General features: G+C 34.5%; 47 protein-coding genes and 1 pseudogene. 15 read left to right on the top strand and 33 right to left on the bottom strand.

The features are described 5' to 3' along the window. Positions 1 to 206: hypothetical protein (locus A9G31_RS11740; protein ID WP_176700345.1), on the top strand; the 206-nt coding region annotated here is incomplete at its 5' end. A gap of 437 nt (positions 207 to 643) precedes the next feature. Here the strand turns inward: A9G31_RS11740 and mltC are convergent. Then, the gene (mltC, locus tag A9G31_RS03315) at positions 644 to 1,711 is read right to left on the bottom strand and encodes a membrane-bound lytic murein transglycosylase MltC (protein WP_065560423.1); all 1,068 of its coding nucleotides are present in this window, start codon (positions 1,709 to 1,711) and stop codon (positions 644 to 646) included. Between the two features lie 8 nt (positions 1,712 to 1,719). Next, positions 1,720 to 1,989, bottom strand: coding sequence for an oxidative damage protection protein (locus A9G31_RS03310; RefSeq protein ID WP_065560422.1), 270 nt, complete (start codon positions 1,987 to 1,989; stop codon positions 1,720 to 1,722). A gap of 214 nt (positions 1,990 to 2,203) precedes the next feature. On the opposite strand from A9G31_RS03310, the gene argD reads away from it, so the two are divergent. The 3 genes from argD (at position 2,204) to A9G31_RS03295 (ending at position 5,090) form a co-directional block, all read left to right on the top strand. Continuing rightward, positions 2,204 to 3,415, top strand: a complete 1,212-nt coding sequence (gene argD, locus A9G31_RS03305; RefSeq protein ID WP_065560421.1) for a bifunctional acetylornithine/succinyldiaminopimelate transaminase — start codon at positions 2,204 to 2,206, stop codon at positions 3,413 to 3,415. A gap of 65 nt (positions 3,416 to 3,480) precedes the next feature. Next, on the top strand, positions 3,481 to 4,092 hold the full coding sequence (gene yihA, locus A9G31_RS03300; protein WP_065560420.1) for a ribosome biogenesis GTP-binding protein YihA/YsxC: 612 nt from the start codon (positions 3,481 to 3,483) through the stop codon (positions 4,090 to 4,092). An 11-nt stretch (positions 4,093 to 4,103) separates the two neighbouring features. Next, on the top strand, positions 4,104 to 5,090 hold the full coding sequence (locus A9G31_RS03295; protein WP_065560419.1) for a serine/threonine protein kinase: 987 nt from the start codon (positions 4,104 to 4,106) through the stop codon (positions 5,088 to 5,090). Between the two features lie 12 nt (positions 5,091 to 5,102). Here A9G31_RS03295 and A9G31_RS03290 read toward each other — a convergent pair whose 3' ends face one another. Continuing rightward, positions 5,103 to 5,396: a GIY-YIG nuclease family protein gene (locus A9G31_RS03290; protein WP_065560428.1), complete on the bottom strand. Its 294-nt coding sequence runs from the start codon at positions 5,394 to 5,396 to the stop codon at positions 5,103 to 5,105. A 184-nt stretch (positions 5,397 to 5,580) separates the two neighbouring features. On the opposite strand from A9G31_RS03290, the gene A9G31_RS03285 reads away from it, so the two are divergent. The 5 genes and pseudogenes from A9G31_RS03285 to A9G31_RS03265 all read left to right on the top strand — a co-directional run bounded on the left by A9G31_RS03285 (position 5,581) and on the right by A9G31_RS03265 (position 9,922). Beyond that, positions 5,581 to 6,285, top strand: coding sequence for a lipopolysaccharide core heptose(II) kinase RfaY (locus A9G31_RS03285; protein ID WP_065560418.1), 705 nt, complete (start codon positions 5,581 to 5,583; stop codon positions 6,283 to 6,285). A 318-nt stretch (positions 6,286 to 6,603) separates the two neighbouring features. Beyond that, on the top strand, positions 6,604 to 7,032 hold the full coding sequence (locus A9G31_RS03280; protein WP_065560417.1) for a 2-hydroxycarboxylate transporter family protein: 429 nt from the start codon (positions 6,604 to 6,606) through the stop codon (positions 7,030 to 7,032). Next, positions 7,008 to 7,487, top strand: a pseudogene (locus tag A9G31_RS03275) (malic enzyme-like NAD(P)-binding protein); the annotation flags it as partial. The gene A9G31_RS03280 and the pseudogene A9G31_RS03275, both read left to right, overlap by 25 nt. 122 nt (positions 7,488 to 7,609) lie before the next feature. Beyond that, positions 7,610 to 9,238, top strand: coding sequence for a DcuS/MalK family sensor histidine kinase (gene dcuS / locus A9G31_RS03270; protein ID WP_065560416.1), 1,629 nt, complete (start codon positions 7,610 to 7,612; stop codon positions 9,236 to 9,238). A 27-nt stretch (positions 9,239 to 9,265) separates the two neighbouring features. Continuing rightward, a complete protein-coding gene (locus A9G31_RS03265; RefSeq protein ID WP_065560415.1) occupies positions 9,266 to 9,922 on the top strand; it encodes a response regulator in 657 nt (218 codons plus the stop codon). Between the two features lie 126 nt (positions 9,923 to 10,048). Here the strand turns inward: A9G31_RS03265 and yfbR are convergent, their stop codons facing one another. The 21 genes from yfbR to A9G31_RS03160 all read right to left on the bottom strand — a co-directional run bounded on the left by yfbR (position 10,049) and on the right by A9G31_RS03160 (position 32,641). Then, entirely contained in the window at positions 10,049 to 10,636 is a 588-nt protein-coding gene (gene yfbR, locus A9G31_RS03260; protein WP_065560414.1) for a 5'-deoxynucleotidase, read from the bottom strand. Between the two features lie 80 nt (positions 10,637 to 10,716). Next, positions 10,717 to 11,631 carry a UDP-3-O-acyl-N-acetylglucosamine deacetylase gene (lpxC, locus tag A9G31_RS03255; RefSeq protein WP_065560413.1) on the bottom strand — a complete coding sequence of 305 codons (915 nt, stop codon included), beginning with the start codon at positions 11,629 to 11,631 and terminating at the stop codon, positions 10,717 to 10,719. 69 nt (positions 11,632 to 11,700) lie between these two features. Continuing rightward, the gene (gene ftsZ, locus A9G31_RS03250; protein ID WP_065560412.1) at positions 11,701 to 12,840 is read right to left on the bottom strand and encodes a cell division protein FtsZ; all 1,140 of its coding nucleotides are present in this window, start codon (positions 12,838 to 12,840) and stop codon (positions 11,701 to 11,703) included. An 81-nt stretch (positions 12,841 to 12,921) separates the two neighbouring features. Further along, positions 12,922 to 14,175 (bottom strand): cell division protein FtsA, encoded by a 1,254-nt coding sequence (gene ftsA / locus A9G31_RS03245; RefSeq protein WP_065560411.1) that lies wholly within the window; start codon positions 14,173 to 14,175, stop codon positions 12,922 to 12,924. Positions 14,176 to 14,196: 21 nt separating this feature from the next. Next, a complete protein-coding gene (locus A9G31_RS03240; RefSeq protein WP_065560410.1) occupies positions 14,197 to 15,030 on the bottom strand; it encodes an FtsQ-type POTRA domain-containing protein in 834 nt (277 codons plus the stop codon). Positions 15,031 to 15,043: 13 nt separating this feature from the next. Beyond that, positions 15,044 to 15,952 carry a D-alanine--D-alanine ligase gene (locus A9G31_RS03235; RefSeq protein WP_065560409.1) on the bottom strand — a complete coding sequence of 303 codons (909 nt, stop codon included), beginning with the start codon at positions 15,950 to 15,952 and terminating at the stop codon, positions 15,044 to 15,046. A gap of 1 nt (position 15,953) precedes the next feature. Then, positions 15,954 to 17,402 (bottom strand): UDP-N-acetylmuramate--L-alanine ligase, encoded by a 1,449-nt coding sequence (gene murC / locus A9G31_RS03230; protein WP_065560408.1) that lies wholly within the window; start codon positions 17,400 to 17,402, stop codon positions 15,954 to 15,956. Positions 17,403 to 17,562: 160 nt separating this feature from the next. Further along, a complete protein-coding gene (murG, locus tag A9G31_RS03225) occupies positions 17,563 to 18,615 on the bottom strand; it encodes an undecaprenyldiphospho-muramoylpentapeptide beta-N-acetylglucosaminyltransferase (protein ID WP_065560407.1) in 1,053 nt (350 codons plus the stop codon). Further along, positions 18,615 to 19,766, bottom strand: coding sequence for a cell division protein FtsW (ftsW, locus tag A9G31_RS03220; RefSeq protein ID WP_081298061.1), 1,152 nt, complete (start codon positions 19,764 to 19,766; stop codon positions 18,615 to 18,617). The genes murG and ftsW overlap by 1 nt, the downstream gene beginning before the upstream one ends. Beyond that, complete coding sequence (gene murD, locus A9G31_RS03215; RefSeq protein WP_065560406.1) at positions 19,763 to 21,097, bottom strand: UDP-N-acetylmuramoyl-L-alanine--D-glutamate ligase; 1,335 nt, start codon at positions 21,095 to 21,097, stop codon at positions 19,763 to 19,765. Before murD ends, ftsW begins: the two co-directional genes overlap by 4 nt. Before the next feature lie 22 nt (positions 21,098 to 21,119). Further along, entirely contained in the window at positions 21,120 to 22,202 is a 1,083-nt protein-coding gene (gene mraY, locus A9G31_RS03210) for a phospho-N-acetylmuramoyl-pentapeptide-transferase (RefSeq protein ID WP_065560405.1), read from the bottom strand. A 4-nt stretch (positions 22,203 to 22,206) separates the two neighbouring features. Further along, positions 22,207 to 23,580 carry a UDP-N-acetylmuramoyl-tripeptide--D-alanyl-D-alanine ligase gene (gene murF / locus A9G31_RS03205; protein WP_065560404.1) on the bottom strand — a complete coding sequence of 458 codons (1,374 nt, stop codon included), beginning with the start codon at positions 23,578 to 23,580 and terminating at the stop codon, positions 22,207 to 22,209. Further along, positions 23,577 to 25,130, bottom strand: a complete 1,554-nt coding sequence (gene murE, locus A9G31_RS03200; RefSeq protein ID WP_081299327.1) for a UDP-N-acetylmuramoyl-L-alanyl-D-glutamate--2,6-diaminopimelate ligase — start codon at positions 25,128 to 25,130, stop codon at positions 23,577 to 23,579. The genes murF and murE overlap by 4 nt, the downstream gene beginning before the upstream one ends. A 9-nt stretch (positions 25,131 to 25,139) precedes the next feature. Further along, positions 25,140 to 26,918, bottom strand: a complete 1,779-nt coding sequence (ftsI, locus tag A9G31_RS03195) for a peptidoglycan glycosyltransferase FtsI (RefSeq protein ID WP_065560403.1) — start codon at positions 26,916 to 26,918, stop codon at positions 25,140 to 25,142. Further along, a complete protein-coding gene (gene ftsL / locus A9G31_RS03190; protein ID WP_081299326.1) occupies positions 26,918 to 27,301 on the bottom strand; it encodes a cell division protein FtsL in 384 nt (127 codons plus the stop codon). The genes ftsI and ftsL overlap by 1 nt, the downstream gene beginning before the upstream one ends. Then, positions 27,294 to 28,229: a 16S rRNA (cytosine(1402)-N(4))-methyltransferase RsmH gene (gene rsmH, locus A9G31_RS03185; RefSeq protein WP_065560402.1), complete on the bottom strand. Its 936-nt coding sequence runs from the start codon at positions 28,227 to 28,229 to the stop codon at positions 27,294 to 27,296. Before rsmH ends, ftsL begins: the two co-directional genes overlap by 8 nt. A gap of 15 nt (positions 28,230 to 28,244) precedes the next feature. Beyond that, positions 28,245 to 28,691, bottom strand: a complete 447-nt coding sequence (gene mraZ, locus A9G31_RS03180) for a division/cell wall cluster transcriptional repressor MraZ (RefSeq protein WP_065560401.1) — start codon at positions 28,689 to 28,691, stop codon at positions 28,245 to 28,247. Between the two features lie 257 nt (positions 28,692 to 28,948). Next, positions 28,949 to 29,647 carry a 6-phosphogluconolactonase gene (gene pgl, locus A9G31_RS03175; protein WP_065560400.1) on the bottom strand — a complete coding sequence of 233 codons (699 nt, stop codon included), beginning with the start codon at positions 29,645 to 29,647 and terminating at the stop codon, positions 28,949 to 28,951. Positions 29,648 to 29,660: 13 nt separating this feature from the next. Next, a complete protein-coding gene (gene zwf / locus A9G31_RS03170) occupies positions 29,661 to 31,121 on the bottom strand; it encodes a glucose-6-phosphate dehydrogenase (RefSeq protein ID WP_034910197.1) in 1,461 nt (486 codons plus the stop codon). Between the two features lie 181 nt (positions 31,122 to 31,302). Further along, positions 31,303 to 31,587: a 50S ribosomal protein L25 gene (gene rplY, locus A9G31_RS03165; protein ID WP_065560399.1), complete on the bottom strand. Its 285-nt coding sequence runs from the start codon at positions 31,585 to 31,587 to the stop codon at positions 31,303 to 31,305. 181 nt (positions 31,588 to 31,768) lie between these two features. Further along, on the bottom strand, positions 31,769 to 32,641 hold the full coding sequence (locus A9G31_RS03160; RefSeq protein WP_065560398.1) for a D-hexose-6-phosphate mutarotase: 873 nt from the start codon (positions 32,639 to 32,641) through the stop codon (positions 31,769 to 31,771). Positions 32,642 to 32,820: 179 nt separating this feature from the next. Here A9G31_RS03160 and hemW point away from each other — a divergent pair, with 179 nt between their 5' ends. After that, positions 32,821 to 33,948 carry a radical SAM family heme chaperone HemW gene (gene hemW, locus A9G31_RS03155; RefSeq protein WP_065560397.1) on the top strand — a complete coding sequence of 376 codons (1,128 nt, stop codon included), beginning with the start codon at positions 32,821 to 32,823 and terminating at the stop codon, positions 33,946 to 33,948. Between the two features lie 245 nt (positions 33,949 to 34,193). Here hemW and A9G31_RS03150 read toward each other — a convergent pair whose 3' ends face one another. Both A9G31_RS03150 and A9G31_RS03145 read right to left on the bottom strand, forming a co-directional pair. Next, complete coding sequence (locus A9G31_RS03150; protein ID WP_065560396.1) at positions 34,194 to 35,159, bottom strand: sugar kinase; 966 nt, start codon at positions 35,157 to 35,159, stop codon at positions 34,194 to 34,196. 1 nt (position 35,160) lies between these two features. Further along, on the bottom strand, positions 35,161 to 35,982 hold the full coding sequence (locus A9G31_RS03145; RefSeq protein ID WP_065560395.1) for a DeoR/GlpR family DNA-binding transcription regulator: 822 nt from the start codon (positions 35,980 to 35,982) through the stop codon (positions 35,161 to 35,163). Positions 35,983 to 36,327: 345 nt separating this feature from the next. Here A9G31_RS03145 and A9G31_RS03140 point away from each other — a divergent pair, with 345 nt between their 5' ends. Genes A9G31_RS03140 through A9G31_RS03125 form a run of 4 tightly spaced genes read left to right on the top strand, consistent with a single transcriptional unit; the run spans position 36,328 to position 40,035 of the window. After that, entirely contained in the window at positions 36,328 to 37,182 is an 855-nt protein-coding gene (locus A9G31_RS03140) for a tagatose bisphosphate family class II aldolase (protein ID WP_065560394.1), read from the top strand. Between the two features lie 11 nt (positions 37,183 to 37,193). After that, entirely contained in the window at positions 37,194 to 38,114 is a 921-nt protein-coding gene (gene pfkB / locus A9G31_RS03135; protein ID WP_065560425.1) for a 1-phosphofructokinase, read from the top strand. 11 nt (positions 38,115 to 38,125) lie between these two features. Next, complete coding sequence (locus tag A9G31_RS03130) at positions 38,126 to 39,541, top strand: PTS fructose transporter subunit IIC (protein WP_065560393.1); 1,416 nt, start codon at positions 38,126 to 38,128, stop codon at positions 39,539 to 39,541. 56 nt (positions 39,542 to 39,597) lie between these two features. Beyond that, complete coding sequence (locus A9G31_RS03125; RefSeq protein ID WP_065560392.1) at positions 39,598 to 40,035, top strand: PTS sugar transporter subunit IIA; 438 nt, start codon at positions 39,598 to 39,600, stop codon at positions 40,033 to 40,035. 114 nt (positions 40,036 to 40,149) lie between these two features. On the opposite strand, the gene A9G31_RS03120 is transcribed toward A9G31_RS03125, so the two are convergent. The 7 genes from A9G31_RS03120 to A9G31_RS03090 all read right to left on the bottom strand — a co-directional run bounded on the left by A9G31_RS03120 (position 40,150) and on the right by A9G31_RS03090 (position 47,945). Continuing rightward, positions 40,150 to 40,602, bottom strand: a complete 453-nt coding sequence (locus A9G31_RS03120) for a hypothetical protein (RefSeq protein WP_065560391.1) — start codon at positions 40,600 to 40,602, stop codon at positions 40,150 to 40,152. A 61-nt stretch (positions 40,603 to 40,663) separates the two neighbouring features. After that, positions 40,664 to 41,794: a bifunctional diaminohydroxyphosphoribosylaminopyrimidine deaminase/5-amino-6-(5-phosphoribosylamino)uracil reductase RibD gene (gene ribD, locus A9G31_RS03115; protein ID WP_065560390.1), complete on the bottom strand. Its 1,131-nt coding sequence runs from the start codon at positions 41,792 to 41,794 to the stop codon at positions 40,664 to 40,666. Between the two features lie 8 nt (positions 41,795 to 41,802). Further along, complete coding sequence (nrdR, locus tag A9G31_RS03110) at positions 41,803 to 42,255, bottom strand: transcriptional regulator NrdR (RefSeq protein ID WP_065560389.1); 453 nt, start codon at positions 42,253 to 42,255, stop codon at positions 41,803 to 41,805. 217 nt (positions 42,256 to 42,472) lie between these two features. Next, on the bottom strand, positions 42,473 to 43,762 hold the full coding sequence (gene thrC / locus A9G31_RS03105) for a threonine synthase (RefSeq protein ID WP_065560388.1): 1,290 nt from the start codon (positions 43,760 to 43,762) through the stop codon (positions 42,473 to 42,475). A 110-nt stretch (positions 43,763 to 43,872) separates the two neighbouring features. Next, the gene (gene thrB, locus A9G31_RS03100; protein WP_065560387.1) at positions 43,873 to 44,811 is read right to left on the bottom strand and encodes a homoserine kinase; all 939 of its coding nucleotides are present in this window, start codon (positions 44,809 to 44,811) and stop codon (positions 43,873 to 43,875) included. Beyond that, positions 44,812 to 47,268, bottom strand: a complete 2,457-nt coding sequence (gene thrA / locus A9G31_RS03095; RefSeq protein WP_065560386.1) for a bifunctional aspartate kinase/homoserine dehydrogenase I — start codon at positions 47,266 to 47,268, stop codon at positions 44,812 to 44,814. 347 nt (positions 47,269 to 47,615) lie between these two features. Beyond that, positions 47,616 to 47,945 (bottom strand): hypothetical protein, encoded by a 330-nt coding sequence (locus A9G31_RS03090; protein ID WP_034914101.1) that lies wholly within the window; start codon positions 47,943 to 47,945, stop codon positions 47,616 to 47,618. A 211-nt stretch (positions 47,946 to 48,156) separates the two neighbouring features. On the opposite strand from A9G31_RS03090, the gene A9G31_RS03085 reads away from it, so the two are divergent. Continuing rightward, the coding region (locus tag A9G31_RS03085) for an IS5 family transposase (RefSeq protein WP_141671367.1) at positions 48,157 to 48,516 on the top strand (360 nt) is incomplete at its 3' end.

The raw sequence follows: 48,516 nt of genomic DNA, 5'->3' as shown, positions 1-48,516 counted from the left end.
ATAACCACTTGGATATCGACGATAATTTTGCCGAATATATGGCCGATGATGTGACCGAAGATGTTGTCGAAGAATCCGCCGACAGCATCGCCAGTAAAGACCCCGATGACGGCGTCGATTCCGCTACGCGAAATGACTTCGATGATGAAAATAACTGTGGCGCCCTACTTTGGCTACCGTGCGAATCAATAAGATTTAGGGCATAGGTTTGGCAGGCCAGATGCCAGATGCCAGATGCCAACCATGGTAATGCATTTTTATTTCCTTGTCAAGTAATTTATTGTTTTTTATGAACTTTTATATCCATTTGCCTGATTTTTGAGCGATTCCTTGCCTGTATAAGCTCAAAAATTATAACTTGATGATGAATAATGCGCCACTTTTTTTGTTGGTTTATTGTAAAGATTTGTTAGCGGTGAGTGTGGGGTTGCTTTGGCTTTTTTTGGGGAGTGGCGTTTTTTATGGGGGCGTAGCGGTTGGGTGGTTTTTGGGACTGGTGGAGTAGGTGCTTTTTAAAGGCCTAAAATTTCTCCGGTAGACTATTGATTTTATTGAAGTTTTTTTGCTTTAGTTATGGGGAGTGCTCCTTATTATTCGTTGTAAGTTGTAAATAGTAAGGAGCTATTTGATATTTATTATTCGCTTATCTATTATCTAAAATCCGACTAACTTTTATTAGATAATTACGCGATTCTTGCGAGACGTGGGATGTAACTAGTTTTCGATAAACTTGTTGTGGTGTCATTGAGTTTATGATGTTGATCGCTTCGTTGCGATCGTTAGAAAATGTGCGCAATACACTACCTGCCCCACCGTTATAAGAAGTAATCATGGCGTATCTTAACGAGATTGGATTATTGATGCCAGCTAAGTATTTGGTTTTTAGTAATGATAAGTAAGCGGTACCCATATCAACGTTATTACGTGGATCAAGTAAGAATTTTCGACTTGGTTCACCTGATTTGCCTCGTAATTTGAAAATATCACGTCCAGCGGTGTGTTGCTGTACTTGCATTAGTCCTAGTGCATCAGTACGGCTAACAGCATATGGGTTAAATGCTGATTCAACTTCCATAATCGCTAAAATTAAGCGTTCATCAATATAGTAGCGATTAGATGCTTCGGTTACGATTGGTAAGAATTTTTTGGCACGCTGATTTATGTGGTTAGGAACTAGTTTAATTTCAACATAAGTGATTTTATGAGAACCTGATGAGCGGGTTTTTATGTTATTGGTAAGTAGATAATCAGCAAAACTATTAGCTCTGCCACTCCAACGAATCGGTTGATGATCTTGATCTAATACCTGATTGTATAAAAATGGTTCTTGAGATAAGTCTTGACTGATTTTGTCATGGCGTATAATGTCAACTGGCTCTGACATAAGTAATGTCGAAACTATCGCTTCTTTTAGGTTTTCTATTGGTGATTCTGTCATGGTTTCAATAGTAATTACACCTGAAACGAAGTTAATATGGACGCGAGTTTTTAGGTTATCTTCATATTGAACGTAGTCTTTTGGACCTGCTATAAGGACTTCTTTAGGCCCCCAAATTTGTTCAATGTTATTAGCATATTGGCTAATTAATATATTAAAAGCATTAGTGTCTTTAATATAATAGTCTTCATCTTTTTTTGAATTCGTACTAGGACAACCTGTTAGAAGAGTTACAGTAATAATTAACGCTATGATTTTTTTATTTTTTTTCATTTTACATCTCAATTTTGGGGTTTGTATCCGTCAATAACAACTTCTTCGCCTTCAAATAGAAATTTGATCATTTCAGCTTCAATTTTTTTTCGATGTTCTAGATTCATCATATTGAATTTATTTTCGTTAATTAACATAGTTTGTTTTTTGAGCCATTCTTGCCATGCCTGTTTGGATATTTCGTTAAAAATACGTTTTCCAAGCTCTCCTGGGTAAAGTTGAAAATCTAATCCTTCTGCTTCTTTTTTTAAATAATGGCAATAAACAATACGACTCATTTTTATCTCTTTTAAGTACAATTAACAAACAAAGGCTGATTATACCTGAAAATAATTATAGATAAGAAGAAAATTATTATATTAATTTTAAATTGAATTCACCTTTAATTAGTGAATATTAATTTAAAATATTTGAATAATTATTTACTTTACACCGCAATTAGTTCGATTAAAATGATAGGAACTAGTTAATAAAATAAATAAGGATTAAACAATGCAGCCAAAAATCACACGTGAACTTTTTGATAAAGTTATTTTACCTATTTATGCACCAGCAAAATTTATCCCCGTAAAGGGTAAAGGGAGTCGTGTTTGGGATCAAAATGGTGAAGAATATATTGATTTTGCAGGTGGCATCGCTGTAAATGCGCTTGGGCATTGTCATCCAAGATTAGTTAAAGCATTACATGAACAAAGTGAAAAGTTATGGCATGTAAGTAATGTTTTTACTAATGAGCCGGCTTTAAATCTTGCTCAAAAACTTATCGATAATACGTTTGCTGAACGTGTTTTTTTTGCAAATTCTGGTGCCGAAGCTAATGAAGCTGCGTTTAAATTAGCTCGTCATTACGCAATACATAAATACAATCCTTATAAGACTAAAATTATTGCTTTTTATCAATCTTTTCATGGGCGTACATTTTTTACCGTCTCTGTTGGTGGTCAGGCTAAGTATTCGGATGGTTTTGGTCCAAAACCAGCTGATATTATTCATGTTCCTTTTAATGATCTTGATGCAGTTAAAGCCGTAATGGATGATCATACTTGTGCGGTTGTACTAGAGCCTGTGCAAGGTGAAGGTGGGTTAACTTCAGCCACACCAGAATTTTTACAGGGTTTGCGGGAGCTATGTGATGAATATAAAGCGTTACTGGTGTTTGATGAAGTGCAGTGTGGAATGGGTCGAACAGGCAGTTTATTTACTTATCAACAATACGATGTAAAGCCCGATATTTTGACCTCGGCTAAAGCACTGGGCGGTGGATTTCCTATTAGTGCTATGTTAACAACAGACGAAATTGCTTCAGTTATGCATCCTGGTGTGCATGGTACAACTTATGGTGGTAATCCTTTAGCTTGTGCTGTGGGTTGCGAGGCTTTTGATATGATTAATTCTCCTGAAATACTTGAAGGTGTGCAAAAACGACGTGCTGTATTTATTGAGCAATTAGAGGAAATTAATGATAAATTTAAATTATTTCGAGAGTATCGTGGGAAAGGGTTGTTGTTAGGTGCAGAGTTACAGCCCAAATTTCACAATAAAGCTCGTGATTTTTTGAACGTAGCATCCGAATTTAAAGTGATGATTTTAAATGCCGGACCTAATGTTTTACGCCTTACCCCATCACTAATTATTTCTGAAGATGAAATTAAAGAAGGTATGACTCGATTAGCAAAAGCTGTGGAAAAAGTTGTCAATTCTTAAGTTTTTCTATACAGTAACGGCATTTTAGTCAATTAAATGCCGTTGCATTTAAAGGATACTTATTTATGACCAATATTCACCCATTAAATTATGCTAAAACTCATTTTATTTTGAGTGCACCTGATATTTCTCATCTACCTATTGATAATGGTGTTGAAATTGCTTTTGCTGGCCGTTCTAATGCTGGCAAATCAAGCGCTCTTAATACATTAACCAATCAAAAAGGACTTGCTAGAACGAGTAAAACGCCAGGTCGAACCCAACTTATTAATCTTTTCGAAGTTGAAGAAAATTGCCGTTTAGTAGATTTACCCGGTTATGGCTATGCTCAAGTGCCAGAGGCGATAAAGCGTAAATGGCAAAAATCATTGGGTGAATATCTGCAAAAACGTGAGAGTTTAAAAGGTTTGGTTGTATTGATGGATATTAGACACCCGTTAAAAGATTTAGATCAACAGATGATTGAGTGGGCGGTTTCAGTTGATATCCCTATTATGTTACTGCTTACTAAAGCTGATAAATTAGCTTCTGGCGCTCAAAAAAAACAAGTTAATATGGTTAAAGAAGCTATTTTACCTTTTCAAGGAGATATTACTGTTGCTCCTTTTTCATCACCTAAGCGTATTGGACTTGAAGCTCTAAAACAAAAATTAGATGAATGGTTTAGTTTGCAATAAAGGATCATTCAATGAATAGTTCAACATTTTCGTTTCAATCTTTATCACCAGATTTAATTATTGATAGCCTATCTTCAATAGGATTGAGTATAGATTCTGGTTTGACTGTGTTAAATAGTTATGAAAATCGTGTTTATCAATTTCAAGATGAAAATCATAAACGTTATGTGGCTAAGTTTTATCGACCAAATCGTTGGGATCGTCAGCAAATTCTTGAAGAACATCAGTTTACTAAGCAATTAGCTGATGCTGAGGTTCCCGTTATTACGCCATTAACATTTAATAATACGACACTACACGAATATCAAGGTTATCTGTTTACGTTGTTTGCTAGTGTTGGAGGACGACAATATGAGATGGATAATATCGAGCAAATGGAATCTGTGGGTATGTTGCTTGGTCGTATCCATCAAATTGGTGCTAAGCAGACATTTTTACATCGTCCAACTATTGGATTAGAAGAGTATCTTTATCGGCCACAAGATATCTTGCTATCTAGCGCTTATATTTCTAAAAAAGTTCAAACTGACCTTAAAGATATTTTAGCCCAGTTAATAAAAACTGTTGAACAGCATTGGCATAACGATTGGCAGCCTATTCGATTACATGGCGATTGCCATGCGGGTAATATTTTATGGCGCGATAATGCAATGTTTGTTGATTTTGATGATTCTCGTAATGGCCCTGCAATTCAAGATCTGTGGATGTTACTGCATGGTGATCGTCAACAGCAACGTTTACAGTTGGATTTATTGATTGAAATGTATCAGGAGTTTTGTGAGTTTGATCATCATCAATTAAAGCTTATCGAACCTTTAAGAGCGATGAGAATGGTTCATCATTTAGCATGGATTTTAGAGCGTTGGCAAGATCCTGCTTTTCCTATCGCCTTTCCATGGATTCCTGATGAGGATTTTTGGCGTCAACAATTAGCTGAGTTTAATAAGCAAATTGATGCAATTAAAGCTCCTGCAATACAGTTAATGCCAATGATGTGAATATAAAGCGTATTAATTGAGTAGTTTTAATAATTCGTTTAAATTAGGTTGGTTTGTGACTAACTTCTCTTTTTTTTGTTTAGAAAGCTGTTTTATTCGGTACTCAAGCCTGAGCGCCATCGATCTGTCACCAATATAGATTTGGTACACAATAGTTAAATCTTTTTGCCCTTTTAGATGCTTTGCACCTTTGTTGGTTTGATGTTGGTGAAGCCTTCTTTCCACATTTGTTGTAATACCAGTATAGAGTGATTTTTTTGCTGTTCTAATAATATATAAAAACCATTCGGATGAGCTATTAGACATAACTAACCAATAATATAAATTCAATTATTTAACCATAATATCATTTTAATGGCATAGCAAATATTCATCACTTTTTAATTAATATTAATCGTACTACTAGTTAAACGTTACTGTTTCATTTACTTTAACGCAGATAATGTTTAAGATAAGTCAACTTTTTTGATGTATTCTGGGATAATAAAATTTGAATAACTTTGCAAAGATTATTGAAGTTCAACGTGGCGATATGAAGTTCGCCTATGTGCAAAATGACGAAATCAATTATTTAGAACTTTTTGACCAATTTTTGGCAGAAGAAGGACATCATGAATTACTCGATCCTAGCGATAAATTAGAGCGATATACTTATTTAATCGATCATAATGAATCAAAATTTATTTTTAAAATTGATGGCGGTGTTGAGCATCGTTTAGAGCGTCGTTTAATCGCCAAAATTACAGGCGACTTTTATTTCAATTTGATTCGTAAACTCGCCAAAATATCACTTGATAATGCCGATATTGCTTATGAACTGTATTTGGTTGCTTTTGATCAAAAATCTAAACGCCATTATATGATTTTTAATTTTATCGAAGGACGTTCTTTAAAGTGGGAAGAAATGAAAGAGTATGGCGAGCAAGTTAAAAACTGTATTGAAAAACTGCACAGTTATAATTTAGTATCTAATGATATTCATGGCGGAAATTTTATCTTAACGCCTGAAGGAAAAATCAAGGCCATCGATTTAACGAACTCAGGGTTTATTTGGTTAACTAAAGCCAATGATGCAATCGAGCTGAAAGAACGCTTTGATATCAAAATTAAGGTTCCTTTTTTGGCAATGACAATTAAAAAGTTTACTCATGGGTTTAAACGATTGTCTCGGAAGATCCGAGGGAAAGAAGATTAATTATTTTACCATGGTGAGAGTATCATCATTCACAATGGTAATTGATGTTTGTATCTGGCCTTGGTTATTAATGCGTAATCTTTCAATTAATCTATAATTTTAATTTGATCTGTATTGATCATTTTAAACACTCGTAAATCAATAGGTGAATAGCTAGATAAAGCTGTCTCTATATTTCAATTTATGCAATCCAAATTATTTAATGACTTACATTAATTACATAATTAGTTATATAACTTTCTTATTCTTCTGATTTTTATATCCATGATTATACTGATTGTACTTTTGAAATAAATTAGGAGTGCAAGAGGTTATATTATGAGCATGATGCAAAAATTAAAAGAAAATAAACTTTATATAGGTTCTTTACCTTTACCTATTTTCGTTGTTTGTTCCATCATCGTTATTATCGCCGCCCAATTAGATATGCTACCAAGAACATTAATTGGAGGCTTTGCTGTTATTTTGCCATTAGGTTGGTTTTTAGGAACGTTTGGGCAAAATATTCCTTTTTTTAAAAAATTTGGTGCACCTGCAATTTTATCTTTAATTGTTCCATCACTGTTAGTTTACTATGGTGTTTTTGACGAAAATACTTTAACTGCAACAAAAATGTTGATGAAAGATTCTAACTTTTTACTTTTTTATATTGCGAGTTTAGTTTGCGGTAGTATTTTAGGTATGCATCGGGTTATTTTAATTCAAGGTTTTATTCGGATGATGATTCATTACCGCCACATCATTTAGCAATGGCTAAAATTACCAATCATGAAAAACAAAAAGGGACGTTAGAAGATGCGGTAAAAGGAGCTGATGTATTTATTGGTGTTTCTGCTCCTGGTGTATTAAAACCTGAATGGGTTTCAACCATGGCAGAAAAATCGATTATTTTTGCAATGGCTAATCCAACCCCTGAAATATTCCCTGAAGAAGCAAAAGCCGCTGGTGCTTATATTGTTGGAACTGGGCGTAGCGATTATCCAAATCAAATTAATAATGTTTTAGCATTCCCAGGTATTTTTAGAGGTGCTTTGGATGCAAGAGCTAAAAATATCACACTTGAAATGCAATTAGCTGCAGCTAGAGGTTTAGCAAGTATTGTGTCTGATGATAAATTATCGACGGAATGTATATTACCTAATGCATTTGAACTCAATGTTGCTAAAGTTGTTGCTGAGAGCGTAAAAAACGCTGCAAAATAGATGTACTATTTGCTAGTTAAGGTGTATTAATTATAATCTGCTAATTATCTATTTTATTAGCAGATTTTTATCATTTTTAGGTTAATATAAATTCACAATATTGCTGTCGAAAGATCTATTAAATGAAATACTTTTTTAATCGGTTAACACTTAAATTTAAGCTGATAAGCTTGTTCTTTTTAGTTTTTACGTTATCAGCCATAGCTGAAAATGTCTATATTATCCAACTTGTTAATAATGAATATTTACAAACATCTCGCCAACGAGTTGAAAATATCGCTAAAATTATTTCTTCTTCAAATAATACAATAGAAAGTATACAAACACCTACTTTTGAAAATTTAGCTCTTCTCCAAAATGAGACCGAAAAAATACGAAGATTAACACAAGTTGATTTTGTCGTTGTTTTTAATATGCAGGGAGTACGACTTTCTCATCCCGATAAAAGTAAAATAGGATTGTCTATTGTTGGTGGCGACGAACACAGAGCATTAAAAGGGGAATCTTATACATCAATTGCCAAAGGAACTCTCGGAAATTCGGTGCGTGCATTTAGTCCTATTTACAATGATGAGCATCAGCAAATTGGTGCGGTATTAGTCGGACAAACACTACAAAAAATTAATCAACTTGCATCAAGAACAAGTCAATCAATTTGGTTCTCTTTGTTCGCATCATTAGTCGTGGCAGTTATTTTATCATTATTGTTATCTCGCAATATTAAAAAAATATTATATGGCCTTGAGCCTACAGAAATGGCGCATTTATTTGAGGAAAGAGACGCTATAATCAGAACAGTTAAAGAAGGTATTGTTGTCATAAATCGGGAGGGTTACATTACACAAATTAATAATGAAGCTAAACGTATATTGCGTATTAATAGTAATAAAGAAGATGTAATCGGGGAACAAATTGTAGATGTTATTCCAAATACTCGTTTGCATGATGTAATGGTTAGTGGGATTGCTGAATATGATTGTGAGCAAAATATAAATGGAGTAGTTATTCTAACAAATCGAGTCCCTTTACTTGTTAATGGTTTATTAGTTGGTGCTATTGCCTCGTTTCGGGATATGACCGAAATGAGACAATTAGCAGAAAATTTAACTGGAGTAAACCGTTATGCCGACGCCTTACGTTCACAATCACATGAATTTAATAATAAATTGCATGTTATTTATGGTTTGGCGTTTAATAATAATAAACAAGAGTTAATTGATTATCTTGAAGAGATTATTGGTAATCAGCAAGCTGAATCAAAACTTGTTACTCAAGCAATCAAAGATCCTATTATTTCTGGTTTTTTAAATAGTAAATTTAGCCGAGCTAGAGAATTGGGAGTAAGTTTGTTGTTTAATATTAATGGAGAATTATCTCCAATTACAGATATTTCAATTACTCACTCTTTAATCACAATCCTCGGTAATTTAATTGATAATAGTTTAGATTCGGTACAATTTTTAGACAATAAGCAGATAAATGTCAATTTGGAAATTAATAATGATACTCTCCAAATTGAGGTTAATGATAATGGTGAAGGTATTTCTGATGAGGATACTCAATACATCTTCCAAAAAGGGTATTCAACCAAAGGCGATAATCGTGGAATCGGATTGTATTTAGTATTAGCCAGTATTGATGAACTTAATGGGCATATTCAATTATGTGACCTAAGTAATAAAAAAGGAGCCTGTTTTAAAGTATTATTACCACTAAAAGCGATTTATAGGGAGAAAGTAACTCATGGTTGATGTTTTAATTGTTGAAGATGATCCTATATGGTGGCAGAACTTAATAAGAAATATGTACAAATGGTTCCTGGGTTTAATTTAGTCGCTAATGTTAGTAATGGTGAACAAGCCCTACATTGTATTCATGATAATCATATTGATCTTATCCTACTTGACGTATTTATGCCCAAACTCAATGGGTTAGAATTATTACAGCATATTCGTATTAGTTATCCCAAAATTGATATTATTATGGTGACCGCTGCTTGTAAAACCAATGAGATTCAAGCAGCTCTACGTTTAGGTGTAATTGATTATATTGTTAAACCTTTCACTTTTGAGCGTTTACGCACCGCATTAGTTTCCTATCAGGAGCGTGTTCGTTTGTTATCATCGTCCAAAATATTAAATCAGCATCAATTAGATGATCGGATTTTTGCTAAACCGACTACTCATAACACAGGGTTGCCTAAAGGTATTGATAACCTGACCTTACAAAAGGTTCGAGAGGTTATTATTCAGTACAATTGTGATTTTTCAATGAGTGATATCGTTGAATTAATTTCGTTATCTCGTATATCATTAAAAAAATATCTCGATTACTTAGAGGAACTTGGTGAGCTTAAAAGCCATTTAACTTATCTGTCTATTGGTAGACCTGTTAAACGTTATATTTATCAAAATATAAATTATAATCTCAGGTAAAGTATATCTATTATAAATACAGTAAGAGTCTTTTTGTCATCACTACATTTAACATTCTAAACAAGACGTATTTTTTATTAATAATCTATGATAGAAATAAAAAATATTTAAATAGATAAATTAATTTTACATAGTTATCTCATCTAATGACAAGCTAAAGCTTGGAACAAAAACGTCTAAAAAGTAATTCATTTCAGGACTGTTACGTTCAGATAAAGTCTTTTTTAAACGTTGTTCTGCTAATTTAAACTCATTGTTGCCCGCACTAAGTTCTTCAATCGTTTTTAGGTAAGCACATAATGCATCAGCTTGTTTTACAATACTTTTCTCGGTTTCATCATAAAAATCATCATCAATTAATGTTCTAAAATCATCTTGTAATTCTTTAGGAAGCATATTGATAAGTTTATGCTGTGCTATTTTTTCAATCTTTTTATATTCAACCGTTATTTGTGGATTGTAATACTTTGTTGGTGTTGGTAGATCGCCTGTTATTACTTCTGAAACGTCGTGGTACATTGCCAGCAATGCAATTCTTTCTGGATTAACATTTCCATTAAATTTCTTGTTTTTAATTATTGCTAAGGCATGTGCAACAAAAGCAACCTGTAAACTATGCTCTGATACATTTTCAGTTCTTACATTACGCATTAAAGGCCAACGATTAATTAGTTTTAATCGGGATAAATGAGCAAAAAAATGACTGTTATTCATATTACTATCTCTTTAATATAAAATAAAAACGCTCCTATTAAAAACAGGAGCGTCTATAATATAAAATGTTACTTATTATTTTACGCGAGAATAAGCTGTTGGGTACCCAATGCAAGTGGTACAGTTTGCTCTTCTGTAAATGTGATATATTCCCATGCATTTTGTTTTGCTAGCAATGCTTGCAATAATTGATTATTCAATGCATGACCTGATTTATAACAAACAACTTCACCAATCATATTGTGACCGCTCATATATAAATCACCGATAGTATCAAGCATTTTGTGACGCACAAACTCATCTTCAAAACGCAAACCATCTTCATTTAGCACTTTATAATCATCAACAACAATTGCACAATCTAAACTACCACCTAGGCATAAACCTTTAGATTGTAATGCTTCAATATCACGCATAAAACCAAATGTTCTAGCACGGCTGATTTGACGAATAAACGATTCAGACGAAAAATCTAGTTGATAACGTTGTGAACTACTGTCGATAGCCGGATGTTGAAAATCAATAGTGAAATCCAGTTTAAAGCCACTATAAGGCCTTACTTCAGCCCATTTATCACCATTTTCAACTCGAACTGTTTCTTTTACACACAAAAACTTTTTAAGTGCGTTTTGTTCAGCAATACCAGCATCAAGCAATAAATAAACAAATGGACTTGCACTACCATCCATAATTGGTATTTCAGGGGCATTAACTTCAATAATAATATTATCAATGCCTAGCCCTGCTAATGCAGCATTAATATGCTCAACAGTAGAAATACGAACATTATCTTCATTTATCAAACAAGTACAAAGCATTGTATCACGCACAGATTTTGCATCCACGGGAAAATCCACATATGGATTTAAATCAGTACGACGGTAAATTATACCTGTATTTTCAGGCGCAGGACGTAATGTCAAAGTAACTTTTTTGCCGGTATGTAAACCAACACCAGTTGCTTGAATAGTCTTTTTTAATGTTCTTTGTTTCACTTTGCACCTACTTTTTTATTTGTTCCTATTGATTTTGACAATAAAAAATCAAATAAGTTCAACTTTACTTTAATTTGCTTGCTTCCGTATGAAAGCAGGAATATCTAAAATTTTATGATCTTCAAGAGGAGAAGCTGTTGGTTCATTAACAACCTTTGCCAATTTCTCTTCTTGTTGTCCTAAAGGACTGCTTCGGCTAAATAGCTCATTGTGTGAAACTGGTTTAGGCATTTTAACTTCTGGACGTTTATCCATACCAATACCAGTTGCAACCACTGTTACTCGAATTTCATCAGATATATCTGGATCAAAAGTTGAACCAACAACAACCGTAGCATTATCAGAAGCAAATGCTTTAACTGTGTTACCGACTGTTTCAAATTCTTCTAAACCAATATCAAATCCAGATGTTACGTTAACTAATACGCCTCGAGCTCCAGATAAATCAATGTCTTCAAGCAATGGACTAGAAATCGCCATTTCAGCGGCTTCTTCAGCTCGATTATCACCACTAGCTCGACCAGAACCCATCATAGCATATCCCATTTCAGACATCACTGTCCTTACATCAGCAAAGTCAACATTGATAAGGCCTGGTTTAGTAATAAGCTCTGCAATACCTTGTACTGCACCTTTTAAAACACCATTAGCAGCGGCAAAAGCGTCAAGTAATTTAACACCACGACCTAATACTTTTAATAATTTATCATTCGGAATAGTAATTAGTGAGTCAACATGTTTTGCCAACTCAGAAATACCTTGCTCAGCAAAAGCCATACGCTTTTTACCTTCAAAACCAAAAGGTTTAGTAACAACTGCAACTGTTAGAATTCCTAGTTCTTTTGCTATTTCCGCAACAACAGGGGCTGCCCCCGTTCCAGTGCCGCCACCCATTCCTGCTGCGATAAAAACCATGTCGGCTCCTTCAATAGCACTACGAATGACATCACGATCTTCCTCAGCAGAATTTCTACCGACTTCAGGATTAGCACCAGCACCAAGCCCTTTAGTAACATTAGTTCCGATTTGGATAGTTTGACCTACCTTAATTCTTTTTAAGGCTTGTGCATCTGTATTTGCTGCAAAAAATTCAACGCCTTCAATATGTTCAGCAATCATATGCTCGACAGCATTACCGCCGCCACCACCTACACCAATAACTTTAATGACTGCTGCTGGTTCATCATCTGCAACCATAGGTTCAAACATAACTTATCTCCAAATTTACGATCTGTGAACATTGTACAGATAATCATCTACAATGTCCACGAAGTTCTTGAAATATATTAGCTAAAATTCTTTTTTAAACCATCCGGTTAATCGTTTAGCTATCCCTTTTAATGATGATTTATTATTATCTTTTCCATCATCATTTAATAAACTTTGTTTTCCATAATGTAATAACCCTATAGCTGTTGAACAATAAGGTTTTTGAACATAGTCAGTTAATCCCGATATATTCAGTGGCTGACCAATACGCACTTGATTTTGAAAAACTTTTTCAGCACACTCTACCATTCCTTTTATTTGTGCTGCACCGCCAGTTAAAACAATACCTGCCGCTAATTGATATTTGATATTTTGTTTTTTTAGTTCTTCTTGTAATACAAGTAACTCTTTTTGTACCAACGAAAGAAGTTCTGAATATCGAGGTTCTATTACATCTGCAAGCGTTTGTCGTTGCAATGAGCGAGATGGTCTTCCACCAACACTAGGAACATCGATAACTTCATCTTTACCAATTAACGAACCTACAGCGCATCCATAACGAATTTTAATGTTTTCTGCATCCATAGGTGGTGCACCAAACGCATATGCAATATCACTAGTAACAACATTTCCTGCGTAAGGAATTACTACAGAATGACGTAAAGCACCACCTGTATAGACTGTTACATCCATTGTACCGCCGCCCATATCAATTACGCAAACACCAAGTTCTTTTTCATCGTCCGTTAAAACTGCATAGCTAGATGCCAATCCAGAAAAAATAAGTTGATCTACGTTCAAACCGCAGCGTTCTACTGCTTTCACAATATTTCTTGCCATATCATTATGGCAAGTAATTAAGTGAACTTTGGCTTTCATTCTTACTCCAGATAAGCCAATAGGATTTTTAATCCCTTCTTGCAAATCAATAGAATATTCTTGTGCAATGACATGCAAAATACGGTGTTCATCTAAAATTCTGACTGATTTTGCTGTATGAACAACATTGTCTACATCTTCTGCGGTTACCTCTTCATCCTCTATTGGTACCATTCCTATTTCATTTTGGCAACGGATATGTTTACCAGAAAGGCTTAAATATACTGAAGATATTTGACAATCAGCCATTAATTCAGCTTGATCAATCGCTCGTTGGATTGATTTCACGACAGACTCGAGATCGTTCACTCCACCTTTATCCACTCCTTTCGATGGGCAATGTCCCACACCGATGATGTTGACAACACCATCGGGAAGAACTTCACCAACAAGAGCAAGTACTTTGGATGTACCAACCTCTAATCCAACGACCAATTTTTTTTCTGTTGCTTTCATACTCCAGCCTTAATTTATTCCTTACTGCATTATTTTTTCTCTTTGCACTGAAATACCATTTTCATAACGTAAATCAGCAACCATTATTCTTTCATTTTCGGGCATTCTTGACTGAATTTCCGGAAATAACTTGATAAATTGTTGATATCTTTGTTCAATATTTTCACTACCTAATAGCAGTTTTATTTCCTGATTTTCTAGACAAAAACCAGATATACACTGTTTTACCATCAATTGCCACGCATTACGTTCATCAGTTATTGCTGTTTTAATATGTAATGCCAACTGATTATTAGCTAATTCTTTAGAAAGATTCTCTAATTTATAATAAGTTTCTAACGCTGATTTTGCTTTACCCTCTGGTCCATATAACCTTGGTAATTGTAACTCGGTAATACGGTCAAGTGGTACGCTAAATACATTGCCATTTTTATCAAGCAAAAATAAGTCATTCCAGTAAAGTATGGGTTTATATTCTTCGACATAGACAATTAACCTGTCCGGCCATTGTTTACGTACACTGGTTTGTTTCACCCACGGAAATCGCATTACTTCTTGTTGAATATCATTAACATCTTGTCCTATATAGGTATTAGGCAATCCTAATCCTAAAATAGCATCGCGAAGATCATCTTCAGTTGTATAGGTGTGCTCTCCACTTAATGTTAACTGAGACAATACCATTTGTTCAGGATCGTCCATCCAATTTTTGAAACTTTGAACGACCCAAATACTAATACAAATAATCGTAATAAAGAACAAAAAACCTATTAATTGCTCTGTATTACAAAAAATAAGCAGCCGTCTTCTATTTTTATCTTCTTTTCTATGTGCTGCTTGCCGAACTTGTTTCATAAAATAAGGCCAATTATAAAGTTGCCAAATTTAAGATTCTGGCAACAAGTTCATTAAATGACCATCCATGTTCTTTTGCCGCCATTGGTACCAAACTGTGATCTGTCATACCTGGAGCGGTATTAACTTCAAGTAAAAATGGTTTTTGATTAGCATTAAACATGATATCAACTCTTCCCCATCCTCGACATCCTACTGCTTTATAAGCATCTAACGCTAATTTACGAATTTCCTTTTCTTGTTCATCAGGTAAACCGCTTGGACAAAAATACTGAGTGGTATCAGATAAATATTTCGCATCATAATCATAAAATTTAGTTGCGGGTTTAATATGGATTGAAGGTAAAACCTCTTCACCAACAATTGCTACCGTAAATTCAGGACCTGCTAAAAATGACTCAACCATCACTACACTATCATATTTGAAAGCTGCGCTAATAGCTGCTTCCAATTCAGATGCTTCATTAACTCTAGCCATTCCCACACTTGATCCTTCATGACTTGGTTTAACAAACAACGGTAAACCAAGCTGTTTAACTATGGCATCAGTATCAATTGATTGTGACTTTTCAACCATAACATATTCAGCAACAGGTAAATTGAGTGATTTCCACACTAACTTAGTTTTCAGTTTATCCATTGTTAAGGCTGATGATAAAACATCACTGCCTGTATAAGGAATATTTTGATAAGTCAAAATCGCTTGAACAATACCATCTTCCCCACCTCGTCCGTGTAAAATAATAAAAGCTTTTGTATAACCTTCTTCTTTTAAATTGGTAATAGAATGATATTTAGTATCAATAAGATGCGCATCAATACCATTTGCCAACAATCCTGCATGTACAGCCTTACCAGACTTAAGTGACACTTCCCGTTCAGCTGAAATACCACCATACAATACAGCAACTTTATCTACCATTTTATAAAACCTCTTCTGATGATAATTGAGTTTTGGCTAGTTGGCGCGCTATACGACCAACACTACCAGCACCTTGTGTAATTAATAAATCACCACTTTGTAATACTTCTTGCATTATTTCGGGTAGCAAATCTAAATCTGAAACATAAATTGGGTCAACTTTGCCACGATTGCGGATAGAACGGCATAACGAACGGCTATCGGCACCCGCAATAGGTTGCTCTCCTGCGGAATAGACATCTAACATAACAAGTGCATCGACTTGAGAAAGCACTTGTGCGAAATCGTCAAATAAATCCCGAGTACGCGTGTATCGATGTGGTTGGAATAACATAACCAATCTTCGTTCAGGCCAGCCGTTTCTTGCTGCTTGAATTGTTGCATTAACCTCGCTAGGATGATGACCATAATCATCAACCATCATTATATCGCCACCATCAACATGCGGGAATATACCTAATAAATCAAAACGCCGACTAGTACCAGCAAATTTAGCTAATGCATTTATAATTGATTCATCATCAATACCATCTTCTGTTGCTGCAATTATCGCAGCCACCGAGTTTAAAGCATTATGTTTACCAGGTGCATTTAACTCAATCTGCAAATCTTGGCGATCAGGGCGACAAACGGTGTAATAGCTTACGCCTCGTTCTTGACGATAATTTTTAATGACAACGTCAGCCTCTTCGCTAAATCCATAAGTGATGATTTTACGTCCCACAATCGGTAGTAACTCTCGATTAATAGGATCGTCGTAACACATAATAGCTAAACCATAAAATGGAAGGTTATGTAAAAATGAAATAAATGTTTGTTTTAGATTATCAACACTACCTTGATAAGTGTCCATATGGTCAGGCTCTATATTTGTTACAATAGATACCATCGGTTGCAAATGAAGAAATGAAGCATCACTTTCATCAGCCTCAGCAATAAAATAACGGCTACTTCCTAATTGAGCATGTGTTCCTGCCGCCTTAACTAAACCACCATTAACAAAGGTTGGATCGAGTTTCGCTTCAGCATAAATAGAGGTAACCATAGCAGTAGTTGTAGTTTTACCATGAGTACCAGCAATTGCTATACCATATCGAAAACGCATTAATTCAGCTAACATTTCAGCACGTTGAATAACAGGTATACGTGCTGCACGAGCGGCAATTACTTCAATGTTATCTTGCGAAATAGCTGAAGATATAACAACAACGCTAGAATTAATCACATTTTCAGCCGCATGACCAATAACAATTTTTGCCCCTAATGTTTCTAGATGTTGAGTGACCGCATTTTCAGCAATATCTGATCCACTAATTTTGTATCCTTCATTAGCGAGAACCTCAGCAATTCCTCCCATACCAGCACCACCAATACCCACAAAGTGAATATGTTTGACTCGCTTCATTTCAGGAATAATTGCTCTTAACTTAGCTAATTCCTTTGTATTCACTATTTAACTCCTAAATTAATTTATAGTTTACAGTACATATCATCATTGAACATTTCTATCTTAGTTATTTTTTATTGCTCAAATGAATCATTGACTCAAACATATATCTAACCTGAAACATTTTGACAAAATTATTACATAAATTTATGTCAAAAACTAATCATTTTATCACCGAATCAAGGGCTTTTGCTACTTTCTCTGTGGAATTCACAATAGATAAACTTTTAGCTTTTATTGCCATTTCCATTAATTTATCTCGGTTCAAATTACATAACAAGTTAGATAGCGATTCAACACTGAAATCGGGTTGTTCTATAATATTAGCAGCACCAATATCTGCTAGTGATTTTGCATTCCAGAATTGCTGACGATCTTTATGCATAAATGGAATAAAAATAGCACCGATACCCACTACTTCAATTTCACTGACGGTTAATGCTCCACTACGACAAATTACAATATCTGCCCAATTGTATGCATCTGCAACATCTTGGATAAATTCAGTCACTTTATTATTGGTCATATCACAATTTTGGTATGACTGAATTACGGAATTCAACATTCCTTTACCTGTTTGATGCCATACTACATATTTATCGGATAATTTTGTTATCACTTGAGGCACAATATCATTAATAACTTTAGCTCCTTGGCTACCTCCCATGACTAATACTCTAATTGGCCCATCACGATCTTTTAATCTTTCTTCAGGTTTTGCCACAGTCAAAAGATCACTACGAACAGGGTTGCCAACTACTTCAGCCTTAGGAAAAGCAGTAGGGAATGCTTGTAAAACTTTAGTTGCTATTTTAGCTAAATATTTGTTGGTTAAACCTGCTATACCATTTTGTTCATGTACTACAATCGGTATACCAAGCGTTTTTGCTGCAATCCCCCCTGGGCCTGAAACATATCCTCCCATACCTAAAACAACATCAGGACGATAAGTTTTTAAAATTTTTCTAGCTTGTAAAACTGCTTTTAAGATTTTATAAGGTGCTTTTAATAATGCCATAACACCTTTGCCTCGTAGCCCTGATATTTCGATAAAATCAATATCAATACCATTTTCAGGAACTAAGTGTGCTTCCATTCGATCGGCAGTTCCTAACCATCTTACCTGCCAACCTTGCTTCATTAAATATTGCGCCACAGCAATACCCGGAAAAACATGCCCCCCGGTTCCTCCTGCCATAACTAATAATTTTTTCATTATTTTATTAACCTTATTCTTGCTTGGGCTTGTTGTTGTCTAAATTCAAAATCAATTCGGAGTAATATTGCTGTTGCAATACTCATCACAATAAGACTTGATCCACCATAACTAATAAATGGTAGTGTTAATCCTTTAGTAGGCAACATACCAGATGTAACACCCACATTTACAAATGTTTGAAAACCAAACCATATCCCGATTTCACAGGCTAAATAACCAGAGAACAATGAACTTTCATTCAGTGCTCGATAACCAATTGCAAGCGCCTTAAATGTTAGAAAGAAAAGTAATGACAATAAAGCAACTACACCTATATATCCATACTCTTCTGATATAATTGAGAAAATGAAATCAGTATGACATTCGGGTAAATAACCTAATTTCAGTACAGAATTTCCCATACCTTGTCCAGTAACGCCTCCATTACCAATTGCCATTAATGAGGCGACTAATTGATAACCTGAACCTGTAGCATCTTGCCAAGGGTCAAGAAAGGTTAACAGTCGTGTTAAGCGGTAAGACTCATACAAAATCAAACAAATTACTGCGCCAACTCCCGTTAGCAAAATAGCAATAAATTGCCACAATTGCGCACCTGCAATAAATAAAATGCCAATAGTGACCATAAATAAAACAATAACAGTACCTAAATCTGGTTGTTTAAGTAACAAAATAGAAAGTATAGTCATAACAACCATTGGTTTAAAAAAACCCCAAAAGCCACTTTGTACTTCTTCAGATTTACGTGATAAATAACCAGCTAAGAATAAAAATAGCGCTAATTTTGAAAGTTCTGCAGGTTGAAAATTGAATACTCCTAGAGGTATCCAACGAGATGCTCCATTAATCGAAGAGCCAATACCTAACACAACGATTAACATAATAATAGCAATAATAAGTAAAACAGAAGCAAACTGTTGCCAACGTTGCATTGGAATATAAAACGTAATAAACATTAAAAATAATGATAGTCCTAACTGAATAAGTTCTCGTTGTGTATAAAAGAAAGGATCGCTTTCATTAAATGCCATTGAAGAAGAGGTCACCATGATCAAACCAAAGATCATTAAACCTAACACAGTCCAAAGTAGCTGGTTGTCAAATGGTATGTGGGGATTAACTTGTTTTTTTAACCAAAAGAGTGTCATTTTGTACTCCTGTGAGTATATTGTTCAGCAAGTTGTGCAAACTGTTTTCCGCGTTCAATATAATTCTTAAACTGATCTAAGCTTGCGCATGCTGGAGAAAGCAAAACCACATCATTTGGTTCAACTTTTTGAGCAATAACTTGCATTGCATCTGACAATGTTTCAGTTACAGTTGTTATATGAGGTGCTAGCTTAGCAAGGATAAAACGATCACGCCCAAAACAAAAAATTTCTAGATTTCTGTTTTCAAAAAAAGGAATCAATGGCGAAAAATCCGCTGATTTTCCATCCCCACCTAATAATAAAAATAATTTCCCTTTGCAAACTACGCTATTTAATGCTGCTTCTGTACTACCTACATTGGTTGCTTTGGAATCATTAATCCACTTCACACCATTTCTTTCCAACACTAACTCAAAACGATGTGCTAGACCATGAAATGAAATAATTGTTGCTATACTGGATTCCCGTGAAATTTTCAGTTTATCAACTATAGCTAAAGCCGCTAACGCATTAAGATAATTATGACATCCCGCCAGTTTCATTATTTTAGTCGCTACTACTGGCTGCTCTTGTGCAATCAAATGTTCAAAGTGGAAATCCAAATGATAATCCCCTTTATTCACACCAAATGAAACGCAGTTTTTTTGTTGGTCAGTCGGAATGGTTAACTTATCATCATGGTTAATCACACAATACTTGGCATTATGATAAATACGTTGCTTAGCCTCAACATATTGCATTAATCCAAGAGGATAACGATCCATATGATCTTCTGAAATATTTAAGATTGTTGCAACTGTAGCTTTTAAACTCTGAGTTGTTTCTAGCTGAAAGCTAGACAGTTCAAGAACATATACATCGTAATCTTGATTCAATAACGATAATGCTGGCAGCCCAATATTACCACCAATAGCAACTTTAATACCCGTCGACTTAATAATTTCACCAACTAATGTTGTTACTGTAGTTTTACCATTTGCACCTGTAATGGCAACAATCTGCTTACCGTTTTGTTGATTCAATTCACGGCAAAATAGTTCAATATCGCCAATAATTTCAATACCTTTTTTAGCTGCCTGTTGTAGTTCTGGCGTTGATAAAGCAATTCCTGGACTGACTATTATTAAATCAGCATCAAGCAACCAATTAACATTTAATTCCCCTAAATGGCAAGCAACACGTTTGTCTAATTGTTCCATCCCTGATGGCGAATTACGAGTATCAATAACTTTAGGTATAACATTTTGAGCAAGAAAATAGTCTACACAAGAAAGTCCTGTGACACCTAAACCAATAATAACGACATTTTTTCCTTGATAGTTAACCATGATTTGATCCTAATATTTTTTATTAACGTAATTTCAAAGTTAATAAACCTATTACAACTAACATCAATGAAATTATCCAAAACCGTACAATAACACGTGGTTCTGGCCAACCCTTTAATTCATAGTGATGATGAATTGGTGCCATACGGAAAATTCTTTTACCCCGTAATTTAAATGATCCTACTTGTAAAATTACGGATAAAGTTTCAATAACAAAAATTCCGCCCATAATCAGTAATAAAAATTCTTGTCGTAATAAAACAGCAATAATTCCAAACACGCCACCTAAAGCTAGCGATCCAACATCTCCCATAAAAACCATCGCCGGATATGTGTTAAACCATAAAAAACCAAGTCCAGCACCAATAATTGCAGTACAAACAATCATCAACTCTCCGCTGAATTTGATATAAGGAATATTCAAATAAGCAGCAAAATTGACATTCCCTGTAGCCCATGCCACAAGCGTAAAACCAGCGGCTACAAAAACAGTTGGCATAATTGCTAATCCATCAAGTCCATCTGTTAAATTAACGGCATTACCAGCCCCAACAATAACTACATAAGTTAATAAAATAAACCATAGTCCCAATTGAGGCATCACATCTTTAAAAAATGGCACAACAAGTACTGTTACCGTGCTATCTTTACCATAAACATAAAGACCAAAAGCAACAATTAATGCAATAACCGATTGCCAAAAGTATTTCCATCTAGCAATTAATCCAGCACTATTTTTACGAATTACTTTTAAATAATCATCAGCAAAGCCAACAATGCCATAACCAATTAAAACAAACAAAGTTACCCAAACATAAGGATTGCGTAAATCTGCCCATAGCAATACCGATAAGGAAATTGAGGCTAAAATTAGCGTCCCCCCCATAGTCGGTGTTCCTTTTTTACTTAAATGAGACTCAGGCCCATCATGGCGAATGACTTGACCAATCTGTAATTTTTGTAGCCAGTCAATGACTTTTTGCCCCAAAAATAATGAAATTGCTAGCGAGGTTAATAAACCTAAAATAGCTCTTACTGTTAAATAAGAGATAACATTAAAAAAGGTAAAATGTTTAACTAAATATTCCGATATCCAAAGCAACATAATCTTAATCCTGACTCATTTTGAGTTGTTCAATTTGAATTTTTTCGATAACTTCTTCCATTTTTGCACTACGCGAACCTTTAACTAACATTGTTAAATTTGGTTGTTGGCGTAACAGCATTAATAGATAATTCACTGCATCTTGTTTATTATTGAAATGGTGACCCACACCACTAAACTGGCTAATAAATTGACTTAATTTGCCTACACTTACTACACAATCAATTTTTTCATCATGAGCAAGCTCACCTATTTGGCAATGATATTTTTCAGCTTCTGGCCCTAGCTCACCCATATCACCGACAACTAAAATCCGATAACCGGGCTGTTTTGCCAAAACTTTGACAGCCGCTGACATCGATCCAACATTAGCATTATAAGTATCATCCCAAATTAATTGGGTTTGATTTAATTTTATTGGAAATAACCGGCCTTTTACAGGCGTTAAAGAGGCTAAGCCTTGCTGGATCTGATTAAAAGTTGCTCCGACAGAAAGTGCTAAAGCTGATGCTGCGATAGCATTTGAAATATTATGCTTCCCAACTAGCGATAACATAATCTCACATTCACCTTTAGGTGTATGTAATGTAAATGTTGTATTTTTTTCGTGTTGAATATTACTAGCATAAAATTGAGCAGAAGGGTTCGTTAACGAAAAAGTCCAAACTGTTTTGTTTACTAACTGAGTAAACCATTTATCAGAACAACTATCTAAATTAATAATAGCAATACCACCATCAAGCAATCCTTGAAAGATTTCGCCTTTAGCTTTTGCTACACCTTCAAGTGATCCAAAACCTTCTATATGTGCTTCTGCAATATTATTAATTAAAGCGCTTTGTGGTTTAACAATATTCGTAGTATAGGCTATTTCACCAATATGATTAGCGCCTAATTCTATAACTGCAAACTGGTCTTGTTTAGTTAAACGTAACAGCGTTAATGGCACCCCGATATCATTATTGAAATTGCCTTGTGTATAAAGGGTCTGTCCACAGTGTTGTAATATTGCTGCAGTCATTTCTTTAACGGACGTTTTACCTGATGAACCTGTAAGTGCAACAATTTTAGCTGTACTTTGCTGCCGGATAAAATTAGCGATTACCCCTAAAGCCAAGCGAGTATCCTTAACAACAATCTGTGGTATGGTCTTATTAAGTTTATGATCAACGATTACGGCTATAGCACCATCTTTAATAGATTGTTCAGCAAAAACATGTCCATCAAAATTATTTCCAACAAGTGCGATAAACAGTGATTGTTTTATTATTTTTCGTGAATCAGTACAAATCGTATCAATCACAGCACTTTCGTCTTGAATATAATAAGATTCACCATTAACTATTTTTTTTATTTGCTTAATTTCTAATGGAATCATGATTGATTCTCTACTCCTAGAAGTTTTTTCACTGTTTCTTGATCTGAATAGTGATATTTGGTATTACCAATTATTTGATAGTCCTCATGCCCTTTACCTGCAATTAAAATGACATCATTAGGCTTAGCCTGCTTTAATGTTTGTGCAATAGCCTGCACTCTATTGGTAATTATGTGTACATTATCAGTGTGATGTAAACCTTGTTGAATATCATGAATAATCTTCATTTCATCTTCAGTGCGTGGATTATCATTAGTCAAAACAATTTTATCGGCAAATTGTTCTGCGATTTCAGCCATTAAAGGTCTTTTTCCTGTATCCCTATCGCCACCACATCCAAAAATCACCCATAAAGAACCTTTACAATGAATTCGACTAGCTTGCAAAGCTTTCTGTAACGCATCTGGAGTATGCGCATAATCAACAATAACCGTTGGGCTATTTTTTACATGTAAAACCTCCATTCGCCCACAGATTGGAGTCAAAAAAGAAGCCATATTAACAACAGCAAAAAATGGATAGTTCAATGTTAAAAGTGTAGCTATAGCTAATAGCAAATTAGAAACATTAAATTCACCTAGCAATCGGCTATTAATAATGGCATTTCCCCAACTTGACTCCATATGAATTTGGACACCTTTATCAAGATATTCGATCATTGATACACCAACGTAAGGTATATTTAACGCCTTGAGTCGACGTAATGATTTTGTTTGACATGATACAGCTGTCACTTGTGGAAGTTTTTCAATCCATCTTTTACCATATTTGTCATCATAATTAATAATTGATTTACCCGCAGCTAAAACTTGTTTTTCTTTTTCATCGGGACTAAATAACGACCATTTTGCTTTTGCATATCTATTCATTGTTTTGTGATAATCAAGATGATCTCGACTTAAATTTGTAAATACAGTAGCAGCACAATTTAGCCCTTTAACCCGATCCATGGCAAGTCCATGTGAAGAAATCTCCATCGTTACAACTTTGACCTGTTTCTCTACAAATTCAGCTAATAAGGTTTGTAAATCTACTGCCGACAACGTTGTATTAACTGATGGCTCAAGTTCATTATAAATTCCATTACCAATGGTGCCCATTAATGCTGTTTTTTTATTCAATAATGTTAAGCATTGGGCAATAAGCTGACTAACGGTTGTTTTCCCATTGGTTCCTGTCACACCAATAACGGATAATTTTGTTGATGGGGAATGATAAAACTCATTAGCAATCAGAGATAAGCGTTGTGAAAGTTGGAAAACACTAATTTGTGGAATTATCGATTTATTTTCATGCTTAATATAGTCGATTTTTAAGTCATTTGATTTTCTACTTGCTTCTACTAAGATAACAACCGCCCCCATTGAAATAGCTTGAGGAATAAACGTTCGTCCATCAACTGTATGACCTTTGATTGCGATAAACACATCATTTCTTTCCACTTTACGACTATCTATACGCAAATGATTAAGTGGAAAATCATCTAATTTTAAATTACATCTTCCGCCTAATAATTCAAATAATGTTTTAAACGAGTTTGTTGCTAACATTTTCACCTACTAATAAATAATCATTTGCCCATCAACTTGACGATCAGGCTTTACATTCATCGTTCTAAGCACACCGCCCATAATGCGACTGAAAACAGGTGCAGAAACCGAACCACCATAATATTGTCCCGCTTTAGGGTTATCAATAACAACAACAAGTGAATACTTTGGTGCTGTTGCTGGAGCGATACCTGCGGTATAAGCTAAATATTGATTAACATACCGTCCACCAGATAACTTTTTCGCTGTTCCTGTTTTAACTCCAACACTATAACCAGGAACCGATGCTTTAGTTCCTCCACCAGTAACTGCTACAGCCTCCATTAATTGAACGACTGTTTTAGCATCTTTTTCAGAAACTACACGTTTACCCTTAACAGGTTCCGTGACTTTTAAAATTGATACTGGTCGGTAAATCCCATAACTACCGATGGTTGCATAAGCTCTTGCTAATTGTAATGGAGTAACACTTAATCCATATCCAAACGCAAATGTTGCTCGCTCAATATCAGCCCATTTTCTGGTTCTATCAGCTGCAATTGAACCACTAACCTCACCGCCTAATCCTAATTCCGTTGGTTGACCTAATCCAAATCGACTATAGAACTCGACAAGATCACCCTGTTGCATTTGCAAAGCTAGCTTACTTACGCCAACATTACTTGATTTTTCTAAGATACCAGCCAAATTTAGTGTTTTTTGATATGACACATCTTTAATTTCATAACGATTAACATAAAAAGGTCTAGTATCGATAATAGTATTTAAGTTAGCAATTTTCTTTTCTAAGGCAGCCATTACAACTAGCGGTTTAACCGTAGAGCCAGGCTCAAACGCATCAGTAACTGCTCTATTTCTCAACAAATTATAATCAATTGATGAACGATTATTAGGATTATAAGATGGACTGGTTGCCATCGCTAAAATCTCACCAGTATGCACATCAACCAATACAGCTGTTCCGCTATCTGCTTTATTAAATTCAACAGCTTGATTAAGTTCACTATACACTAGCGATTGTAAACGCTCATCTATACTTAATATTAAATCTGATGCTGATGCTGTTTCTGTCCGTTCTAATTCTTCAATAACACGACCTACTCGATCACGTCTTACAACTCTTTGCCCCGATTCACCTATTAACCATTTATTAAAACTTTTTTCAATACCTTCAGAACCTTTTTCAGTACCATTTTCATCAATATCTGTGAGCCCAATTAATTGGGCTATATTTTCTGCTGCTGGATAATAACGTTTAGATGTTTTCGCAAAGGATATTCCAGGCAATTTTAGTTTTTTTAAATAATCAGATATTGTTGGCGTTACTTGCTTAGATAAATAAACAAATCTCATTGATGGGTTGTTTAATTTTTGTTCTAGCGTTGACATTGGAATATTTAACGTTTGAGCTAATCCTTGCCATCTAATATCATCCGCTTTAACTCCACCTTTTTGTACAACAATTTTGGGATCTGCCCAAACATCAAACATCGGTACACTTACTGCTAACGCACGCCCATTTCGATCTGTAATCATGGCTCTTGGAGCATCCATTTCTTGGTGACGAAGTGAACGCTTATTACCTTCAGCAATAAGTTTATCTGGTTCAATAATTTGCAACAGTGCCATTCGAGTTATAAGACAAATAATCGCAAAAATAATAAGTCCATACACAACATAAAAACGACTTGATGTAAAAAATTGTTTTTTACTATTCAACTTATTGGTTTTATTTGTCTTAACAACTTTCTTCGTTTTGCTTTTTTTATGTTTAGTGACAGGCTTCATTATTTACTCTTTATCACAATAACTGTTTCATTTTGCGGTGTCACATAAGACATTCCTAATTGGTTTTTGGCTTTATCTTCGACACGTTTGGGATCAGCAAGTACATTTTCTTCAATAACTAAATTCCGCCATTCACTTTCTAATACATCTTGCTCCAATAAAAGTTGCTCGCGCTCAAATAACTGTTTACGGATCTGTTGCGTTGTTATTAATACCGCACCAGCAGAAATAATAATCATCACAAGTAACAATAATGAAATTTTTTGATGTCCCAATAAATCCCAAATAATTACACCAAATAAACTTTTACTTGGTCTTTTTTGAAAATTTTTATCAATATAGGTATTATCTTGAAAAGTATCATTGTTTTGGTTACTATTCATCTTTCCTTTCTGCTACCCTTAATATTGCGCTGCGAGAACGCGGGTTATTATTAATTTCAATAGTTTGAGGTTTAATTTTGCCAAGGGATTTTAATTTAGCACCGCCATATTTTTTTATTTGTTGTTCTGTTAGCGGTAATCGAACTGGCAAGTCTGGACCTTTACTCTGTTTACTAATAAATTGCTTTACAATTCTATCTTCTAAAGAATGGAAGCTAATAACTGCTAGTCTTCCTTGATTGGCAAGCACTGATAAACAGCTATTTAACACTTGCTCTACTTCTTCCAACTCACTATTAATATAAATACGAATGGCCTGAAAACTACGTGTAGCTGGATGCTTATTTTTATCCCTTCTTGGTGTAGCTTTTTCAATTAAATTAGCCAACTCTAAGGTGCGAGTGATCGGCGAAATTTTATTCTGCTCGACAATCGATCGAGCAATCCGTTTGGCAAATTTCTCTTCACCAAATGTCTTTAACACCCATGAAATATCGTCTTCATCACTGTTAAGTAGCCATTCACTTGCAGTTAAACCTTGGCTATTATTCATGCGCATATCAAGAGGTCCATCACGCATAAAAGAGAATCCCCTGTCAGGATCATCAAGTTGTGGTGATGAAACACCTAGATCTAACAAGACACCATCAATTTCACCCAATAATTCTAAATCTTCAATATATTGGTATAAATTTGAGAACTCACCACGAATAAAAGTAAATCGAGGATCTGTTATCTGTAACGCAGCCTGCTCAGCACGCTCGTCACGATCAATAGCAATCAATCGCCCTTGTGTACCAAGTTGTTCAAGTATTAAACGAGAATGACCTCCTCGGCCAAAAGTACCATCAACATAAATGCCATCTTCTTTTATATTTAATGCATTCACAGCTTCGTTTAATAAAACCGTCGTATGTTGATAATCCATCAATCTTTACTCTTATTAAATAGTTAAACTTTTCAAATTATCTGATAAGTTTTCAATATCGCTTGATAATGCGGTAATATCATCATTAATTTGTTGATACCAACTTGCCTCATCCCAAATTTCAAATTTATTAGATTGACCAACAAACATTGTATTTTTTTCTAATTTTGCATAAGTACGCAATGTAGGTGACAATAAAATTCGTCCAGAATTATCCATTAGGCACTCAGTTGCATAACCCAATAACAATCTTTTTATTCTACGTTCAGTTTCAACAATGGCTGATAATGTTGCAAGTTGCTGTTCAATACATTTCCATTCAGACATTGAATAAAGCGTCAAGCAAGGGTGATATAAACCAATTGTGCAAACCATACCTTCAGATAAAGTTTCACGGTAACGAGTAGGAATAGCTAATCGCCCTTTATTATCTAAATTAATTGAAATTGCACCACTAAACATAAAAGTATCTTTTTTTTATAATTTATCTATAATTTTAATTGATAAAAATCAATGTATTAATGAAAATACCCATTTTCACCACTTAACCCCACTTTTTACCACAAAATTTAACAAATTAATAGGTATTTGAAGAATTAATTTATAAATCATTTAAAAGCGTCTTTTAGATTTTTTATATAGAAAATAAATTGATAGTTAAAAAAAAGATGAGAAGGGACATTTGCCGATTTAAATCAGCAAATAAAACCGAAAGAAATTTAAGATACGGTCCAAAACCCAGTTATATTAACTTTATCCTGCTGCAAAACAGCACGAATAGGCATTTGATTAACATCATTATCTTTTTCGGTTTGTTCTAATACACGCAATTTGCTTTCACCAACTAAATGCAGGTAAATATTTTTGCTATTTAAAATAGCTGGCAATGTTAATGTAATACGATCTAGTGGTGCAGTTAATGGTGTCATACCAACAACTTTCCGCCCAGATTTCATATCTAAACCGCTAGCCAAATTAGCAGCGCCTGGGAATAATGAGGCAGTATGCCCATCTTCTCCCATACCTAAAATCACTACATCAAATGGCATCGGAACTTTATCTAAAAGTTTTTCTGTAACTTCTGCACCATCAAATGGATTATTACAACTGTTTTTTAAACCGACAAAATTAGCCAATTTAGCATTATTTTGTAATAGATAAGTGTTCACTAACTTTTCGTTACTAGCATCATCAGTATCATCAACCCATCTATCATCCACCAACGTAATAAAAACTCTACTCCATGCTATATTTTGTTGACTAAGTGAAACAAACAGTGGAATAGGTGTTCTACCACCAGAAACCGCAATTGAAGCATGTCCTTTTTGTACAATGGCTTGTTTTAATTCATTGACGATATGTGAGGTTAAATCTTCGATCAATAATTGACTATTTTGATATTTATTTAACATAAACATAGTTATTTTTCCTTTATTCAAATTCGTGCCATGAATGCCCATCTTTAGTGATTAAGGCAACGGATGCAACTGGTCCCCAAGTTCCGGCTTGATAAGTTTTTGGTGGTTCTTTTTCTGTTTCCCATGCACTAATAATTGAATCAACCCATTTCCATGCAGCTTCAACTTCATCACGATGAACAAATAATGCTTGACGCCCCCGCATAACTTCAAGTAATAAACGCTCATAAGCATCAGCACTTTGTTGGTGAAAAGTTTCGCTGAAACTTAAGTCAAGTTTAGTGGTTTGTAAATTATGATTACTATCCAACCCTGGTACTTTATTTAGGATTTCAATATCCATACCTTCATCAGGTTGTAAACGAATCGTCAATTTATTTTGTGGCAATTCTGGATAAAATTCACTAAATAAATTAAGCGGTAATGGTTTAAAATAAACTACAACTTCAGAACATTTACTTGGTAAGCGCTTACCTGTACGTAAATAAAAAGGAACACCTGCCCAGCGCCAGTTATCAATATCAACTCGAATTGCAACAAATGTTTCAGTATTACTTTTTTGATTTGCGCCATCTTCTTCTAAATAGCCCGGCACATTAACACCATTAACAAAACCTGCTGTATATTGCCCTCGAACTACTTTTTCACGAATATTGGATTTGTTAATTGGTCTAAGCGCATTAAGTACTGCTATTTTTTCATTACGCAAGCTATCATCTTCAAGATTAGCAGGTGGGGACATGGCAATCATGGTTAATATTTGTAATAAATGGTTTTGTACCATATCACGCATTTGACCTGCCTTATCAAAATATCCCCAGCGCCCTTCAATACCTACTTGTTCAGCTACCGTAATTTCAACATGATCAATAGAATTACGATCCCAAAATGACGCAAACACTGTATTAGCAAATCGTAAGGCTAATAGGTTTAATACTGATTCTTTACCTAAGTAATGATCAATACGATAAACTTGCGACTCACTAAAGAATTTAGCCACTGAATCATTGATTTCTCGAGATGACTTGAGATCTGTTCCAAGTGGTTTTTCCATCACAATGCGGTTTTGCGATTGATTTAATCCTGCAGCAGCTAAACCTTGACAAATAGTCCCAAAAGCACCCGGGTGCATTGCAAAATAGAAAATAGCTGGATGATTCAAATCAAGTTTATTTTTCAATCCTTCAAAACCAGCACTATCATTAACATCTAATTTATGAAAGTCCAATCGTTGACTAAATCGTTGCCAAATATTATCGTCTAACGGTTCTGGCATAAACGAGATTAGTGCTTCTTTTGCTACCTCACAATAAGCGGCATGATCCCAATCAGCCCGCCCTACGCCTAAAATCTTTGTTTGTTCAGGTAGTTTTCCGTACTTTTCTAATTGATATAAAGACGGTAATAATTTACGTCTTGTCAAATCCCCTTTAGCACCAAAAATAACTAAATCGCAAGCTGGGATATCAGACATGGTTTTCTCCTACGATGGTATAATGTAATTATTCTATTATGTTGAATGGTTGGTGTACACCCGATTAATAGGATAAATCATAGTAATAGGCATTATCCTTTATTTACTCTAAAACAAAAAGGTCACCTCTGGGTGACCTTTTGCTTGAAACAAGTTATTGGGTAATTTTCCAATAAGCAAATTATGCTCGTACAAAATCCATATGAACTAATTTTGGTTTAAATGCATGACGTTGTACTGCTTGCACTTTTACTTTAACTGCTTTTCCGTCAACTTCAATAGTTAACACTTCAGAATAAAATTCTGGTTTTTCTTGCATATTAAAAACTTGGTTGTGATCAAGCACAACAGAGATTGCAGGTTCAGTTCCACCATAAATAATGGCTGGGAATTTACCAGCGTGACGCAGGCGGCGGCTCGCACCCTTACCATGCTCTTTTCTAACTTCAGCTTTGAATGTAAACATATTAATTTCTCTTAATTATTTAAAATTGAAACCAATTACAGGCGACCCAGTAATTGACTATCAAACTAGTACTTTAAAAAGCGTTGGAGATTATAAAGTGTTATCCCTCTAAACGCAATCAATTAATCATATTACAAATCAGAAAAATATTGATTACGTATATGGAATATTATATGCACACTTAGATCAATTCTATTTTAAAACCATAAGTTGATTTTTTATTCGGTAATAACTTTAATGGTTTTGTGATACAACCTGCTTCGACACAAACCATAGATTTATACTCATCATCACCAAAATCTCCCATTGATTTAGCTTTATTTATCCATGGATTCCAAGTAACAATATCACTTACATTAGTATTGGTTAATTGAATTGTTCGAGTGCCATCAGTAACAGTGATTTGATTACTTGCATTGGTATAAATACGATCGACTTCTTGATTAAATGACAATTGACCTACAGTCGCTGGTTTGTTTTCATCAGCAAGTCTTTCTTGATAAGCTTCACCTAAACCTTTGACTACAACACTATCAATATTATCAACTCCAAAATAAGTATGTAGAGCACTAGTTACATCAAAATCTGCTGAGCAGCTTAAAGAAACTTCACAAGTTTTACCTAGATGAAGATTTAATGATACCAAGAAAGGTTTGCTACAATAAGATTCTGTCTGCGGATTATTAGTGAGCGATAAAACAAGGGTAACGCCTTGCTCGTCCTCTTTACATGAATCTAATGTCCATTCGACAATGCGTGCAAAACCATGAGAAGGATTGCCTAACTGACCAAACCAAGGCCAACAAACAGGCACTCCACCTCGAATAGCTACGCCTTTTTTAAAATTTGTTTTGTTACTCAGCCAAACAACTGGTGTTTGTTCAGTAAATGGTTGCCAAAATAATAAGTGAGCACCTTGTAATGCAACAACAGCACAACAAGTGCTATGATTAATAACTAAAATTGGCAGTTCACCATAAATTGACTGTTTAACTGATGGGCTTAAGGATACACCAGATAAGCTACTATCTAAAATCTCTTTATATATACTCATATTTACTCCTAAATAATAAATTTAACAACTTATTGATAATTGTATACTTCTTAAGTTAATAATAAAAACATAATAGATGCAAAAGCATTTTTTAAAGAATTGGAGTAAAATAAAGCACTATAAATAGTGAAACAACACTATAATTTTTTAGTCAAAAAGTTTCAGGTAACACTACATTTATGTATAAAATCCCATTAAGTTTATATATTCATATGCCATGGTGCGTACAAAAATGTCCCTATTGCGATTTTAATTCACATACCATAAAAAAAACGCCAAATTATGAATCTTATGTAGAGCATTTGCTTAAAGACCTACAAAACGATACTATTTTCTGTTCAAACCGCTCAATTCATTCAATCTTTATCGGTGGAGGTACACCTAGTCTATTTTCAGCCGAGTTGATTGATAAATTATTATCAAATATAAATAAGATCATCCCTATACATAAGGATGCTGAAATCACCATTGAAGCTAACCCAAATTCTGTTGATATAGAAAGATTTAATGGCTATCAGCAAGCGGGTATAAACCGAATATCAATTGGCGTGCAAAGTTTTCAAACCGATAAACTTGTTAAATTAGGACGGGTACACGATCCCAAAGAAGCAATCACAGCCGGAAAAATTGCCAAAACATTAAATTTAAGAAGTTTTAATTTAGATTTAATGCATGGTTTGCCAAATCAAAGTATTGATGATGCCCTATATGACCTAAAACAAGCCATTGCTATTGCACCACCGCATTTATCTTGGTATCAATTAACGATTGAGCCAAATACGCTATTTGGTTCAAAACCACCTGTTTTACCTGATGATGATAAACTTTGGGAAATTTATCAACAAGGTCATCAATTATTAACTGAAAATAGTTACCAACAGTATGAAACCTCTGCTTATGCTAAAGAAGGATTGCAATGCCAACATAATTTAAATTATTGGCGATTTGGAGACTATTTAGGCATTGGATGTGGCGCTCATGGTAAATTAACGCAACCTGATGGAAAAATTATTCGCACTATAAAAACTCGTCATCCAAAAGGGTATTTAGAGGGGCGTTATTTAGATAAATATTATACAGTTCCAAAAGAGGAATTACCTTTTGAATTTTTTATGAATCGTTTTAGACTTTTTGAACCAACACCTAAACATGAATTTGAGCAACGGACTTATTTACCTTTACACATAATTGAAAAACAAATAACAACAGCCATTGAAAAAAATTATATAATTGAGGATAAACAAAACTGGCTGATAACTGACCATGGAAAGCTATTTTTGAATTCGTTATTAGAGATATTCCTATAGATAATTACTTGAAATATTTTTACTTATTTTAAATGATATTATTCTTTACATTTATTTAACATGATAGATACGAACTATTTAATCAATCATTCATATATCTTTACAGACTTTCTTTATAAAAAAGTACATACTACGTCTCGACAATGCATTATTTCATTGTTTTCCTATTCCTTATGTTTTCCCAATAACTTTTGTTATTGGGTTTTTTTTGCCTATAATTCTGATAATCACATTACTTTTCATAACTACTTAATTGAGTTATGAAAAAGGAAATGCTTTAGTTCAGCTAATGTAGAAGTTCCTTCCATAGGACCTTTTTGAGATACGGCTAAAGCACCGCTAGCATTCGCATATTGCAAGGCTTGTTCAACCGAGTAACCAGCTAACATTAAACTGACAAATGTTGCACCGAAACAATCTCCCGCACCGGTTGGATCTACCGAGTTGACCTTGTATCCATCAACATGAAGTGTTTGTAAATGACCTTGTTCATCAAGTCCATAATATTTAGCTCCTTTATCCCCCCCTTTTACCACAATATGTTTAATACTTTTTTTAAGCAACTTAAACATGGTTTGTTGTTCATTTTCATTATTGTTAATAAAATAGCTAACTTCGCTTTCACTTGGTAAAAATATATCGGTATACTCCATAATATAATCGAAAGATTGTTCCATTTCTGGTATATCAAACATTTCTTTGCGTAGATTAGGATCAAATGAAATTGTACCACCTTTACTTTTGATGATATCCAATGCTTTTCTCATAGCATCAATCACACGAAAAGAATAAAGCGATGATCCCATTACATGCAAATGAGTACAATCTCTTAATAAATTTTCATTAATATGGTTAAACGAAAGTAAACCACATGCACTATTTGGAATGTTAAAAATAAAATCTCTTTCACTAGAACCTTTATAAGTAACAAATGCACTACCTGTATTGGCCTTATTATGTGGCGTAATACCATCAATGATGACACCATCGCTTTTAAGACGATGGATGCACATTTTTCCAAAAATATCTTTCCCTACACAACTAAAAAAAACAACAGGAAAACCTAATTTTGCAACTTGATCTGCAAATATTGCAGGGGCACCACTAACAAAAGGGCCGACAAACTCCCCTGCTTGATCGAAACGCTGATATTGTTCTTTTGCTAAAAACTCAACTAGCAGTTCGCCTATCGTGCAGATTTTAAAACGCATATTATGTCTCCAATTTGTTTTGATAAGTTACACAATATTTATTTGAAATAAGCTGCTCAAAATTAGCATCTAATAATTGTTGATGGTACTCGGTTACAGCAGATCTTGATAAAATCATCATATCAATATCAACTAAAGTTCCAATACTATTATCATTATTATGAATAATACGTTGCGGTAATATGCCAATTGTATGTGCTGTTTTTTTCATTATTTGTTGATAAATTCTAACCTGTTCTAAACTTTCAATAATCAATTGATTATCAGTATTGATTGAACTTAATTCGATAACAAAATGCGATATAGAAAATTGATTCAAAATAAAATTGATCATTTTGTTATCTAACAAAAGATTTCCTTCCAGTATGGCTCCACCAACAAGCACTACTTCAGCATCGGTAAACTCTTTCGCTAATTGTGCATTGCTAATGTCATTCATAATAAGTATTAATGATTTTTTGCAATATAAAAACGGAATCAACTTTCTTATCAAATTTCCATGGTTTAAAAACAATGTATCACCATCATTAATATAACTTAAACAGGTTTTGACTAATTCAATATCACAACTATTACTTTGTATATAACTTGGTGTATTGACACTTAGCTGATTAAACACACCTTCAGGGGTAACATAAATTGCACCACCAAAAGAACGCTTTAAATATCCTTGCTGTTCTAAATAAGTTAAATCCTGACGAATAGTCACATTTGAGACCTGAAGCAATTCAGATAATTCATCAACTTTAACTTCACCTTGCTTACGAACAATTTCTGCAATTTGTAATCGTCGTTTTAATAAACCTGAAGATGCTCTAGCCAATTTTATTTCCTACGCCATAGATAAAAATTAAGGATAGTGATAATAGAATTAATCATATATTAGGTCAACATCAAACTATGATTAGAATTTTATATTATAAATCATACCATTAATAATTAGCATTTTTTATCCCACAGCGTTTCACATATACATGTTAACTATCAAAACGAAAATTTATCAATCTTTTTTATTTCGTTTTAAAAGTAATGTTAATTTTTGTGATCTAACTCACGCGATTATTACTAGCGAAACTTTCGTTTTGAAATCATAATTAATGGAAATAATTTTCAAAACAAAAGTTATTAACATAATACAAAGTGAATTAGATTATTAAGGAGAAGTTATATGACTATTATTTCAAGTAACAACATGCTAAAAAAGGCTCAAAAAGAACATTATGCTGTGCCTGCCTTTAATATCCATAACTTAGAAACTATGCAGGTCGTTGTTGAAACAGCAACAGAATTACAATCGCCCGTTATTTTGGCTGGTACACCTGGTACATACAGTTATGCAGAAACAGAAAATATACTTGCTATAGCAAATGCTTTGTCAAAAAAACATAACATTCCATTAGCTGTTCATTTAGATCATCACGAAGAATATAACGACATCATCAATAAAATTAATGCAGGAGTAAGATCGGTAATGATTGATGGCTCCCATTTTCCATATGAAGAAAATATCGCCATTGTCAAACAAGTAGTTGAATATGCTCACCGTTACGATGTTAGTGTTGAAGCTGAATTAGGTCGCCTTGGTGGCGTTGAAGATGATTTAATCGTTAATGATAAAGATGCTTTATATACTAATCCAAAACAAGCTTTAGATTTTATTGAAAAAACAGGAATTGACTCCCTCGCTATCGCCATTGGTACAGCACATGGTCTTTATAAATCAGAGCCAAAACTGGATTTTGATCGTCTATCAGAAATTCGCTCTATTGTTGATATTCCTCTCGTATTACATGGCGCTTCGGGTGTTCCAGAGAAAGACGTGCGTGAGTGTATTAAGCGAGGAATTTGTAAAGTAAATGTTGCGACAGAATTAAAAATTGCATTTTCAGATGCATTAAAACAATACTTTATTGAACATCCCGATGCCAATGATCCCCGCCATTATATGAAACCTGCAAAAGCAGCGATGAAAGACATTGTCAAAAAAATTATTACAACATGTGGATGTGCAGGAAAATTATAGAGGCCAAGATGATGATCTATACATTAACACTTAACACTGCAATCGATATGAATATTCATTGTCAAGGGCTTACCCCTAATGCAGTTAATCGAACCTCTCATACTGAATATAGCCCGAATGGCAAAGGAGTCAATGTTTCAATCGTATTGCATAGATTTGATAGCCCTACTTGTGCATTAGGATTCTTTGGTGGATTTTCTGGTAAATATATTATTGATGAACTAACGAAAATACAGGTCAAGACAAAACCCTGTTTTATTGATGATATCACGCGTATTAATGTTTTTATCAGTGATAATGAAAACGAATATAAATTAGTCAGTAAAGGTCCGTTTATACCTAATGATAAAAAAACAGAAATGCTAACTATTATTGAATCACTGGTTAACAATAGTTATTTAGTCATCAGTGGTAGCTTGCCAAATAATATTGAATCTGAATATTACGAGGCTATTTTAAATTTATGCAACAAAAAAAATATTCAAGTTATCCTTGATATTAGTCACCCAAAATTAGGTGATTTACTCTCCTATAAACCACTATTAATTAAACCTAATGATGATGAAGTAAAAGAGATTTTTGGCTTTGAAACGAAAACAAAATCACAAGTCATTGCTGCACTAGAAAATATTCATGCGCAAGGAGCGAGAAATATTTTATTAACCATGGGAGCTAAAGGGCTTTACTTTTCTAATGGGACAAATATTTGGTTTTGCAATGCTGTAAAAATCAAATTAATTAGCTCGGCTTGTGCCGGTGATGCGTCACTAGCAGCTTTTCTTAGTGAATGGCTACCTGAACAACAACATATTGAAAAAGCCATAAAAAAGGCATCAGCAACAGGCGCTAACGTTGCAGAATCAGACGGATTAGGTTTACTAAATAAAATCAATATTTATATGGATCAACTTGAAGTTACCCTAATCAAGTAAAGGAGATTGTTATGAAAAAAATATTAGCCGTTACAGGCTGCCCAACCGGTATCGCACATACTTATATGGCTGAAGAGGCCTTAAAATCAGCGGCCCAAAAGGCTGGAGCCGAAATAAAAGTGGAAACCAATGGTGCTGGTGGTATTGATAACGCCATTACTGATGCTGATATTGTCAATGCAATTGGCGTTATTATTGCAGCAGATAAAGATGTCAATCCAGATCGCTTTAATGGCTTACCCGTGCTTGAAGTACCGGTTAAAGACGGTATACATAAGGCTGCAGCACTAATCGAAAAAATTATGTCAGGTACAGTTCCTGTTCGTAAAGGCGCACAAAATAGCACTAATAACACAGTTTCATCAAACCGAGTAGAAGTAAAAGAATCGATTGGACGCCAAATCTATAAACACTTAATGAGTGGTGTGTCAAACATGCTACCATTTGTTGTCGCTGGTGGAGTACTAATTGCTTTATCATTTTTATGGGGAATCTATTCAGCTGACCCTAATAATGCCCAATATAATGAATTTGCTGCATTGTTAATGAAAATAGGTGGGCAAGCATTTGGCATAATGGTACCAATCTTTACTGGTTTTATTGCCTATTCAATAGGTGGAAAACCTGGTATGGTGGCTGGTTTTGTTGGTGGCTTAATTGCCAACATTACCGGTGCAGGATTCTTAGGCGGAATTATAGCTGGCTTTGCAGCAGGCTATTTAATGCTTTATGTCAAAAAAATGTTAGATGGATTACCCCGTTCATTTGAAGGACTTAAATCGATTTTTATTATGCCATTAATTGGTGTATTTGTTATCGGTGCAGGTATGTTTTTACTTGGTGGTCCAATTGCAAGTATTAATAATGGAATGAAATCTTTCCTTGAATCATTACAATCTGCAAATCCTGTTTTACTCGGTATTGTTATTGGAGCAATGTGTTCGTTTGACTTTGGTGGTCCTGTTAATAAAGCAGCGTATGTTACTGGCACTATGTTGTTAGGTGAAGGAAATTTCTATTTCATGGCAGGTGTGTCTGCTGCTTGTATAGTACCACCCTTTGTTATTGCATTCTCTACCACTATTTTCCGCAGCAAAGCTTTCACAGAAGAAGAACGTGCTGCTGGACTTGTTAACTATGTTTTAGGTTCGACACATATTACAGAAGGTGCAATCCCATTTGCGGCTAAGGATCCTTTGCGAGTAATTCCAATTATGATGTTATCTTCTGCAATTGCATCAGTATTGACATTCATATGTCAAATTCAAGTTCCAGCGCCACATGGAGGATTTTTAGTTCTGCCATTAGTTAATAAACCATTTTTATGGGTAGTCTGTATCTTCGTAGGAGCACTAGTTGGCGCTATTTTATTAGGTTTAGTACGTATTCATCAAAATCGACAATTAGTTGCCAAAAAATCAGTTTAATCAATCAAGAAATATACCGATTTATTTCGGTATATTCATTTTAGTAAGGAATAGAAATGAGCACATTAAATTTGACAGTACATGATATTTCAATCGTAACTGGATCCTATTCTAAAAAAGAAGCAATTAAAGATGTATCAGAAAAGATGATCCAAGCTAAGTTAGTCAAAGATGACTATACCCAAGCAATGTTTGATCGTGATAAACAAATTTCGACTTTTTTAGGTAACGGAATCGCCATTCCACACGGCACAACGGAAAAACGTGATAGTGTTATCCAAACTGGAATCAAAATCATATATTATCCTGAAGGAATCAATTGGGACGAAGATAATAATATAGCTTATGTTGTCATTGGTATTGCTGCAAAAACCAATGAACATTTAGATATTTTACGTCAACTAACCCGAGCAGTGATTGCTAAAGATACGCTAACACGAATTCACGCAGTTAAAACTCCGGAGGATTTATTAGCAATTCTTCAAGGTAGTTAGTATTAATAATCCCATAAGTAACCTTGTTTATACTCATGGGATTTTACACGATCTCTTGAAAATGACTAACAGTGGCTAGCAACTTTATGTTTTAAGTAAAATTTAAAGACAATGCTAAGATCTAAAAATTTCAAGGCGATTATTGATAATACATTGATTGTTAACCATTTCAAATGAAACCAAAATCCCTTCCAAATTAATACCTAAAGTAATAAAAATGTTATCGAAAACATAATAATAACGCACGTGATCTTCATAGATATGATCTTTAAATCTATAATTATGATTAAACTGATTGGTTAACTTAAACGACTGACCAATTTTAAAGTCAAAACCAAGAAAACCTAAAATTTGATTTGCTTTATCACATAAGAAAGTGTTGTCTATAACTTCATCAATTGATAATGCCTCAACATTATCCGAAATATAAAAAAAGAGAATTTGATAACCACAGACTTTTCCTATTCCTGAAATATCACCATAACCGAAGTCTTCGATAATACGATACTCATCTAAATTAAAAAAAAGATCGATATCAAGTGTGGCGAATCTTGTTATTTGATACATACCGGCTAACTTACTATTAAATTTTTAGTTTTGAATGTTACTGAAAAAAGTTATTAACCCTTTACAAAGTTGCAAGTAATTTTCTTTTTAAAATAAGTCGAAGATCATCGCCCACCATAGCAACCGATTCAAATTGAAATTGTGGTGCTAATGAAAGCTTTTGCAGATTTGGCAATATACACATATCTAACGCATTATGACCAAGTAATTTTGGTGCATAATAAATAATTAATTCATCCACTAAATCTTGTTCTATTAGAGCTCCAGCCAGATGAGCACCAGCTTCAACCCAAACCGAATTTATTTGTTTTTCGGCTAATAATGCAAACAATTTAGATAAATCTATTTGTTTACAACTAGATGATTCTATAATTAATTTGGTATTTTGTTTTGCAATAAGGTTATCTTTTTTTCGTACTACCCATGTTTCACCTGGCTGATTGAAAATATTTTCAGTACCTATTAGCTGATCTTGACTGTCAATAATTACACGAATAGGTTGCCGAATTTTTTCCGGTAGGTAGATTTTTTTTATTTCATCAGGTAATTCGTTATATCTAACTGTTAAACTTGCATTATCAGCTTGCACAGTCGCACGAGTACTTAAAATACAGCTTGCTTGAGCTCGGAACTGTTGCACATCTTCTCTTGCCTTATTTGATGTTATCCATTTGCTTTCACCAGATGCCATGGCAATTTTACCATCTAATGAGGCGGCTAGTTTAAGTTGAATATAAGGCAAACCTGTTCGCATGAGTTTTAAAAAGCCTTTATTAATAGCTTCTGCTTGCTCAGTTAAAACGCCAATGGTGACATCTATTCCTGCTTCTTTTAAGCGTTTAATACCATTACCTGCAACATTAGGGTTAGGATCTTGCATCGCAATTACTACACGAATGATGCCAGCTTTAATAAGCGCATCAGCACAAGGAGGTGTTCGACCAAAATGACTACAAGGCTCTAATGTCACATAAGCTATTGCGCCGATTGCCTCATCACCAGCCATTTTTAGTGCATGAACTTCGGCATGAGGCTCACCAGCTTTTTGGTGATAACCTTTGCCAATTATTTGATCATCTTTAACAATGACACAGCCAACATTAGGATTTGGTGTTGTTGTAAAACGACCAAGCTTAGCCAAATCAATGGCTTGTTGCATATAGAAGTGATCTTTATTGCAAATTGCAGTCATATTGTTGATTATTTTTGTTGTAACTTAGCAATTTCATTACTAAATTGTTCGATATCGTCAAAACTAAAATAAACCGAAGCAAAACGAATATAAGCAATTTTATCTAGATTTTTAAGTTCTTCAATCACATAGTCACCAATTAATTTTGCTGGGACTTCACGTTCACCTGTTGCTCTTAGTTTAGATTTTATACGTGTAATCGCATCTTCAATGGCATCAAAACTCACTGGGCGTTTTTCAAGAGCCCTTTTCATACCATTACGTAATTTATCTTCATTGAATGGTTCGCGAACTTTATTGCTTTTAATGACATTAGGCATAATTAATTCAGCAACTTCAAATGTAGTAAATCTTTCATTACATTCAACACATTGCCGTCTACGTCGGACTTGAAATCCTTCACCAACAAGACGTGAATCGATCACCTTTGTATCATCTGCATTACAAAAAGGACAGTGCATAAATGTATCCTTACGGCAACAAAATAATCATTACAATATCTGAAAATTTTGATTTAAACAAGGGTCTAATTGTTGTAACGTTAATCACTATACTAGAAAAAAAGTATGGTTTATTCACCTTAAATGTTAGTTTTATCATCGATAGTATTAAAATATAAGATGATGAAGATTCACTAAACATTCAAAAATTAGCCACCTTTTTGGTGGCATAAAACACTTACCAATTTAATTTAATGAGAAAATCGCTTAATTTAGCAAAATCATCAGGCATACAATGAGAAAGTAACGTCATATCAGCTCGCTCTGCTAACTCTTTAGGCAATGGAACTGATTTACCTAAAATATCTTCAACCACTTCTTTAAATTTAGCAGGATGTGCCGTACCTAAAAATAGTCCATATTCACCCTCTTGTAACTGATCACGCAGTGCTCGATAAGCAATTGCACCATGAGGTTCAGATAAGTAACCTTTTTGATCAAGTTCACAAACAGTTTGCTTAGCAACTTCATCCGAAACAGTAGCATGACCGAGTGATTTAAGATCCCATCCCTCACGCTTATAAATCTCTTCGATACGTGGCCAGTTATTTGGTTGGCTTACATCCATTGCATTCGATAATGTTGCAATGGTTGCGTGAGGTTCCCACTTACCGGTTTCTAAATAACGAGGTACTGTATCATTGGCATTCGTTGCGGCAATAAAACGTTTAATAGGTAATCCCATTGTTTTCGCAAGTAGACCTGCAGTTAAGTTACCAAAATTGCCACTCGGCACAGAAATAACCAGCTGTTCACGTTGGGTTGATGTGAGTTGTGCAAAAGCTTCAAAATAGTAACAGATTTGTGCTAATAATCGGCTAATATTAATTGAGTTAGCGGAGTTTAAACCTATTGTTTTTTTCAAATCTTCATCATCAAATGCTTTTTTAACTAAGGCTTGACACGCATCAAAGTCACTTTGAATAGCAATTGTATGTATATTATCACCTAAAGTACAAAATAACTTTTCTTGTAATGGACTAATTTTACCTTCTGGGTATAAAATCACGACGCGAATATTTGGTAAATGATAAAACGCATGAGCAACAGCCGCACCAGTATCGCCAGAAGTAGCAGTCAAAATAGTAATTTTTTTGTCAGCAGCAACTTGCACTAAAGCTTGCGCCATAAAGCGTCCACCAAAATCTTTAAATGCTAATGTTGGTCCATGATATAGTTCTAATGAACCAATATCTGCTTCCACAGAAGTTACTGGAGCAGGGAATTGAAATGCATTTTTAACAAGTCTATGCATATCATCACAGCTAATCTCATCACCAATAAAAGCAGATAAGATTTTGGCACTTCGAGTAATGAAATCAAGTTTTAATAACGACTCAACTTCGGATGATGAAAATTTAGGTAATTGTTGAGGAAAGAATAAACCTTGTCCTCTTCCTAATCCTTGTTGAACTGCTTGTGCAAAGCTAACTTGCTGGGAATGATCTTTTAAGTTATATAATTTCATAATATTTTCCGGTTATCTTTATGCTGTAATATTTCACTCTTCGTAATATCAACTTGTTCAATAATAGTTGGCATTTTTGTTATATTTAACTCTACTTTTTATAGTAAACATTAAATAACTCTTGTTCCTTGAGTATCAATTTTACAAATATGAGTAAAACCTTCATCATTTTGCAAATAATATTTTTTAAGTAATAATTCAATTTGCTGAGCTGTTTCAAGTTTATCTGCAATCACAAACATTGTTGGCCCTGAACCTGAAATCCCCGATGACAAAGCACCAAGTTGCTTAACCCGTTTTTGAGTTTCATCAAAATTAGGTAATAATTGTTTACGATAAGGCTCAGCAATATTATCAAAAAGCATTGTGGCAGCCAGCTTAGGTTGTTTGGTATAACAAGCATGCAAAAATCCCCCCACATAGCAACCATGTGCTACACAATCAGACCTTTGATATTGAGCAGGTAAAATTGCACGTGCTTCAGCCGTTGATACCTTTATTCCTGGATAAGCCATCACCCAATACCAATCATCAAAATGCGGAATCGACTCACTAATAATACCCATCTCATTAAGAATAAGTTGCATCCCACCTAAATAGCATGGCGCAACATTATCATAATGCACACTGCCCGAAATACGACCTTCAAGTTCTCCCATCATGGATAACATTTCAAATTCATTAAAAGGTTTATCAAAAAACTCATTTAATGCAACCAATGCACCAACTACTGAGCACGCACTTGAACCTAAACCAGAGCCAATTGGCATATTTTTTTCAAGAGTCATACTAACAGGTAAAGTTTTACCCATTGCTTGACAAAATCGCTGCCAACATTGAAATACAATATTACATTTTGGATCACGTGGTAGCTTTTTGACAAATTGACCTTTGCTAGTAAGGGAAAATTCGTTAGCAGATTTAACTGTAATACAGTCACCAAGCATAGCGCCACTAATCGGGCTAATTGCTGCGCCCAATATATCAAAACCAACGCTAATGTTAGCCATTGATGCAGGCGCATAAACAGTTAAAGATTTATGACTCATTTAACCTCCGATTTTACCTGATGTTGTACGTAAAATATCAGCAAAAACACCTGCTGCAGTAACATCATTACCAGCACCATAACCACGTAATACAAGAGGAATAGGTTGATAATAACGAGTATAAAAAGCTAAGGCATTTTCGCCATTTTTGACTTTATAAAGAGGATCTTCACTATCGACAGCTTCAATTCTAACACTGCATTGATGGTTTTCTATGCTACCCACATAACGTAGAACTTTACCTCCTTTTGTTGCTTGTTCAGATTTTGCTTTAAAATGTGCATCTAACTGCGGTAATTTGGTCATGAAATCATCAATGCTACCTTGTGCATATTCAGGAGGTAATACGGATTCGACATTGATTTGATCCAATTCTAATTGTAAACCTGATTCTCTAGCTAAAATAAGTAACTTTCTAGCTACATCGGTTCCAGATAGATCGTCTCGAGGATCAGGTTCAGTAAAACCTTTCTCTTTAGCCAATTTAGTTGCTTCAGACAGTGACATGCCTTCATCAAGTTTACCAAATATAAAAGAAAGCGATCCAGATAGAATTCCCGAAAACTTGATTAACTCATCACCTGCATTAAGTAGATTTTGAAGATTTTCAATTACCGGTAACCCAGCCCCTACATTGGTATCATATTGGAATTTACGCTTACTTTTTGCAGCTTCTTGGCGTAAGCGTAAATAGTAGGCCATTGAGCTAGTATTTGCTTTTTTATTTGGTGTAACGACATGAAAGCCATTAGCTAAAAAATCAGCGTATTTGTCAGATACTTCGCTACTAGAAGTACAATCAACGAGAATCGGATTAAGTAATCGATTAGATTTGGCAAACTCAATAATACTATCTAATGAATATTTAGTATCACTCTGTTTGATTTGATCACGCCAATTACTAAGATCAATACCGTCTCTATTGGTTATGCTGTGTTTAGAGTTAAACAAACCACATACTCGCAAATCAATCTGTTTGTTTTTAAGCCATTTCTGTTGACGTCCAATTTGGTCGACAAGCGCACCACCGACCCCACCAACACCAATAACAAAGACATCAAGCATTTTATCAGTACCAAATAACATCTGATGCGCAACACGAACGCCCATTACAGCAACATCATTATCAACTACAACTGAAATTGAGCGTTCAGATGAACCTTGTGCTATAGCCACAATATTAATATTAGCTCTGGCTAATGCTGTAAAGAAATTAGCTGATAAACCTCGTAAAGTACGCATACCATCGCCCACTACAGAGATAATAGCAAGCCTTTCGCTCACTTCGATAGGTTCAAGTAATCCATCTTTTAATTCTAAGAAAAATTCATCACTTAAAGCTTCTTCTGCACGATAAAGTTCTGTTTGTGGCACACAAAAACTAATGCTGTATTCAGATGATGATTGAGTAATAAGTACAACTGAAATGCCAGCATAAGACATCGCAGAAAAAACACGTGCCGACATACCAACCATACCTTTTAATCCAGGACCTGAAACATTGATCATTGCCATGTTATTTAAATTGGTAATACCTTTTACAGGTGTGGTTGAGTCAACAATATTAGCACCAATTAATGTGCCTGGCGCATCAGGATTATTTGTATTTTTGATTAAACAAGGAATCTGAAATTGGGCAATAGGTAAAATAGTTCTTGGATGAAGCACTTTTGCTCCAAAATATGAAAGTTCCATCGCCTCTTGATAAGACATTGTTTTTAGTAATTTGGCATCTGGTACAATACGGGGATCACAAGTATAAACTCCATCAACATCGGTCCATATTTCACAGCTATTTGCTCTTAAACAAGCTGCTAATACGGCTGCAGAATAATCAGAACCATTTCGTCCAAGCACAACTAATTCACCTTTTTCATTACCGGCGGTAAAACCGGGCATTAGAATAAAATTGTCTTGTGGAATGTGCATTTCAGCAATTCGATGAGTCGATTCAGGTATATTAACAGTCGATTCTAAATAACCACCTTCTGCAATAAGCATAGCAACAGGATCTATTACCGTGATCGTATGGCCTCTTGCTTTGAGAAGTTCTTGCATAATAGCAATTGATAGCTTTTCTCCACGACAAATAATTGATGCATTGATACTATCAGGACATTGACCGAGTAAGCAGATACCTTCAAGTAATTGCTTAACATGCTTTAATTCATTAAGAGCAAAATGCTTCATCTCTTCATAAGCAAAATTAGGGTGAGCTTTTGCAAGACCTGCTAATAGATCTGCAAATATCTTTTCAGCATCATAAATGTTACTTTTGATATCTTGCCCAGCAACTGTTTTTTCAACCATAGCAACTAAATGGTTGGTAATTTTAGCAGGTGCCGATAAAACAGTGGCGGTTTGCTCTTGTTTAGCATTATTTTCAATAATTTCTGCAACTCGCAAAAAGCGTTCTGCGTTAGCAACAGATGTTCCTCCAAATTTTAAAACTTTCATATCACACCTTACTTATTATCTTAGTTTATGCCCATTACTATCTATAATTATAGTTTTTAGAACTTATTTATAGGTATCAAAAATCTTGTAGTCTTATCATGCTAATTCTATTTTTAATTTTTTTGCACAGATTAACTACTTTATTTCCATGCAAAATAAAAACCCGCCTTTAAGGAGCGGGTTTTTTAATATTTATTGAAAAAATCAACCCGCCCTAGATCGCATAATAGTACCTAAGGTGTTAATAATTCCTGTCATACTAACTAAAATTATCATGATTTTTCCTAAGAAATATTTAATTAAACTAAAAACAAAACAGCCCGACATTTTCATGTCAGGCTATAATTTTAAAAAACCTTTTTGCTATTTTCGTATTCATTAACAACTTTATTCAATGCTTGATATATGCACTTTTCATCTTGTTTTTTTAATGCTTCATCTAAAATATTAAGATACGATAACATTAGCTTTTGATTATCTTCGGCAAATTGCGGCGATACTTCTTGATCTTCATATAACATAACATATGTACGAGCAAATCCAAAAATCAAAAAATAAACCGATGCATTTTTTGGATCTTCTTGAATTAGTGCTCTCATTGCCTTTCTTAGCTTTACATAACTATCAGTACCAGGCAAGCTCGTTGCAAATGTTTTCGTTACTTCAGAAAATGTCATTGCCATAAACCTCATTCAAAATCACAAGAAGAAAGAATAACAACCCATTAGCATAAGTGCAAGTCTATTTTGTTTGCCAAACAAATTTTTTTAATTTTCGCTAAAAATCAGCAAAAAAACTTAGGGCGTGTTGATCTTTCATGATTATTTTTTAGACGGCATGATGTGAGTTATAATAATTCAGCCAAAAACAACCATAACTCGATTCATCATGCCAAGAACAATGCTAACAGATAAACGGTGGGAAAAGCTACTACAAATAATGAAAAATACCGGCCGAGTTTATAATAAATCCGAGCATCGGATGACGTTTGAAGGGATCCTTTTCCGAATGAGAACCGGTATTCCTTGGCGAGATTTGCCAGAAGAGTTTGGTGAATGGAGCACTGTCTATAGGCGATTTAATTTGTGGTCTAAAAAAGGAATATTAGTTGATATTTTCAAATATTTATCACAACTAGCGGATTTTGAATGGGTGTTCCTAGATGGCTCGATTATCAGGGCTCATCAACATAGTACAGGCGCTGCAACGGAGTATTCCGAGCAAATAGGTCAGAGCTGTGGTGGTAAT

The sequence above is a fragment of the Gilliamella sp. Gris1-4 genome (genome assembly GCF_001690335.1).
Taxonomy (GTDB): domain Bacteria; phylum Pseudomonadota; class Gammaproteobacteria; order Enterobacterales; family Orbaceae; genus Gilliamella; species Gilliamella apicola_P.
Note: the sequence above shows the minus strand (reverse complement) of the source record. Positions and strands in the feature narration are given on the sequence as shown.

Excerpts from the sequence above, each read along its gene's own strand:
- mltC (WP_065560423.1), bottom strand. The coding sequence starts at position 1,711 with ATGAAAAAAAATAAAAAAATCATAGCGTTAATTATTACTGTAACTCTT.
- A9G31_RS03310 (WP_065560422.1), bottom strand. The coding sequence starts at position 1,989 with ATGAGTCGTATTGTTTATTGCCATTATTTAAAAAAAGAAGCAGAAGGA.
- argD (WP_065560421.1), top strand. The coding sequence starts at position 2,204 with ATGCAGCCAAAAATCACACGTGAACTTTTTGATAAAGTTATTTTACCT.
- yihA (WP_065560420.1), top strand. The coding sequence starts at position 3,481 with ATGACCAATATTCACCCATTAAATTATGCTAAAACTCATTTTATTTTG.
- A9G31_RS03295 (WP_065560419.1), top strand. The coding sequence starts at position 4,104 with ATGAATAGTTCAACATTTTCGTTTCAATCTTTATCACCAGATTTAATT.
- A9G31_RS03290 (WP_065560428.1), bottom strand. The coding sequence starts at position 5,396 with ATGTCTAATAGCTCATCCGAATGGTTTTTATATATTATTAGAACAGCA.
- A9G31_RS03280 (WP_065560417.1), top strand. The coding sequence starts at position 6,604 with ATGAGCATGATGCAAAAATTAAAAGAAAATAAACTTTATATAGGTTCT.
- dcuS (WP_065560416.1), top strand. The coding sequence starts at position 7,610 with ATGAAATACTTTTTTAATCGGTTAACACTTAAATTTAAGCTGATAAGC.
- A9G31_RS03265 (WP_065560415.1), top strand. The coding sequence starts at position 9,266 with ATGGTGGCAGAACTTAATAAGAAATATGTACAAATGGTTCCTGGGTTT.
- yfbR (WP_065560414.1), bottom strand. The coding sequence starts at position 10,636 with ATGAATAACAGTCATTTTTTTGCTCATTTATCCCGATTAAAACTAATT.
- ftsZ (WP_065560412.1), bottom strand. The coding sequence starts at position 12,840 with ATGTTTGAACCTATGGTTGCAGATGATGAACCAGCAGCAGTCATTAAA.
- ftsA (WP_065560411.1), bottom strand. The coding sequence starts at position 14,175 with ATGAAAGCAACAGAAAAAAAATTGGTCGTTGGATTAGAGGTTGGTACA.
- A9G31_RS03240 (WP_065560410.1), bottom strand. The coding sequence starts at position 15,030 with ATGAAACAAGTTCGGCAAGCAGCACATAGAAAAGAAGATAAAAATAGA.
- A9G31_RS03235 (WP_065560409.1), bottom strand. The coding sequence starts at position 15,952 with ATGGTAGATAAAGTTGCTGTATTGTATGGTGGTATTTCAGCTGAACGG.
- murG (WP_065560407.1), bottom strand. The coding sequence starts at position 18,615 with ATGAAAAAATTATTAGTTATGGCAGGAGGAACCGGGGGGCATGTTTTT.
- ftsW (WP_081298061.1), bottom strand. The coding sequence starts at position 19,766 with ATGACACTCTTTTGGTTAAAAAAACAAGTTAATCCCCACATACCATTT.
- murD (WP_065560406.1), bottom strand. The coding sequence starts at position 21,097 with ATGGTTAACTATCAAGGAAAAAATGTCGTTATTATTGGTTTAGGTGTC.
- mraY (WP_065560405.1), bottom strand. The coding sequence starts at position 22,202 with ATGTTGCTTTGGATATCGGAATATTTAGTTAAACATTTTACCTTTTTT.
- murF (WP_065560404.1), bottom strand. The coding sequence starts at position 23,580 with ATGATTCCATTAGAAATTAAGCAAATAAAAAAAATAGTTAATGGTGAA.
- murE (WP_081299327.1), bottom strand. The coding sequence starts at position 25,130 with ATGTTAGCAACAAACTCGTTTAAAACATTATTTGAATTATTAGGCGGA.
- ftsI (WP_065560403.1), bottom strand. The coding sequence starts at position 26,918 with ATGAAGCCTGTCACTAAACATAAAAAAAGCAAAACGAAGAAAGTTGTT.
- ftsL (WP_081299326.1), bottom strand. The coding sequence starts at position 27,301 with ATGAATAGTAACCAAAACAATGATACTTTTCAAGATAATACCTATATT.
- rsmH (WP_065560402.1), bottom strand. The coding sequence starts at position 28,229 with ATGGATTATCAACATACGACGGTTTTATTAAACGAAGCTGTGAATGCA.
- mraZ (WP_065560401.1), bottom strand. The coding sequence starts at position 28,691 with ATGTTTAGTGGTGCAATTTCAATTAATTTAGATAATAAAGGGCGATTA.
- pgl (WP_065560400.1), bottom strand. The coding sequence starts at position 29,647 with ATGTTTATGTTAAATAAATATCAAAATAGTCAATTATTGATCGAAGAT.
- zwf (WP_034910197.1), bottom strand. The coding sequence starts at position 31,121 with ATGTCTGATATCCCAGCTTGCGATTTAGTTATTTTTGGTGCTAAAGGG.
- rplY (WP_065560399.1), bottom strand. The coding sequence starts at position 31,587 with ATGTTTACATTCAAAGCTGAAGTTAGAAAAGAGCATGGTAAGGGTGCG.
- A9G31_RS03160 (WP_065560398.1), bottom strand. The coding sequence starts at position 32,641 with ATGAGTATATATAAAGAGATTTTAGATAGTAGCTTATCTGGTGTATCC.
- hemW (WP_065560397.1), top strand. The coding sequence starts at position 32,821 with ATGTATAAAATCCCATTAAGTTTATATATTCATATGCCATGGTGCGTA.
- A9G31_RS03150 (WP_065560396.1), bottom strand. The coding sequence starts at position 35,159 with ATGCGTTTTAAAATCTGCACGATAGGCGAACTGCTAGTTGAGTTTTTA.
- A9G31_RS03140 (WP_065560394.1), top strand. The coding sequence starts at position 36,328 with ATGACTATTATTTCAAGTAACAACATGCTAAAAAAGGCTCAAAAAGAA.
- pfkB (WP_065560425.1), top strand. The coding sequence starts at position 37,194 with ATGATCTATACATTAACACTTAACACTGCAATCGATATGAATATTCAT.
- A9G31_RS03130 (WP_065560393.1), top strand. The coding sequence starts at position 38,126 with ATGAAAAAAATATTAGCCGTTACAGGCTGCCCAACCGGTATCGCACAT.
- A9G31_RS03125 (WP_065560392.1), top strand. The coding sequence starts at position 39,598 with ATGAGCACATTAAATTTGACAGTACATGATATTTCAATCGTAACTGGA.
- A9G31_RS03120 (WP_065560391.1), bottom strand. The coding sequence starts at position 40,602 with ATGTATCAAATAACAAGATTCGCCACACTTGATATCGATCTTTTTTTT.
- ribD (WP_065560390.1), bottom strand. The coding sequence starts at position 41,794 with ATGACTGCAATTTGCAATAAAGATCACTTCTATATGCAACAAGCCATT.
- nrdR (WP_065560389.1), bottom strand. The coding sequence starts at position 42,255 with ATGCACTGTCCTTTTTGTAATGCAGATGATACAAAGGTGATCGATTCA.
- thrC (WP_065560388.1), bottom strand. The coding sequence starts at position 43,762 with ATGAAATTATATAACTTAAAAGATCATTCCCAGCAAGTTAGCTTTGCA.
- thrB (WP_065560387.1), bottom strand. The coding sequence starts at position 44,811 with ATGAGTCATAAATCTTTAACTGTTTATGCGCCTGCATCAATGGCTAAC.
- thrA (WP_065560386.1), bottom strand. The coding sequence starts at position 47,268 with ATGAAAGTTTTAAAATTTGGAGGAACATCTGTTGCTAACGCAGAACGC.
- A9G31_RS03090 (WP_034914101.1), bottom strand. The coding sequence starts at position 47,945 with ATGACATTTTCTGAAGTAACGAAAACATTTGCAACGAGCTTGCCTGGT.